The organism is Streptomyces sp. NPDC091682 (assembly GCF_044756625.1).
Taxonomy (GTDB): Bacteria; Actinomycetota; Actinomycetes; order Streptomycetales; family Streptomycetaceae; genus Streptomyces.
Window position 1 is genome coordinate 1 of record NZ_JBIVTH010000028.1, and the last position, 42,023, is coordinate 42,023.

At 69.8% G+C, this 42,023-nt stretch carries 32 protein-coding genes and 6 pseudogenes; 21 read left to right on the top strand and 17 right to left on the bottom strand.

What is annotated here, in order from left to right; translation table 11 throughout:
- Positions 1-350 precede the first annotated feature (350 nt).
- On the top strand, positions 351-1,694 hold the full coding sequence (locus ACIQK6_RS37790; RefSeq protein ID WP_402696973.1) for a phosphoribosyltransferase family protein: 1,344 nt from the start codon (positions 351-353) through the stop codon (positions 1,692-1,694).
- Between the two features lie 13 nt (positions 1,695-1,707).
- Here ACIQK6_RS37790 and ACIQK6_RS37795 read toward each other — a convergent pair.
- Both ACIQK6_RS37795 and ACIQK6_RS37800 read right to left on the bottom strand, forming a co-directional pair.
- Positions 1,708-1,869: pseudogene (locus ACIQK6_RS37795) on the bottom strand (hypothetical protein); the annotation flags it as partial.
- A gap of 143 nt (positions 1,870-2,012) precedes the next feature.
- Positions 2,013-2,204, bottom strand: coding sequence for a hypothetical protein (locus tag ACIQK6_RS37800; protein WP_329107258.1), 192 nt, complete (start codon positions 2,202-2,204; stop codon positions 2,013-2,015).
- A 209-nt stretch (positions 2,205-2,413) separates the two neighbouring features.
- On the opposite strand from ACIQK6_RS37800, the pseudogene ACIQK6_RS37805 reads away from it, so the two are divergent.
- A pseudogene (locus ACIQK6_RS37805) lies at positions 2,414-2,569 on the top strand (gluconate kinase); the annotation flags it as partial.
- 77 nt (positions 2,570-2,646) lie between these two features.
- Here ACIQK6_RS37805 and ACIQK6_RS37810 read toward each other — a convergent pair.
- The 3 genes and pseudogenes from ACIQK6_RS37810 to ACIQK6_RS37820 all read right to left on the bottom strand — a co-directional run.
- Positions 2,647-3,055: pseudogene (locus ACIQK6_RS37810) on the bottom strand (universal stress protein); the annotation flags it as partial.
- 114 nt (positions 3,056-3,169) lie between these two features.
- A complete protein-coding gene (locus tag ACIQK6_RS37815) occupies positions 3,170-3,637 on the bottom strand; it encodes an Hsp20/alpha crystallin family protein (protein ID WP_329107256.1) in 468 nt (155 codons plus the stop codon).
- Positions 3,638-3,827: 190 nt separating this feature from the next.
- The gene (locus ACIQK6_RS37820) at positions 3,828-4,583 is read right to left on the bottom strand and encodes a VOC family protein (RefSeq protein ID WP_329107253.1); all 756 of its coding nucleotides are present in this window, start codon (positions 4,581-4,583) and stop codon (positions 3,828-3,830) included.
- Positions 4,584-5,084: 501 nt separating this feature from the next.
- Between ACIQK6_RS37820 and ACIQK6_RS37825 the strand changes: the two genes are divergently transcribed.
- The 8 genes from ACIQK6_RS37825 to mdlC all read left to right on the top strand — a co-directional run bounded on the left by ACIQK6_RS37825 (position 5,085) and on the right by mdlC (position 13,799).
- Positions 5,085-5,309: a DUF1918 domain-containing protein gene (locus ACIQK6_RS37825; protein ID WP_402696975.1), complete on the top strand. Its 225-nt coding sequence runs from the start codon at positions 5,085-5,087 to the stop codon at positions 5,307-5,309.
- Between the two features lie 669 nt (positions 5,310-5,978).
- Positions 5,979-6,785: a CBS domain-containing protein gene (locus ACIQK6_RS37830; protein ID WP_402696976.1), complete on the top strand. Its 807-nt coding sequence runs from the start codon at positions 5,979-5,981 to the stop codon at positions 6,783-6,785.
- Between the two features lie 19 nt (positions 6,786-6,804).
- The gene (locus ACIQK6_RS37835; protein ID WP_402696978.1) at positions 6,805-7,689 is read left to right on the top strand and encodes a universal stress protein; all 885 of its coding nucleotides are present in this window, start codon (positions 6,805-6,807) and stop codon (positions 7,687-7,689) included.
- A gap of 218 nt (positions 7,690-7,907) precedes the next feature.
- Entirely contained in the window at positions 7,908-9,269 is a 1,362-nt protein-coding gene (locus ACIQK6_RS37840; RefSeq protein ID WP_402696979.1) for a nicotinate phosphoribosyltransferase, read from the top strand.
- A gap of 371 nt (positions 9,270-9,640) precedes the next feature.
- Positions 9,641-11,419: a CocE/NonD family hydrolase gene (locus tag ACIQK6_RS37845; RefSeq protein WP_402696981.1), complete on the top strand. Its 1,779-nt coding sequence runs from the start codon at positions 9,641-9,643 to the stop codon at positions 11,417-11,419.
- Positions 11,416-11,784, top strand: coding sequence for a nitrile hydratase (locus ACIQK6_RS37850; protein WP_402696983.1), 369 nt, complete (start codon positions 11,416-11,418; stop codon positions 11,782-11,784). Before ACIQK6_RS37845 ends, ACIQK6_RS37850 begins: the two co-directional genes overlap by 4 nt.
- On the top strand, positions 11,781-12,164 hold the full coding sequence (locus ACIQK6_RS37855) for a hypothetical protein (RefSeq protein ID WP_329107237.1): 384 nt from the start codon (positions 11,781-11,783) through the stop codon (positions 12,162-12,164). Before ACIQK6_RS37850 ends, ACIQK6_RS37855 begins: the two co-directional genes overlap by 4 nt.
- A 48-nt stretch (positions 12,165-12,212) precedes the next feature.
- Entirely contained in the window at positions 12,213-13,799 is a 1,587-nt protein-coding gene (mdlC, locus tag ACIQK6_RS37860; protein WP_329107235.1) for a benzoylformate decarboxylase, read from the top strand.
- A gap of 190 nt (positions 13,800-13,989) precedes the next feature.
- On the opposite strand, the pseudogene ACIQK6_RS37865 reads toward mdlC, so the two are convergent.
- Together ACIQK6_RS37865 and ACIQK6_RS37870 are read right to left on the bottom strand one after the other, a co-directional pair.
- A pseudogene (locus ACIQK6_RS37865) lies at positions 13,990-14,876 on the bottom strand (universal stress protein).
- Between the two features lie 147 nt (positions 14,877-15,023).
- Positions 15,024-18,641, bottom strand: coding sequence for a hydantoinase B/oxoprolinase family protein (locus tag ACIQK6_RS37870; RefSeq protein WP_402696986.1), 3,618 nt, complete (start codon positions 18,639-18,641; stop codon positions 15,024-15,026).
- A 136-nt stretch (positions 18,642-18,777) separates the two neighbouring features.
- Here ACIQK6_RS37870 and ACIQK6_RS37875 point away from each other — a divergent pair, with 136 nt between their 5' ends.
- A complete protein-coding gene (locus tag ACIQK6_RS37875) occupies positions 18,778-19,833 on the top strand; it encodes an NAD(P) transhydrogenase subunit alpha (RefSeq protein ID WP_329107229.1) in 1,056 nt (351 codons plus the stop codon).
- Positions 19,834-19,851: 18 nt separating this feature from the next.
- Here the strand turns inward: ACIQK6_RS37875 and ACIQK6_RS37880 are convergent, their stop codons facing one another.
- Complete coding sequence (locus tag ACIQK6_RS37880) at positions 19,852-20,454, bottom strand: hypothetical protein (protein ID WP_329107226.1); 603 nt, start codon at positions 20,452-20,454, stop codon at positions 19,852-19,854.
- Positions 20,455-20,961: 507 nt separating this feature from the next.
- Between ACIQK6_RS37880 and ACIQK6_RS37885 the strand changes: the two are divergent.
- Positions 20,962-21,159: pseudogene (locus ACIQK6_RS37885) on the top strand (hypothetical protein); the annotation flags it as partial.
- Positions 21,160-21,570: 411 nt separating this feature from the next.
- On the opposite strand, the gene ACIQK6_RS37890 reads toward ACIQK6_RS37885, so the two are convergent.
- Positions 21,571-22,248 (bottom strand): SRPBCC family protein, encoded by a 678-nt coding sequence (locus ACIQK6_RS37890; RefSeq protein WP_329107224.1) that lies wholly within the window; start codon positions 22,246-22,248, stop codon positions 21,571-21,573.
- Between the two features lie 254 nt (positions 22,249-22,502).
- On the opposite strand from ACIQK6_RS37890, the gene ACIQK6_RS37895 reads away from it, so the two are divergent.
- From ACIQK6_RS37895 to ACIQK6_RS37905, 3 genes and pseudogenes are all read left to right on the top strand, one after another.
- A complete protein-coding gene (locus ACIQK6_RS37895; RefSeq protein ID WP_402696989.1) occupies positions 22,503-23,156 on the top strand; it encodes a DUF4389 domain-containing protein in 654 nt (217 codons plus the stop codon).
- Positions 23,157-23,191: 35 nt separating this feature from the next.
- Positions 23,192-23,839: pseudogene (locus ACIQK6_RS37900) on the top strand (transposase); the annotation flags it as partial.
- 2,345 nt (positions 23,840-26,184) lie between these two features.
- Complete coding sequence (locus ACIQK6_RS37905; protein WP_329107220.1) at positions 26,185-26,610, top strand: hypothetical protein; 426 nt, start codon at positions 26,185-26,187, stop codon at positions 26,608-26,610.
- Between the two features lie 324 nt (positions 26,611-26,934).
- Here the strand turns inward: ACIQK6_RS37905 and ACIQK6_RS37910 are convergent, their stop codons facing one another.
- From ACIQK6_RS37910 to ACIQK6_RS37920, 3 genes are all read right to left on the bottom strand, one after another.
- A complete protein-coding gene (locus tag ACIQK6_RS37910) occupies positions 26,935-28,326 on the bottom strand; it encodes a glutamate decarboxylase (protein ID WP_329107218.1) in 1,392 nt (463 codons plus the stop codon).
- A 221-nt stretch (positions 28,327-28,547) separates the two neighbouring features.
- Positions 28,548-29,192, bottom strand: coding sequence for a GAP family protein (locus tag ACIQK6_RS37915; protein WP_402696991.1), 645 nt, complete (start codon positions 29,190-29,192; stop codon positions 28,548-28,550).
- Positions 29,193-29,639: 447 nt separating this feature from the next.
- Entirely contained in the window at positions 29,640-29,867 is a 228-nt protein-coding gene (locus ACIQK6_RS37920) for a hypothetical protein (protein ID WP_329107214.1), read from the bottom strand.
- 314 nt (positions 29,868-30,181) lie between these two features.
- Here ACIQK6_RS37920 and ACIQK6_RS37925 point away from each other — a divergent pair, with 314 nt between their 5' ends.
- Together ACIQK6_RS37925 and ACIQK6_RS37930 are read left to right on the top strand one after the other, a co-directional pair.
- The gene (locus ACIQK6_RS37925; RefSeq protein WP_329107212.1) at positions 30,182-30,628 is read left to right on the top strand and encodes a DUF6325 family protein; all 447 of its coding nucleotides are present in this window, start codon (positions 30,182-30,184) and stop codon (positions 30,626-30,628) included.
- A gap of 1 nt (position 30,629) precedes the next feature.
- Positions 30,630-30,812 carry a hypothetical protein gene (locus tag ACIQK6_RS37930; RefSeq protein ID WP_329107210.1) on the top strand — a complete coding sequence of 61 codons (183 nt, stop codon included), beginning with the start codon at positions 30,630-30,632 and terminating at the stop codon, positions 30,810-30,812.
- Between the two features lie 577 nt (positions 30,813-31,389).
- On the opposite strand, the gene ACIQK6_RS37935 is transcribed toward ACIQK6_RS37930, so the two are convergent.
- Positions 31,390-32,130: a formylglycine-generating enzyme family protein gene (locus ACIQK6_RS37935; protein ID WP_329107208.1), complete on the bottom strand. Its 741-nt coding sequence runs from the start codon at positions 32,128-32,130 to the stop codon at positions 31,390-31,392.
- 1,679 nt (positions 32,131-33,809) lie between these two features.
- Between ACIQK6_RS37935 and ACIQK6_RS37940 the strand changes: the two genes are divergently transcribed.
- Positions 33,810-34,721, top strand: coding sequence for a hypothetical protein (locus ACIQK6_RS37940; protein WP_402696994.1), 912 nt, complete (start codon positions 33,810-33,812; stop codon positions 34,719-34,721).
- Positions 34,722-35,487: 766 nt separating this feature from the next.
- On the opposite strand, the gene ACIQK6_RS37945 is transcribed toward ACIQK6_RS37940, so the two are convergent.
- Entirely contained in the window at positions 35,488-37,185 is a 1,698-nt protein-coding gene (locus ACIQK6_RS37945) for a heavy metal translocating P-type ATPase (RefSeq protein WP_402697076.1), read from the bottom strand.
- On the opposite strand from ACIQK6_RS37945, the gene ACIQK6_RS37950 reads away from it, so the two are divergent.
- Entirely contained in the window at positions 37,082-38,347 is a 1,266-nt protein-coding gene (locus ACIQK6_RS37950) for an APC family permease (protein ID WP_329107204.1), read from the top strand. The genes ACIQK6_RS37945 and ACIQK6_RS37950 overlap by 104 nt on opposite strands.
- 107 nt (positions 38,348-38,454) lie before the next feature.
- Here the strand turns inward: ACIQK6_RS37950 and ACIQK6_RS37955 are convergent, their stop codons facing one another.
- The gene (locus ACIQK6_RS37955) at positions 38,455-39,117 is read right to left on the bottom strand and encodes a response regulator transcription factor (RefSeq protein ID WP_329107202.1); all 663 of its coding nucleotides are present in this window, start codon (positions 39,115-39,117) and stop codon (positions 38,455-38,457) included.
- Positions 39,114-40,244 carry a sensor histidine kinase gene (locus ACIQK6_RS37960; protein ID WP_402696997.1) on the bottom strand — a complete coding sequence of 377 codons (1,131 nt, stop codon included), beginning with the start codon at positions 40,242-40,244 and terminating at the stop codon, positions 39,114-39,116. Before ACIQK6_RS37960 ends, ACIQK6_RS37955 begins: the two co-directional genes overlap by 4 nt.
- A gap of 214 nt (positions 40,245-40,458) precedes the next feature.
- On the opposite strand from ACIQK6_RS37960, the gene ACIQK6_RS37965 reads away from it, so the two are divergent.
- A complete protein-coding gene (locus ACIQK6_RS37965; RefSeq protein WP_402696999.1) occupies positions 40,459-40,833 on the top strand; it encodes a DUF6223 family protein in 375 nt (124 codons plus the stop codon).
- Between the two features lie 117 nt (positions 40,834-40,950).
- Here the strand turns inward: ACIQK6_RS37965 and ACIQK6_RS37970 are convergent, their stop codons facing one another.
- A complete protein-coding gene (locus ACIQK6_RS37970) occupies positions 40,951-41,139 on the bottom strand; it encodes a helix-turn-helix domain-containing protein (RefSeq protein ID WP_329107197.1) in 189 nt (62 codons plus the stop codon).
- Positions 41,140-41,364: 225 nt separating this feature from the next.
- Here ACIQK6_RS37970 and ACIQK6_RS37975 point away from each other — a divergent pair, with 225 nt between their 5' ends.
- Positions 41,365-41,781: a hypothetical protein gene (locus ACIQK6_RS37975; protein WP_402697001.1), complete on the top strand. Its 417-nt coding sequence runs from the start codon at positions 41,365-41,367 to the stop codon at positions 41,779-41,781.
- The last annotated feature ends 242 nt before the right edge of the window (positions 41,782-42,023 follow it).

Genomic DNA, 42,023 nt, shown 5'->3' on the forward strand with positions numbered 1-42,023 from the left:
GAACCCCCACCATCACCCTCGCCGCATGACCACCCCAAACGCCCGCATACCCGGCACCACGTCCTTGACGAAGGACATAGAGACACCCCCCCCGCCTGCCCGGCGCACTCGCGACGACGCCGCATGCGGATGCGGACCTCAGGCGCCGGTACGACCCTGGAATCGGGGGTTCTGTGCCGCGCCGGCCCTTCGGCCTCCGATGCGGCGGTGGCCGGGGGCCCTTGGCCCGGCCCCCGGCCACGCGGCCTGCCGAACACCGCAACCGTCGGGTTCCAGCCACCCCGTCCTTCCGGCCCGCCTCTTCGGCGGCGGAAGCCGACGGGGCGAGGCCGGCGACAAGGAGGCGCAGCATGTTCTTCGCCGATCGAACGGCGGCCGGAAGACAGCTGGCCGGTGAGGTGTCCCGGCTCGGCCTGGCCGAGCCGGTGGTACTCGGGCTCCCCCGCGGTGGGGTGCCCGTGGCCGCGGAGGTGGCACGTGTCCTGGGCGCGCCGCTGGACGTGATCGTGGTCCGCAAACTCGGCGTGCCCTTCCAGCCCGAGGTGGCGTTCGGCGCCATCGGTGAGGGCGGCGTACGACTGATCAGTGGTGCGACGGTCCGTGCCGCCGGCCTGGGGGAACGGGACTGCGCTCGGGTGGAGGAAGCCGAACGGGCTGAACTTCAGCGGCGTCTGACGCGCTACCGGCACGGTCGGGAGCGCATTGCGCTCACCGGACGCACGGTGGTCATCGTGGACGACGGAATCGCCACCGGATCGACCGCGTCCGTGGCGTGCGAGGTGGCGCGGGAGCACGGAGCCGCGCAGGTGGTCCTGGCCGTCCCCGTGGCGGCTCCCCAGGCGCTGGAGCGGCTTCGGGCCGAGGCCGACGAGGTGGTGTGCCTCTCGGTACCCCGTCATTTCTACGCGGTGGGCCAGTGGTACGAGGACTTCTCGCAGGTGGAAGACGAGGAAGTTGCCGCGCTGTTGGCCACGGCGGCGCGGGCCCGCCCGGCACCGCCTGCACAGGCTTCGGGTCGAGGCCCGGCACAGACGGGTGAAGTGGCGGTGGACGCGGGAGGCACGGGGTTGCCCGGGCTGTTGACCGTACCCGAGGGCGCGGCGGGCGTCGTCGTCTTCGCGCACGGCAGCGGCAGCAGTCGCCTCAGCCCCCGCAACCGCCACGTGGCCGAGGTCCTCAACCGTGCGGGGCTGGCGACGCTGCTCTTCGACCTCCTCACCCCGTCCGAGGCGCGGGACCGGGCGAAGGTCTTCGACATTCCGCTCCTGGCTCTGCGCCTGACGCAGGCCACGAGCTGGCTCCGGACGCGGGTCCCCCTACGCATCTGCTACTTCGGCGCCAGCACGGGCGCCGCGGCCGCGCTCATGGCCGCCGCCGAACCCCGCTCCGACATCACCGCGATCGTCTCCCGGGGCGGACGTCCCGACCTGGCGGTCTCCCGCCTCGCAGCCGTACGTGCCCCAACCCTGCTGATCGTCGGTGGAGCCGATGATCAGGTACTGGATCTCAACCGCCAAGCCGCCGCCCGGCTGCGCTGCGAGCACCAGGTCGGCGTGGTTCCCGGTGCGACCCACCTCTTCGAGGAACCCGGCGCCCTGGACGCCGTGGCCGACGCCGCGCTGGACTGGTTCGTCCGCCACCTTCCCCACCTCGGCGCCGTTCCCCGCGGGTCCGACGAACACCGAGAGACGTGATGGCCGCCGGTCCTGGGGCGCCGGCCCGGGCGCCCGTCCGGGACCGCTGACGGGCCCCGGAGGCCGTTCCCAGAATCACGGTCGCCGGTGCTCCGCCCATCTGCGCGAGGACGTATCCAGGCACCCTGCGCCAAGGGAACGCTCCACGTGTCGCGAGCGCCACCGAAACGGCCGGGTTGCGATGGGCCCGGAGGTCTCACCGAGGGTGCAGATCAAGGCCTCGCGACAGCGGCTCTCCGCGCCGAGGCGGCGACAGCGCACGGCTACAACTCCGGCACCCCGTCGCCGCCTTCGGTCACGCGGGACTTCGCCGTGGTGCTACAGGCCCTGGGCCAGGAGAAGTTCATGAGCGAGCCGTGCACCGCGCGCCGCCTGGGCCGACGCGTCCGTGTCCTGTGAGGGGTTGGCCTCCAGACCTTCGGCCAGTGCCCGGACTGCCTGGGCAAGTGTCTGCACCTGTGCTTCGACGAGGGTCAGACGGTCGTGCTCAGAGGGGGTGCTCTGGGTCATGACAAGCCTCCGTGATCAAGACGTGGGTGTACGGGCGTCACGTGCCACTCTGTGCCATGGCAGGGTGCGGGACCACCGGACGCATCCGACGGGTGCCGCCTTTCGGCGGTCGAGTTGCAGACTGGCTGAGCAGGCCGCCCCCTCAGGGGCGACGGAAGGCAGGGGTTTGGACAGAGCCGTACGGACGTACGGCCGGCCGGGCGTCACACGGCGTCACGTTGCTCCACAGCGACCGCCTCCGCAAGGAGCCGGCAGGCATCCCGGCGGAGGAATCCGCAGCCGCCGACCATGGCGAAGGCCGCCTGCGCACGCCCGAGTGGACCAACAAGTCCTGCGCGGCCCTGCTCGACCGCGCATCCGCCCTACGAGACCCGTGCCGGTCCGGAGGACGGACGCGTCGGCTTCGTGCACCGGCAACCTCGGCTCCTCGCGGTGGGTCGGCTCAGTCATGGGGGACCACGGCGACGGGGCAGCGCGCGTGATGAACAGCGGCGATGGCCACGGGCCCCGGACGAGGTGCCAGGGCAGGACGATGCTTGCGTCGGCCGACGACAAGCAGCCCGGCCCCCTCAGCGGCACGGGCCACGGCCTTGGCAGGGCTTTCGAGACCGAGGCTGTCGGCCACCTCCACACCTGGAAACCGCTCGCGCCAGGGGCCGAGGGCCTGGCAGGAGCTTCTGTGCCTCCTCCGCGATCTTCTCGGTCACGTCGTGGTCCGCGCCCCAGGGAGCGTGCGCGTGCACCGGCAGGGTTCGGCCGTGGACGGCCCGCAGGGGCATGCCCCATGCCGCGGCGGTGGCGAAGGAGAATGCGAGCAGGTCGTCACACGAGCCGTGCAGCTTCAGTGCCCGGAGAAGCCGGGGTGTGGCGCGGGCACCGCCGGCGGGTGCGGTTCGAGGCGATGAGAGCTGAGGTGGACGGCCTCGAAAACCGTCCGCCCCGGACGCGTATGTGGTGTCCGTATGTCAGCTCGCGGTGATCTCGATGTGTCTCGGCTTGCCGGCCTCGGCCTTGGGAACCGTCACGGTCAGCACTCCGTCGGCCATGGCCGCCGTGACGTCCTCGGCCTTGACGTCAGAGGGCAGCAGCACCCGGTACTCGAAGCGTCCCGTGCGGCGGGTGGAACGCCGTAGCACGCCCTCACGCTCGCGTTCCTTGTACTCCCCGGTGATGCACAGCTCCCGATCGCCGATCTCGACGTCGATGTCTTCGTTATTGACCCCGGGGATTTCCGCCTCGACCACGTATGCGTCGTCCGTCTCGTGCATGTCTGCCAGAGGAGCCCAGGTTCCGGCGGGCGCGGCGGAAGCGAGCAGCTGGTTCATCCGCCCGAAGAGTTCGTCGAGCTCGCCGGCCATCGGCTCGCCCCAGCCCAACGCGGGAAACGCCCGTTCCAGAAGCTGTCCTGGCCTGTGGCGTACAGGCAGGGTCATAACGGTTCACCTCCATGAAGCACCGGATACGAGGTCAGTTCCCATCCTCCGCTTCCGTGGCCCGGAAGGCGAGTCGTGCACCGGCACCCTTCAGCACCCGCGCCGGCCGTGCGCCCGTGGGCGCCCCGCTGCACAGCGTGTGCAGTACCGCGAGCCGGTAGTAATCGCTGAACTGCGCAGGTGGGCGTTGTCACGTGGAGGCGGAAGGCGACTGGTCGAGGGTGAACAGGCCGCCGTCCGGGTCACTCACCGTCACCCTCAGTTCTCCCTCACCCCACGGCTCCGCGTCGGGAACGATGCTGCCACCGTTCTCCACTACTGCCGCCTGCGCCGCCGTCAGGTCCGGGACCTTGAAGTGGACCAGCCAGCGGGGCCGCATCTGCGGCCTGGCGGCGGCCGCCTCGACCGGCCCGCTGTTCAGGCGCGCTACAGGCCGGCCCTCGCGCCGCAGGACGACCTGGTCCTCCTCGTAGGAGACGTCGCAGCACCCGCTGCCCTCCTCCGCCGCCCGCGCCCACTCCAGGACCTCACCGTAGAAGACGGCCGCGTCGAAGGCGTTCTTGGTGTGCAGCTCCAGCCACATCGGCGCCTCGCTGTCCCCGACACTCCACTCGGACAGGACACGCCCCTCCCAGATACCGAAACCCGCCCCCTCGGGATCGGTCGCGAGAGCTGCCCGGCCGCGCGGCGGATAGGAGACCGGGCCCACCCCGACCGTGCCCCCACGTTCCCGGATCCTGGCCACGGTGACATCGGCGTCGTCCACCGAGAAGTAGACCGTCCACGCCACGGGCACTGCCAGCGCACCAGCCATCGCCCCGATCCCCGCCACCGGCACACCGTCCTGCTCCGCCACCGAGAAGGCACGCCCGAAACCACCCGTCCGGAATGTCCAACCCAGTACCGCCCCGTAGAAACGCTCCGCGGCCTGACGGTCACGTGCCATCAGACTCAGCCAGCACGGGGAACCCACCACATCCGCTGCTACGAGCACCACGATGCCGCCTCTCTTCGTCATCCGGACCGCCGCCCCCGAACGGGCACAGGATCACTCGTTCCTGCCAGTCAGGCGGGCAGGTTCCCGAGTCGGCCGCGGCGGCACGAGGCGGTCATTGCTCTGGCTCCTCCACCGTAGCCCGGCGCCTCCCACGAGGCGCAGAACGGAGAGCGCGTCGGCGCCGTCGACCAGGCGGTCTGATGAGCTTGGCCCAGGGGACCACGGATCAGCAGCGAAGAGGGCCATACGGATTGGTTCTGGATCGGGCGGACCTGCACCCTCACTCTCGTGCCCGGCAGGAAGCCTGCCTGCCGTGATCGAGCGGCCGGGGCGGCGGCCATCAGCCGCACGGCCATCAGCCGCACGGCCTCGGCGACTCAGGAGCGGCTCTCGAAGCGTACTCTCGAATTGGTGGGAGGGTCGGCGAGCAACAGGCGGAGGGAGCACCCCGTGCGCGCACACGTCGGAGACTGGATCGTGGTGGAGTCCGTGCATCTGGGCGGGCAGCGCCGCCGGGGTCAGATCGTGCGTCTTGAGCATCCGGACGGCACACCGCCATATGTCGTGCGCTGGACGGAGGATGACCGGGAGACCGTCTTCTTCCCCGGACCTGAAGCCCACATTGAATCCGCGGACGAGCACACGGCACGTAGGTCGGCTTCTCCCTACGGATGACGGAGTCCGGACCCGACGCCCTGGATGTCTCCTCGGATCCGCGGGATCGTCGAGCGCGGTGGGGCAAGGGCGCGGAAGAGCGAGGGCGCTTGGCGGCCTGGATCTTGGGAACGGTCACTGCCGACGGCCTCGACGGGCCGCCGCATTCGGCACTCGAAACGGCCGGTGCGGCGCATACCCCGACGCAGGACACCGACCGCGCGCCATCGGTCGGCAGGACCCTCAGCCCCGGGAAAAGGTCCGTTCGGCCCCCTGCGCGTCTCGGGTGGCCGAGGAAGACTGGGTGGTGGCGAGTAGGAAAGGAGCGGACGGATCGGAGCCGCTCCCGGACCGTAGTGACGTCGATGCGCTGCGGACCGCCACACGACGGAGCGTCGCCGGCCGCCCTGCACATGCGCGAAGTGGCACACAGTGGCCGCGCCGCCTTCCCATGGCGTGTCTGTCGATGGCGTGATCCATGGGTCCGAGGTCGCCCATGAGTGAGCACACATCGGACACCGAGCGGCCCGAGGACCGGATGAGCGTCCGCGAAGCACACGCCCAGACCCCGGCACGGGCCGTGCGAGTCCCCCGCCGAGGGGCTTGGAGAATCCGGAGGAACAGGAACTCGACGCGCCCCAGCGAGCGGCGCGAAGCCCGAACCGCGGGACCACATATGGAGCGAGCGCCATGAACGAGAGTGAGAAGTACTCAGCGGGCGCCGAGGCCCGCCGAGGCGTGCCGGGGCGCGCCTACATGCCTGACGAGCCGCTGCGGCAGGACGCCCTCATGCGGTACCTCGGCGCGATCGCGGCCGTGTCCGCCGCGAAGGCGGCCCGGCCTGCCGCCCGGGCCCCCCGCACAGACCTCGTCGTGAGCGACCTGATGGCCGTGCCCCATCCGTCGGTCACCGCCGACACCGCCCTCCCCGACATCGCCCGAGCCCTCTCCGAGCACGGCATCGGGTCACTGCCCGTCGTCGACACCGACGACCGGGTTCTGGGCGTGGTCTCGGAAGCCGATCTCCTCGCCGTGGTCGCCGCGCAGGCGCACCGCCCCAGCACCGTACGCCGGCTGCGGGACACCCGGCCGGCGGTCGAGCCAGGCAAGGAGACGGCCGAGGCCCTGATGACCAGCCCAGCCATTACCGTCCTGGCGGACACGACGGTCCCCGAGGCGGCATGGCTGGTGGCTCTCACCCGCCTCAAGCGCCTTCCGGTCACCGAGGCGGACGGGCGGCTCGTGGGTACCGTCGAGCGGCACACCCTGCTGGACGCCCTGCTCCAGGACGACGCGGCCGTCCGTGAGGGCGTGGAGGGCCGCGTCCGGGAGATGTTCCCCGAGGCCGCCGACACGGTGGAGGTCACCGTCCATGAGGGAGTGGTCCGTCTCCGGGGCCCCGTGGCGGGTGACGACGCCGCGCGGCTGCTCGCCGAGGTGAAAGGGCTCGATGTGGTGACCGCCGTGCTCGACGAACTGACCGTGCGGGACGGATGAGAGGGCGGCGGTGGCCCCGATGGAACTCCCCCTGACCGTCGGCGTCGACGGCTCCGACTACGGCTTCGAGGCACTGGACTGGGCCGTGGACGAGGCCGCCTTGCACAAGCGCTCCCTGCGGATCGTGTACGCCTCCCGGTGGGAGCGGTACGAGCCCCCGGCGCCCGGCCAGGACCGGTCGGCCGGACAGGTGGTCGGCCATGACGTCGTGGGAGTCGCCGCCGGCCGCGCCGAGCGGCGGAACCCGGACCTCGAGGTGGACACCGAGGTACTCGCCGACGACCCGGTGCACGCGCTGCTTCGGGAGAGCCGTACCTCATGGCTCCTGGTCACCGGTTCACGGGGGCGTGGCGAGATCGCAAACCTCCTGCTGGGCTCGGCCAGCCTGCCGGTCGCCGCCCGCGCCGCGTGCCCGGTCGTCGTCGTCCGCGGCGACGAGGCCGGCCTCCACGGCACGCACGACCGCATCCTGCTCGGCGTCGCCGACACCCCCGGAGGCCCGGAGGCCGTACGGTTCGCCCTGCGCGAGGCCACGACGCGCGACTGCGAGCTCCACGCGGTCCGTGCCTGGCGGTGCCCCGCACCCGAGGCCGTCGACCACCCTGCCCTCCCCGACGGCACGTGCGTCTACCACCGGGCACGTGCCGACACCGTGCTCGACGAGGCCCTCACCGGGCCGCTGCGCGAACACCCGCCGGTCCGGCTGCACAGGGCTCTGGTGGAGGGGCCCGCGCACAAGATCCTCGTCGAACGCACCGCGGCGGCCGACCTCGTGGTCGTCGGCGCACAACGCCACGAGCGCCACCTGGGCCTGCAACTCGGCCACGTCGCGCACGCCCTGCTGCACCACGCCCTCTGCCCGGTGGCGGTCGTGCCGAAGATCGAGGGGAGCATCCGAGCATGACCTCCCCGGCCGCACGGTGCCTCATCAGGACAGATGTTGCGCCACGGCGACCTGCTCGGGCGGCCCAGGCCGTCGGCGGGGTCCTGCCCAGCTCGGCGTGGTCCGTGATCGCGGTGGCGGAGCGACTCGTACGGGCGGTGAAGGCTCGGTGAACGTCCACTGCCGACTCTCGGAGCCCGAAGCCTCATGAGGGAAGGCCCGACGCAGAGGAGGAAAGCATGTCCAGGGTGACGACCACGGACCTCTACGAGGTCACCATGGCCCTGTCGTACCTCCGCGAGGGGATGCAGGAGCCGGCCACGTTCAGTCTCTTCGTACGGGATCTGCCCGAAGGCCGCGGATTCCTGGTGGCGGCCGGGCTGGAGCCCGCGCTCGACTTCCTCTCCGGCTTCACGGTCGGCCCGGCCGATGTGCGGGACTTCGCGGAGGCACTGCACCGGCGGCCGGATGAGCTCCGGCAACTCCTCGGACTGCGGTTCGACGGGGAGGTACGCGCGGTACCGGAGGGACGACTCGTCCTGGCCGGGGAGCCGCTGCTGGAGGTGACCGCCCCGTTGCCACAGGCGCAGCTGGTGGAGACGTACCTGCTCACCCTGGTCTGCCACCAGACCGCGGTCGCGTCGAAGGCGGTCCGGTGCGTCCTTGCCGCCGCCGAACACCCCGTGATCGACTTCTCGCTGCGCCGCAGCCACGGCCCCGAGGCAGGCAGGGCGTCGGCCCGGCTCAGCGCGATGGTGGGGTTCGCCGGAACGAGCAACGTGGCCGCCGCCGTGCAGTACGGCCTTCCCGCCTCCGGCACGATGGCGCACTCGTACGTCGAATCCTTCCCCACCGAGCACGACGCGTTCCGGGCCTTCGTCCGGGCCCACCCCGGCCCTGTCACCCTGCTCGTCGACACCTACGACACCGAGCACGGCGTCGAGGCCGCCGCGCAGGTCTTCCACGAACTGGGCGACCCGGCCGGCTGCGCGGTCAGGCTCGACAGCGGGGATCTCGACGCCCTCGCCCGGCGCGCCCGTGCCCTGCTCGACGCCGCGGGGCTGCCGGGCGTGCGGATCATCGCGAGCGGCGGCCTGGACGAGTACGCGATCGACGTTCTCGTGCGGGCCGGGGCGCCGATCGACGTGTACGCGGTCGGTACGAAGATGGGCGTGTCCGCCGACGCCCCGTACCTCGACGCGGCGTACAAACTCGTCGCTTACGACGGCCGCCCGGTGATGAAGCTCTCCTCCGCCAAGGCGACCGAACCCGCCCCCAAGCAGGTTTTCCGCCGTCATGGCCTCCAGGACACGGTCGGCCTGCGCGACGAGGACGTCCCCGAGGGGGCGGAGCCGCTGCTGCGGACCGTGATGCGGGGCGGGCGCAGGATCGGTCCGCACTCCTCCCTGGCGTCGGCGCGCGCCCGGTGCGAGACGGATCTCGCACAGGCGCCGGAGGCGGCACGCCGGATCGACAGCCCCCGGGCGCCGGTGGCCGCCGTGTCGCCCCGCCTGGCCGCCCTGACGGACGAGGTGAGGCGGCACATCACCGCCTCGATCGGGACTGACCTGCCGTGCGGAACCACAGCGTCGCCGAGCTGATCACCGACCGCGGTCCTCCGCATCCACACCCCTTCGGCGTGCGCGGCCCCGCTTGAACGGGTGGGGAAGGGGATCTGGGTGGCCGGGCGGGCCCAGGTCTTCGCGATCATGGAACTGCGACGCTCTGTGACCGCCGGGGAGACCGTGTCCGTCCGGCTCGGCGTCTCCTCCCGGCTCGAGCAGATCGCACTCCACTCCTACCGATCGCGGATCGAGGTCCCCGATCCACGCTCGGAAGACGTCCCGTTCGGGCGGCGAAGAGGGGGCGTGCGGTGGCGCCGCCGACACTCGAGAGAAGCCGGATTTTCCCGATATGCCCTGTTAGCCTCGGTCTGGTGACGTAACCGCTCACCGCACAGGGAAGGGGGCTCGTGTCCAGGGTCGCGGGAGTCGAACCGGGTCAGCGCCATCTGAACGGTCCGCAGACCACGGGCCGCGAGTACCGCAACCTGTCGGAACCGGAACACGGCATGCGGCGTGATCGGAACGTCACCGTCGGGATGCGCGACGGCATCGAGTTGCTGGCCGATGTGTATCGACCGGATGGCGACGGCCGGTTTCCCGCACTGATCGCGGCGTCACCGTACCCGCGCCAGATCCAGGACCTGGGCGCCCCGATGGGCTTCATCGAGGCCGGCGCATCCGACTTCTGGGTGCCGCGCGGCTACGTACACGTGATCGCCAACCTCCGGGGGACGGGGGGCTCCGGGGGGACGTTCGGGTTCTTCGACGCTCAGGAACGTCGTGACCTGCACGACCTGGTCGAGTGGGCAGCGAGCCAGCCGTGGTGCGACGGCAACGTCGGGATGATCGGCATCAGCTATTTCGCCATGGCGCAGCTGGAGGCAGCTGTCGAGCGCCCGGCGCACCTGCGGGCGATCTTCCCCGTGGCTGTCACCACCGACCTGTACGAAGCGGCGATGCACCACGGGCTGTTCAGCTCCGGCTTCGTGACGCCCTTTCTCGCCATGGTGGGGCTCACTTCGGCCCTCAGCGATCGGTTCTGGCGCGGCCCGCTGGTCGACGCGGTCCGGGACGTTCTGCGTACGGCGCCACTTCACCGGAAGTTCGCCACCATGAACGGCGAGTCGTCGATCGCTCTCCTCCATGCTGCGCTCAAGCTCCACCACGATCCACACCCGTGGGACGACCTGTGGCGCGCAATGGCGGTCGAGCACCCGCTGCGTGACGAGTGGTGGGACGAACGGAACCTCCTGCCGCTGCTCGACCGCGTCGAGGTCCCCACCTATCTCGGCTGTGATTGGCAGAACGTTCCACTTCACCTCCCCTCCACGTTCCCCGCCTTGCGGGCGCTGACCAACGCTCCAGTCGTCCGGGTCGCGATGCTCGGCGAGTTCGGGCTGACGTGGCCGTGGGAGAGCCTCCATGTAGAGGCGCTCGCCTGGTTCGACCACTGGTTGAAGCATCAGGACACCGGCATCCTTGACGGCCCCGCGATCCGGTACTGGATGCCCGGCGCCGACGAGTGGCGCACGAGCGACGTGTGGCCCCCGCAGGGCAGTAGGCAACTCGAATGGAGCCTCCGGGCCGATGGCGCGCTCGGTGACGACCAGGGGGCCCCGGGAGAGCGGTCGCTCATGGTGCTCGGCCAGGGACTCGGACGATCACGGCCGAGCGACGCCGACCCTCCCACCCAACTGGCGTGGACCAGCGAACCGCTGACCGAGGCGCTCGACGTCGCCGGCGACATCGAGGCCGAGCTCCATGCCAGCGCCACCGCCACCGATACCGCATGGATCGTCACTCTCCAGGACGTGGCGCCCGACGACACCGCCGTCGACGTCACCGCCGGATGGCTGCGGGCCGGCCTGCGCCGGATCGATCCTGACGCCGACTCGGCCGGGCCGCCCCAACTCCCCTGTCGCGAACCCGAGAGCGTCGTCCCGGGTCTGGTCACCACTTATCGGATCCCACTTGTCACCAACGCCCGAAGGTTCGCCACCGGGCATCGCATCCGGCTCGTGGTCACCAGCGACGACCAGGACCACAGCACCCCCGCCATCATGGGGTTCCGCCACGCGCCCGTCGGCACGAGCAGCCGGAACACCGTCCATTCGTCGTCGAGGCTCGTGCTGTCCGTCTCCGGGCAGCCCGACCGGCACACCCCGGAAGCGGGCGTGAGCACGTGAGAGATGCACCCGATGCGAATGCCGGATCCGGCGGTCCGGCCGGCCTCGACCTTGAGCAAACCCTGACCATGCTCGCCTGGAGCGATCCCGCACTGGCCGAGGACCCCGGCGCGGCGTTGACCCGGCTCGGCATCGACGTACCGCCCGCCATGCGGTTCGACGTGAGACTCCAGCGTCCGGACACGCTGTACCTCGTCATCCCGCCCGTGCCCTCCGAAGAGAACGGCGGCGAGAACGTCGTGAACCAGATGGACTTGTGGCGCAGCGGCGACCAGTTCGTCTGGATCCTGCCGCAGGACGCAAAGACGGCACTGCTGGAGATGCGAGAGCAGTACCGGAATCATGGCGGCGAGGACGGCCGATGAGCGGTGCCGATCGTTTCACCGAGCACTACCGGCTGCTCAGCACCGACCCGGCGATGAGGGCAGCGCTGCTGGCCGACCCCAAGGCGGCGCTCGCCGCCTACTTCGGCTCCGTCGTCGACGGCGCGTACCGCATCGAGGTCATCGAGCAACGGGCGGACACCATCACCGCGGTGATCCCGGCTCCCCCCGAGCCGGGCGTCGACCCGGCCGCCCGACTGGCCGACGTGTCCGGACGGATCTACGACATGTTGCACAGCAGCGGCATCGGCGGCTACCTGATCCCCAACGAGGCACTTACCTGGGTGCTGCGGGACATGCGAGCGCTGTGGGCGAGAGGAGACGCCGTCGATGACGCCGACAGTTCCACCACAGGTCGCTGATCGTGCCGACCGCGCACCGTGCTCCGTACTGTGGGAGAGGAAAGTGGCGTGAACGTACGCGACGCGTTCTTCGAGGTGCTCCGGAGTCACGGCATCACCACCATCTTCGGCAATCCCGGCTCGAACGAGCTGCCGCTGCTGCGTGACTTCCCCGAGGACTTCCGCTACATCCTCGCACTCCACGAGGGCGCGGCTCTCGGGATGGCGGACGGCTACGCCCTGGCGACCGGCCGACCCTCATTGGTCAACCTGCACGCCGCGGCCGGCACCGGCAACGCGATGGGGAACCTGACCAACACCCAATCCGGCCATGTGCCCGTGGTCGTCACCTCCGGACAGCAGGCCCGACGCTACACCGCCCTGAATGCGCTGCTCACCAACGTCGACGCCACGGCACTGGCCGACCCGCTGGTGAAATGGAGCAGCGAACCGCTGCGCCCCGAGGACGTGCCCCAGGCGCTCTCGCAGGGCATCCTGCTGGCAGGATCCGCCCCCGCCGGCCCGGTCTACATCTCGCTGCCCCTGGACGACTGGGACCACCAGGCGGATCCCGGCGCGCTGAAGCACCTCAAGGCCCGCGCCGTACAGGGTGACCCGGTCGTCTCCGAAGCGACCCTCGACCTCCTGCGCCACCGGCTCACCGACGCGGCCAACCCGGTCATGGTCGTCGGGCCCGGCATCGACGACGCCACCGGATGGGACGGGGCGTCCCGGCTCGCCGACCGGCTCGCCCTTCCGGTGTTCGTGGCGCCGAGCCCGTCCCGCTGTCCGTTTCCCACCCGGCACCCCGGCTTTCGAGGGGTCCTGCCGTCGGACATCCCCGGGGTCGCACATCGCTTCGACGGACACGATCTCGTGGTGGCGTTCGGAGCGGCGATCTTCCGCTATCACGAATTCGAGGAAGGCGACTACCTGCCTCCGGGCACCGAGTTCTGGGCCGTGACCTCGGATCCCGATGAAGCAGCCCGGGCCCCGTTCGGCCGGATCCTGGTCGGCAACCCCTCCGACGCCCTGGCCCGGCTCGCCGACACCGTGCCCGCCCGCCACCGGCCGCCGCCACCACCACTCGAACGAACCAGCCGCCTGGGCGAAGCCGGACCGGCATTCAGCGCGGAGGCGATCGTCGACGCCCTCGACGCAGCGAAGGACGAGAGCACCGTTCTCGCCCACGAATGGACATCGGTCGACACCACCTGGGACCGCTTCGACATCTCACGACCGGGAAGTTTGTACTTTCCGGCGTCCGGGGGCCTCGGCTGGGGCCTGCCGGCAGCCATCGGCCTGCAACTGGGCGATCCGTCGCGCCGCGTGCTGGCCATGCTCGGTGACGGGGCCCTGCACTACACGGTCAGTGCGCTGTGGACGGCAGCGCGGTACCGGGTCCCGGTGGTGTTCGTCGTCGCCCGCAACGGCGAGTACGGGGCACTCAAGAAATTCACTCAGGTCATGCGGGCGCCAGGCGTACCCGGCCTCGAGATCCCCGGCATCGACGTCACCGGCATCGCCTCGGCATACGGGATTCCTACCACCCGGATCGACACCCTCGCCGGGCTGACGGCGACGGTGAAAGCCGCGCTGGCCACGGAAGAGCCGCACCTGATCGTGGTACCCCAGCAGCCCTTGGACGCCGGCTGACCGGCGCCCGCCCAGGCAGGACGGAGCGGTGGTCGACGGAATCGCTCCGGTTCAACTGGAGATCCTCTCCCAGCGGTGGGCGGCCCAGGCCCGGCGGATCACCCTGCGAACGGTGGTGATCGTGTCGGCGAGATCGAAGAAGGCCCTGGTGACGGTCGTGCGGCTTTCGCGGCAGCGGCCGAGTCGGCGGTCAGCGGCGCTCGCCGGGCCGCCGCACCACTGCGACCGGGCAATGTGCGTGGTGCAACATGGCTTGGCTCACCGATCCCAGCAGCAGGCCCACGAAGCCACCGCGCCCCCGAGCGCCGACGACCAGGAGCTGTGCGGTGCTGCTTGCCTCGATCAGAGCCTCACGGGTGCCGCCGCGCGTCACACGGTGCTCGACCGATACCTCCGGGTACCTCTCCCGGCGGCCCGCGAGTGCCTCGGCCAGCACGGCCTCCTCGGCCTGGGCAAGCATGCCCGGTCGGCTCGCATACGGCTCGGTAGGATCCTGCGGTGGAGGTACTGGCGCGTTCCACGGGGTCCAGGCGTGCAGGGCGAGGATCCCGACACCGCGCAGCGCGGCCTCCGCAAAGGCGAAATCGACCGCCGCCGCCCCGGCCCGGGAGCCGTCCACTCCCAGCACGATCGGCCCCGCAGGATCCGGCTGCTCCCGCACCACAAGTACCGGACACTGGCCGTGAGCTGCGATCCTCACCGTCGTGGAGCCCACCAGCAGCCCGACGAAGCCTCCCATGCCCCGGGATCCGACGACCACCAGCTCTGCGCCACGCGACTGCGCCTCCAGCACGGTCAACGGCTCCCCCGTCACCACGGCATGGGTGACGTCCACCTCGGGCGCCACCGCCCTGGCACGCTCCACCGCCTCGGCGACCAGCTTCTCGACCATGACCCGGAACTCGCGCTCTGCCGGGTCCTGCGGTACGGGCCCCAACGGCACTGGCATGACCGGCCAGTGGAAGGCGTGCACCACCCGCAAACCCGCCCCACGCCGTCGGGCCTCCCGGGCCGCCGTCTCCACGGCGGCCAGCTCGATGGCGAGCCATCCACTCCCACGATCACCAGACCACTCACAGCGCTCCCTCACTCGGTCCCTCATGTCAAGCTTCTCCCCGGCGATGCGCCGCGGCCACACGGGTGGCAGGCGGCCGGTGAGGCGCCTCACCGGCATGAGGTTCTGTGCCGATGAGGACCCCGCCTACGGCAGGAGAACCAGGTGGTTCAGGAGGGTTTGCCGTAGCCGCCTCCGCCCGGTGTCTCGATGACCAGCAGGTCGCCGGGCTGCACGGCGACGGAGTCGCACCCGGCCATGGGCGTGGTGGTGCCATCGGCCCCCTCCACATGGTTGGTGCCCAGCGCGCCGGGGTCACCGCCGGCCATGCCGTACGGCGGGATCCGGCGGTGACCGGACAGGATGCTGACCGTCATGGGTTCGCGGAAGCGGATCTTGCGTACGGTGCCGTCGCCGCCCCGCTGGCGTCCCGCGCCGCCACTGCCGGTACGAACGGAGAATTCCTGCACGAGGACGGGGAGGCGCAGTTCAAGGATTTCGGGATCGGTGAGGCGGGAGTTGGTCATGTGGGTCTGCACGGCTGACGCGCCGTCGAACCCCGGCCCGGCGCCGGAGCCCGAGGCCACGGTTTCGTAGTACTGGTGCCGATCGTTGCCGAAGGTCACGTTGTTCATGGTGCCGCTCCCCTCGGCCTGCGAGCCCAAGGCGGCGTAGAGGGCCCCGGTGATCGCCTGGGACGTCTCGACGTTCCCGGCCACTACGGCAGCGGGATAGACCGGCGCGAGCATGGACCCGGGCGGGACGATCATCCGCAAGGGCCTGAGGCAGCCGTCGTTGAGCGGGATGTCCTCGGCGAGCAGGGTGCGGAAGACGTACAGCACGGCCGCGTTCACCACGGATGTGGGCGCATTGAAGTTGGTGCTCAACTGGGGCGATGTACCGGTGAAGTCGATCGTCGCCGACCGTTCCTGCCGGTCCACGGTCACCCGTACGGAGATGACCGCCCCGGAGTCCATCTCGTAGTGGCATTCGCCGTCGGTGAGGGTCACGACCGCTCTGCGGACGGCCTCCTCCGCGTTGTCCTGGACGTGACGCATGTACGCCCGCACCACGTCCAGCCCGAAGTGGTCGATCATCTTGCCGACTTCCTCGACGCCCTTGCGATTGGCGGCGATCTGGGCCCGCAGGTCCGCGAGGTTGGTCGCCGGGGCGCGCGACGGGTACCTCGCCCGGGCCAGGAGCGCGAGGGTCTCGGCCTCCCGCAGCCTGCCGCCTTCGACGAGCAGCCAGTTGTCGAAGAGGACGCCCTCCTCGTCGATCTCCCGGCTGTCGGCTGGCATGGACCCCGGCGTCAGGCCGCCGATCTCGGCGTGGTGGCCCCGTGAGGCGACGAAGAACAGGATCTCCGCACCGGGCACTTCGCCCCGCTCGTCGAAGACCGGGGTCACCACGGTGATGTCGGGCAGGTGGGTGCCACCGTGGTACGGATCGTTGACCGCGTAGGCCTCGCCGGGCCGCATCGTCCCGGACCGGCGACGGACGACCTCCCTGACGGCGGTGCCCATGGAGCCCAGGTGCACCGGGATGTGGGGTGCGTTGGCGACCAGGTTGCCGTCGGGGTCGAACAGCGCGCAGGAGAAGTCCAGCCGTTCCTTGATGTTCACGGACTGCGCCGTCGAAGCCAGCCGTGCTCCCATTTGCTCGGCGATCGACACGAAGAGGCTGTTGAAGATCTCCAGCATGACGGGGTCGGCCGCGGTCTCCACGTCGGCCCCGGCCGGCACGGTGACGCGTTCGACGACCAGATGCCCGGTGCCGTTCACGGTGGCCCGCCAGCCGGAGTCCACGACCGTGGTCGCGTTGGTTTCGGTGATCACGGCGGGGCCGGTCACGACGGCGCCCGGGCGCAGGAGTTCCCGCTGCCGCAGGGACACCTCGCGCCACGCGCCGTCCGTGTAGAGGGGGACTGTCTCCGGGGGAGCGTCGTCGGCCGGGCCGCTCTCGGCGAGGTGGCTCAGGTCGGGTTGCGGAGTGAGACCCGTTGCTTCGGCCGAGAGGGCTTCGACGATGACGGGGCGGTCCATGAGGAACGAGTACATCGCCCGGTGGCTCACCTCGAATGCCTCGATCATCGCCGGAGCGTCGGCCAGTGCCACCGTGACCGCCGTGTCGGTGCCGTCGTACCGCAGCCGTGCGGTCTGCGTGACCAGGATGCGTTCGGCAGGGACGTCCTCCGCTTGCACCACGGCGCGTGCCGCGGTCTCCAGTTCGTCGGCGACGACGTGGATGCGCTGCATGCTCGCCTCTTCCAGGGGCAGTTCGACCGACCGCTCGCGCACGGTGACGGTGTCGGCGAGACCGATGCCCAACGCGGAGAGCACCCCGGCCATGGGGGGTACGAGGACGGTGCGGATCCCCAGGGCATCGGCGACGGCGCACGCGTGCTGGCCGCCGGCCCCGCCGAAGGAGGTCAGTGCGTACCGCGTGACGTCGTGCCCCCGCTGCACGGAGATCCGCTTGACGGCGGCCGCCATGTTCGCCACCGCCACCTGTAGAAAGCCTTCGGCCACCTGCTCGGGCGATCGCCGGTCGCCGGTGCGCGAGCGGATCTGCCCGGCGAGTTCGGCGAACCCCCGCCGTACGACGTGGCGGTCGATGGGCTGATGTCCGTCCGGTCCGAAAACGCTGGGGAACTGGGCCGGCTGGATGCGGCCGAGCATCACATTGGCGTCGGTCACCGTCAGTGGACCCTGCGCGCGGTAGCACGCAGGTCCGGGGTCCGCCCCGGCGGAGTCGGGGCCGACGCGGTAGCGGCTGCCGTCGAAGTGCAGGATGGACCCGCCTCCAGCCGCGACGGTGTGGATGTCGAGCATGGGCGCCTGGAGACGGACTCCCGCCACCTGGGCGGTCGACACCCGCTCATAGGTTCCCGCGAAGTGGGACACGTCGGTGGAGGTACCGCCCATGTCGAAGCCGATGACCTTGTCGAATCCGGCCAACTGCGACAGGCGTGCCATCCCGACGATGCCGCCGGCCGGACCGGACAGGATGGCGTCCTTGCCCCGGAAGTGCCCCGCCTCGGCCAGACCGCCGTTGGACTGCATGAACATCAGCCGCACGCCTCCCGTCCGGTCCGCGACCTGCCGGACGTAGCGGCGCAGGACGGGGGAAAGGTAGGCGTCGACGACCGCGGTGTCTCCCCGGGGCACCAGTTTCACCAGGGGGCTCACTTCGCTGGACAGCGAGATCTGGGGAAACCCGATGCGCTCGGCCAGTTCGCCGATCGCCCGCTCGTGCCCCGGATGCAGCGCGCTGTGCAGGCACACCACCGCGACGGCGCGGATGCCGTCGTCGTACGCGCGTCTCAGCTCGACGGCGAGGCCGTCCAGATCGGGCGGGCTCAGCACCGTACCGTCAGCGGTGATGCGTTCGGTGACCTCGATGACCCTCTCGTGGAGGGCTTCAGGGAGGAGGATCTGCCGGTCGAAGAGGCGGGGGCGGTTCTGGTAGCCGATGCGCAGAGCGTCGCGGAAGCCACGCGTGATGATCAGGGCGGTGCGCTCGCCGGTGCGTTCCAGCAGGGCGTTGGTGGCCACAGTGGTACCCATCCGCACGGCGTCGATCGCGGCACGGGGCATCTCTCCGCCCTGCTTCAGCCCCAGCAGCATGCGGATGCCCGCAAGGGCCGCGTCGCGATAGCGGGCCGGGTTTTCGGACAGGAGTTTGTGGGACAGGAGGCGACCGTCCGGGGTCAGGGCGACGATGTCGGTGAAGGTGCCACCCCGGTCGATCCAGAACTGCCAGCCGTGACCGGTGCCGGAAGACATCGCGCGCTGTCCCTTCGTGCCTGAGCCGAGCCGCAGGCATCCCAGCATGACCCTGTGCGCCCATCCGCTGACGGTGCGACTCGCGGTGCATGAGATTCATACTGGGAGTGGAAGGCCTTCGGGCGGAGGTGAGTCAGTGGTGATTCCTCTGACGGTGGGCATCTGCCGGGAGGCAGCGCCGGGCGAGAAGAGGGTCGCCCTAGTGCCCGATCTCGTCGGCGCGGCACGGACGCTGGGGATCGATGTGCTGTTGGAGTCCGACGCCGGCGCATCGGCGGGGATGCCTGACCGCCTCTACCGGGAGGCAGGTGCCGACGTCACCACGCGCGAGGAACTCTTTGCCCGGTGCGACATCCTCGTGGGCGTACGGCCGCCCGTCCTCCCGGCAGGCTGCCGGTTCCGGCGGGGGCAGGTACTGATCGCGCTCCTGGACCCGCTGAGCATCCCCTTCCAGGTCCGGCGGTGGGCTGATGAGGGGCTCACCACGATCGGTCTGGATCTCGCGCCGACCGCGCTGGTGGCGGCAGACCCGAGGGATGCTGCCGCCTCCCAGGACCGGCTCGCCGGCTGCGAAGCGGCGCTCCTCGCGGCCGACCGCTTCGGGCGTCCCCTGGCGGGTACGCCCGGTCCTGGCTCCCCGGGGGTGGCGCGGGCCTGCGTCATCGGCTCCGGTGCCGCGGCACGGCAGGCGGCCGAAACCCTCCGCCGACTCGGGGCCCAGGTGCGCGTCGTCGACGACGCAGCGGGCGGACAGGTGCCACCGTTCCTGCTCAGGGACGTCGACATCGTCGTTGCCGCCGTCCCGCCCCGCCCCGGGGGAAGACCGCCGGTCCTGGTGACCGCCCGAGCCATGGTCGGCATGCGTCCCGGTTCCGTGGTCGTCGATACGGTCGCTGGGCCGGACGGAGGAAATGTCGAGGGCGCGCGACGCGAGAGCACGTCGACCACGGGACTCGGAGTCACCGTCATCGGCGCGGGCCGACTCCCCGCGCACTTCCCCCGAGCAGCCTCCACGGCATACGCACGGAACGTCGCCGCGGTGCTCCAGCGCATCGTGCGAGACGGCGAACTGCAGATCGACCCTGCCGACCCGGTCCTGGCCGGCATGGTCGTCACCCACGGCGGCCTCGTCCTCCACAGAGCCGTGTGGCAACTGATCCTCGACCAAACCGCCCTGGCAGGCCTGCCCTGACACCCTCTCGCGTGCTCGTCACCGCCCAGACGTGGTCTCCCTGAGCAGGGCCGCGTGGCGGGCCACGGCGACGGCCCGATACGCGCACTCCTCGTAGCAGCGGCCGATCACCGCCGCGTCGACGGCGTCGGTCACTGCGATCGCCTGCTCCCTCTCCAGCAGCAGGCGGCCCAGAGCCTGCTGGCGACGGCTGACGTCCGCCAGTTCCCTGCCGACGACCGTATGGGGCGCGGAGAGTGCGACGACGTCGCTCGTCCGACCGATCAACGTGAGACAGACCTCGCCGATCTCTCGAACGGGGAGCCGCAACTCCTCCGGGAGCGGCCGCACCGACCGCCGCTCCCAGGCAATATCACCCAACTGCCGGGTCAGCAGGTCGATACGGCCCACATCCTGACCGACATACAAGCCGGTGAGGACGGACCGCAGATCCGCGACCTCATTGGTCGCGGCGAGGTCGTCCGCACCGCTGCCCAGTTCGGTCAAGGCTCTCCCGAGCGCAGTCATCTCCCGCTCCGCGCCAGGCCCGCTCGCCACGAGAACGGCCGTGGCCAAGCGCAACGCGTCGTGAGCCAGCCGAAGCACGTGCGCCACGCCCCGGACGGTGCGGTCCGTCTCCACCCGGCCTCTTTCACCCACGTCGAGCTCCTGCTTCCCCAGCCGAACGCCCGCCCCCGCTTCCTCTCTACGGCAGCAGGAGGCACCACGGCGGCCTTCGCAACCGCAGAAGCATGGCAGAGGACCCATGACCGTGAGGAGCGGCACGCCGCGTACCGAAGCAGTCTGGCGCCGGCCGCCGGGCGGGAAGGCAGCGTGTCCACGAGCCCGACCCCTCCCTCCGGATCGGCAATCAGCCCTCCCGCATCGCCGGAGCGCTCGCGGCCACCGAACGCACCGCCGTCCACAGCGCCCACATCGAGCCCGCCTCCTCGCCCGCCCAGCGTGCCGTCCCGGACACCGCTCACCTCGCCTGGGCAGGAGGGGCGTGGCGCGTGTACCACCGGCACTCGAAGAATCTGCTCGTCTCGTACTTGCCGAAGAAGCTCGGCTTCTTCCAGGAGCACGAAAAACGGCGCCTGACCTGGGCTTTTACCCGTCAGGCGCCGTCGGCTCGACGCGGACGGCGTCCGAGTCGTCCTGGCTATCGCCCGCATGAAGACCTGGAAGATCCTCCGCGACTGTCGCCTCAAAGGCGACGGCGTCCACCACGCCATGCTCGGCATCGCGCGCCTGCACAACCTCACTCGCCGGATAGACCGACCGGCGGGGTACACGGTGGGCAAGCATGTCCGAGCGACCCGAAGATCGTTTACGAGACAACCCTAGAGCACGGCTCTGCCCCCGCCGCGGGATCAGAGCCGGTGGCCGAGCAATCCGAGCAGTCGGTCGTGGCGTCGGCGGCGAGGAGGCCGAGGGCGAGAACGGCGGTGGCGACGGGCCGGAGGCGGGGTGGCGGGCTCGTACGGAGTGCGGCCACGCGACGGGTGACGGGTGACGGCACGGTCGGCCCGATGGTCGCCCCGTTCTTCCTCGCCCGCGGTCTGCTGCGCGGCGCCGAAGACATCGTCATCGTCGTGGAGACCGGACTGATCGCCTCCGGACTCCTGCTCACCATGACCGGCGGCTGACTCCCCCAAGGGACACCCCACCCGGTCTCGATGCCCATCACGAGGGCGCGGCGAACCCCCGCTGGCCCCAGGCACTCGCCCGGTCGTTCCGCGCGTCGGCCACGCAATGTCACGCCTCTGTGGCCACCCGGGTGCGCAGGTTGTGGAACTGGCGGGTCTGCATGACGAAGTGGGCGGGTTCGCCCAGCAGCAGGTCGAACGGCCGGGTGAACGGGCGCGGACGGCTCATGCCGCGGGTACGGACGACCAGCCGGGTTCCGCCGCCTGGGGCGGGCCGCAGATGGAAGCCCCAGGCGCCGTTCATGTGCGCCCAGGGCGGGGGGCCGGTCCGTTTGTCGTAGGAGCGGCCGGAGGGCAGCGTCAGATCTGCGCGCAGTACGAGTGTCCGGTTGGGCTCCAGGACGGCCACGGTGAACCAGGACCGGCCGTCGGGGGCCGTGATCAGGTGCTGCCCCAGTTCCAGATCCTGCCACTCCGGCACGATCCGGTCCGCGCTCGGCTGGCCGCAGTGATCCAGCCTGTCCCAGCTGTACCAGCCGCCGCGGTCGCCTCCCATCTGCGCCAGCCAGGCCCAAACCTTCTCGGGTGGTGCCGGGAGGGTCGCGGCCATGGTCGACGAACCGTCCGCGTCAGGCACGAGATCGTCGCCAGGGTAGACACTGGTGATCTCGTCCCCGGTCGCGCCCCACGTCAGCATCCGGGGGCGGATCCACAGCGCGTAGAGGGCCGGTACGGCGCAGGCCACCGTGAAAGGAAGCAGACGGGTGGCCGGTCGGTGTCCACTCATGGCCTCAGCGTCGCACCACCGCTCATACCTCACCACCGGGACCCGGCCCCCATGACTGACCATCCAAGAGCCCAGAGCACCGTCGGCGACTACGAAGAGGACGGGCGCCGGCCGGCGGAAGACCACACTGCACTCGCGCTGATTCCGGTCCCGGCGCACGCTGAAGGTGAAGGTGTGCGGGCCTTCGGGTGCCGAGTGGGGCCAGCCGGGGTCCCCAGCGGTCCGCGGCCTCAATGAGCGGAGGAGCACAGCTCATGGCCACCCCCACCGCCTACCGTCCGGTACGGCTGACGGCGGTCCTGGAAGCGCCGCTGTCGCGCTGGTTGTGGCTGGTGAAGTGGATTCTGGTGATCCCACACGTCGTGGTGCTGCTTTTCCTGTGGATCGCCTTCGTCCTGGTGAGCGTGGTCGCGTTCTTCGCGATCTTCATCAACGAGCGTTATCCGCGCGTCCTATTCGACTTCAACCTCGGTGTTCTGCGTTGGAGCTGGCGTGTCTCGTACTACGCCTACGGCGCGCTGGGCACCGACCGGTACCCGCCGTTCAGCCTGGGTCAGGAGCCGGACTACCCGGCGCGGCTCGACGTCGCCTACCCGGAGCGGCTGTCCCGCAGGCTCGTGCTCGTGAAGTGGTGGCTCCTGGCCATCCCGCACTACCTGCTGGTCGGCGTCTTCACCGGCGGGTGGCACGAGGGCTGGAGCCAGACGGGACTCATTGGCCTGCTGGTGCTGATCTCCGCGGTCGCCCTGGCGTTCACCGCGACCTATCCCCGCGACCTGTTCGACCTGGTCATCGGCCTCAACCGCTGGGTGTTCCGCGTCGCCGCCTACGCGGCGCTGATGACCGACGAGTACCCGCCCTTCCGTCTCGACATGGGCGGAAGCGACCCGAGTGATGTCCTGCGGTGATCACCGTCGTGTGCAATTGACTTCGCATGTTCGTCAGGGCGGGCCGACCGGCCACCGCGATGCCGCCCGCCTGCTCGCCACACCGCCTGATCGCCTGGTCGCCGCCCTCGCCACCGGGGCCGGCCGACGTCTTCGACGCCCTCGACGAACAGACCGTCGTGGTCCCGGGAACCTGCACCCTCGACATCGTGATCCCGTCCCTCGCCGCCTCCCTCGTCGCGGTGCATGACCAGCGCCGGGCACTGGAAGCCCAGCTCAGCACCCTGCTGGAGGCCCACCCTCTTCACCCGGTCCTGACCTCGATGCCCGGAGTCGGAGTCAGGACCGCCGCCGTCCTCCTGGTTGCCGTCGGCGACGGCACCGGCTTCCCCAGCGCCGCCCACCTCGCCTCCTACGCCGGACTCGCCCCCACCACGAGATCCTCGGGGACCTCGATCCACGGCGAACACGCACCCAGGGGCGGAAACCGGCAGCTCAAACGCGCGATGTTCCTCTCCGCCTTCGCCTGCATGAACGCCGACCCCGCCTCCCGCACCTACTACGACCGGCAACGCGCCCGCGGCAGAACCCACACCCAGGCCCTCCTGAGACTCGCCCGCCAACGCATCAGCGTCCTGTTCGCCATGCTCCGCGACGGCACCTTCTACGAATCCAGAACCCCCGACATCACCCTCGCAGCCTGACCACCCCAACACCCGCATACCAGGCACCACGTCCTTGACGAAGGGCATAGAGACACCCCCCGGCCGCAGGCTGGTGACCTCGGCCCCGACGGCGACCACGGTGCCGGCCACGTCGACGCCGCGGACCGCAGCGGCGCGGTTGAGACGCTCGGCGTTGTGGATATCGCCGTTGAAGAATCCCAGTTGGGCGAGCTCGTGCAGGGCGCGGCTATGTGCGGCCGCCGCTGCTGCGCGGGCCAGGTCCGCGGCGTCCTGATGGTGACCTCGCCCTTCGCTGTGCCATCACATCCACTTGAGACCCTTCGGGTGCTTCGCAGCGGCGGCCACGCTGTGGAAACACGTGGCAGTGGCGTGGTCACGGTGGTCTGATCTTTCGCACGCGAAGGCCACCAAGGGCATCAGCCTCGGCGTTGGATCGAGGCATGCTCCGTGGAGACCTGTCGGCCCGCCCCTCGTTTGTGTGCCGGCTCGCCGCCGCCACGGGCCATCGGTCAGGGACCCACTCCGTGCCGACCAAGATCCGGGCCATACACGGACCGGCCGCCTGCAGCTTGGCCGAATCTTGGCCGTTTCCGCTGGTCAGCGGCCATGCGAGGCGCGTACCACCAGCACACGAAGAACCTGCTGGTCGTCTGCAGGACTGGTCCGAGGCGCCGCCTTGGCGTGCTGACAAGGGAAAGCCGCCGGTCACTGCCCGCCAGGCCATGGTGGTCGCGTGTAGTCGCAGGCTGAGGGTGCCCGCCAGCTCCATCTCATGGAGGTACAGCAGCGCGCACATCGCCAACTGCGAAGGTGCAAGAGTTTTTGAATCGCAAGAGGCAGCAGTGTTGTGCGGCCTACCATGAGTCGCTGGCGATGAGACGGTCCCAAGTTCTGACCGCCCGCGTTGTGCCGCGAGTCCCGGTGACTGCTTGGTTCAGGCGAGACAACAGACCACGGCCTGGGCCGGTGACCCGCTCCACGTTTACGTTGCCCAGGAGGACAAACTGCGCTTCATCGTGCTCGATCGAGACGGTCCCACGGACGACGGTCCTCGCGCCTGCTTGCTGGCGCCACGTGGCGATCCAGGGCCTGACAGCTATGCAGCGGACGATGAGTACATGACCCTCTACCAACTGTGGTTCCGTAACCACGGATCGCTCATCGAGTTGGGTGCGGTAAAGATCGGGTATGCCGACCTCATTCGGGGCGAGAGACCTCTCGAGGCAGGATCGTTCTCCACGCTCACAGGACTTGATCAGCGCCTGTATTGGTTTTCCGTGGGGCAGAGCGACCTTCCTCCGGAACCGGATCGGAGTGCCTCCGTCACCCCTCCCCGCCTGCCAGGTGATGGCCCGTGGTTGCAGTCGTGGCAGCGGCCCCCATACGCCAGCCCCATGTCATTCCGTTCGGCCCGAGGCGCGGCTTATCCGATGGTGCGCGTGCGCCGGATTGCTCAACCGGACGCGCATGGCTTCTGGTTGCACTGTGCTGAAGGCACCGACCCGTCACCGGCCTGGCCAAGGCCGCTGGTCCGGCGTCGCGACGCGGGCAGGTCGCGAGCACGAGGCAGGACCGCTTCCCCGGTCGGGCGGCCCGGCGAGTCCCGGCGGGCCCCTCCGTGCCGTCGCCCAGGAGTCGGAACTCCCAGCACAGCCCCCTCCACCGCGGCGGAGGGGGCTGGGTGACGGTCCGCCGTCCCGCGGACAGCGGCCTGGCGTCGGCCTCGTGCAGCCTCACGTACTCGTTGCAGGCGAAGCGCAGCAGCCCGTCCTCCACGTACAGGCTGCCATCGGCTGGGGCCAGTCTGCTCCCGTTCACCGGCCAGGCCCATGCTGCCGCCATCGGGCGAACGGGCTCTGAACGCGCCACACAGGGATCAGTCAGGCGAGGAGCCTGCGCTTCCGCTCCTCGAACTCGGCGTCGGTAAGTACTCCCGCGCCTTGGGTTCCCCGAGCTGCTTGAGCGGGTCGAGTTTGTTGTCCATACCGCCGGCCGGCTGCGCGTCGGGGACGGCCTGCGGTTCGGGTTCCTGAGCCAGCTGGGCGTCCCAGCGACCCCGCTGGCGGCGCGACACGCGATTTGACACGGCAGTCGCCGTGCGGGCCACTCCACCGAGAAGACCTGGCATCGCGATTTCCTTCTCATCCGAAATCGCTGCCCGACTTCTGGAGTCGGCGGCTCAAATTCAGAAATACTGCGATCCAGATTGTTCCACCACTGCGCTTCCACTGCACCTCGACGGAGCATGACCCGAAGGCCTTCCCCTTCGAACTGCCGACCGGCGGCGCCTATGAAAGGCTGGAAGTGCGTATCCCGCCAGCTGAATCCATCGCGGCGGGACCCGGAGGGCAGGAGGGTTCTCAATGGCCACACAGAGCGTAGGAAGGCAGCAAACCGTCGCCGGCGATGAAGTCGCCATATCCGGATGGGTTGTTTTCGCCGCGATCATGATGATCTTCGGCGGCATCATGACGATATTCGAAGGAATAGCCGCCATCGCCAAGGACGACGTGTTCGTCGCGACCCGGAATTTCACTTTTCAGTGGAGCCTCACCGGCTGGGGCTGGCTGCACCTCATCCTCGGCATCCTCGTGACGCTGGCGGGCTTCGCCCTGTTCAAAGGGACTAGGTGGGCCCGCGTCGTCGGCATTACCGTGGCGGGTCTGTCGATGCTCGCCAACTTCGCATGGCTGCCCTGGTATCCGTTCTGGGCCATCACGGTGATCGTCGTGGACGCCGTCATCATTGCGGCCCTGTGCGTCGGCCCGGGCAGGGACGCCGCAGCCTGAATCGGCCGCCAGCAGCTGGGCCGATCGGCGTGGCGAGTGGTGTCGGGGCCGCGCCCGGCCGATCAGGGCGCGGCCTCGGCAGCGCCAAGCGAGACAGCGGCGAACGCCGCGGCTCACACGTTCTCGTAGATCAGCAGACCGGCGGAGTTGCCCAGCTCCACGGCGGCGGCTTCCTTGTGGTCGTCCTGCCCCAGCAACCCGGAGTGAACGCCTTCGAAGACGGCGAGGTCGAAATTGCCGTCACCGGTGAGATCGGCGATATCCAGAGCCGCGACCGAGCTGTCCTCGTCCTTCCGGATGATCTCGTCGAATTGCTGACGCGCCTCAGTGGTGGAAGGCGGCGCGGTCCGCGTCGTGCGGGTGGCCTTCGTCGAGGCGCTTGATCGCTCTGCGCATATCGTCGGCGAGGAGTTCGATTTCGTCGCGGTCGACGCCGTGCCGGACCAGGACGCGCTGGATGACCGTCTCCTGGCGGTCCGGCGGCAGCGGGTAGGAGGGCACCTGCCAGCCGCGCATCCGCAGCAGGTCGGACAGGTCGTAGAGGCTCCAGCTGGTCGAAGCCGGGTCGGTCAGCGTGTACGAGACGGCCGGCAGCGCGCCCGCGCCGTCGTAGAGCAGCGTGAAGGGGCCCATCTCGGCGACCTGCCGGGCCAGGTGCTGCGCGGTGTCGGCGCAGGCCTGGTAGACCTGCCGGTATCCCTCGCGGCCGAGGCGCAGGAACGTGAAGTACTGGCTGACGACCTGCCCGCCGGGGCGGGAGAAGTTCAGCGCCAGGGTCGGCATGTCGCCGCCCAGGTAGTCGACGTGGAAGACCAGGTCCTCCGGCAGGGCGGACTTGTCGCGCCACAGGGCCCAGCCCACGCCGAGCGGCGCCATACCGTACTTGTGGCCGGAGGCATTGATGGAGGCGACTCGGGACAGCCGGAAGTCCCAGGCCAGATCGGGGTGGAGGAAGGGCGCGATGAATCCGCCGGAAGCCGCGTCGACGTGCAGCGGGACGTCGAGGCCCTTCTCCCCTTGCAGGCGGTCGAGCTCGGCCGCGAACTCCGCGACCGGCTCGTAGGTGCACGTGTAGGTGACGCCGAGGATCGCGACGACGCCGATGGTGTTCTCGTCGACGTACTCGCTCAGCTGGTGCGGCTGCAGGCCGGTCGCTCCCGCCTCCACCGGGACCTGCCGCAGCTCCACGTCGAAGTACCGGGCGAACTTCTCCCAGCACACCTGCACCGGCCCGCACACCAGGTTGGGGCGGTCGGTGGACAGGCCGGCGGCTCGCCGCCGGTCGCGCCAGCGCCACTTCAGGGCGAGGCCGCAGAGCATGGCGGCCTCGCTGGATCCGGTGGTCGAGCAGCCCACCGCATTGGCCTCACCGCCCGCGCCGGCCGGCGCGTGCCACAGGTCGGCCAGGATGCTGACGCAGCGCGACTCGATCTCCGCGGTCTGCGGGTACTCGTCCTTGTCGACGATGTTCTTGTCCAGGCACATGTCCATCAGGCGGCGGACCTCGTCGTCCGTCCAGGTGGTGCAGAAGGTGGCCAGGTTCTGCGCGGCGTTGCCGTCCAGGAGCAGCTCGTTGCGCAGCAGCTGGAAGACCACGGTCGGCGGCGCGGAGAACTCCGGCATCGACCGCTTTGGCAGGGGCCGCTCGCTGAGGGGAGAGGCGAAGATGTCCGCGGCCGGGTCGGCCGCCTGCTTCTGGGCTTTGTGCAGGGCCACCGGTCACCTCACGTGTCGGTCATCAGATCCGCATCAGACACTACGGACACGGCCCAGGGGTCGGCATGAGAACGTACGCCATCTCGGGCACGACCGGACGAGTGAGCCTGACACTGAATCCGTTGTCATCGGTCACAGTGTCCAGGGCGCCGACAGCCTGTTCGCCGCGACGATGTGCAGTCCCGCGACCGCCGGCAGCGGCGTAGCGGCCACACGTGCCGTCAGGCGACCAGCTCGTAAATGCCCTCCGCTGTCAGCCACAGGCCGACGAACAAGGAGAGCGTGACGATCAGCTGGTTCTGGTGCTGCTCGACCCACATCCGCAGGGCGTTCAACCTGGCATCCGCGGCCGCCGGTGCCCAGACCGTGTACATCTCCATGACGATGAGGCTGAGCGTGGCCAGCAGGCAGTAGCCGATCAGGGCGAGCCAGTCGTCGACGGAGGAGAGGTCCGCGGCGACGACCGTGGCGGCGCCTGCTCCGACCAGCGCCCAGGGCTGGAACAGCCAGGCCAGCCCGGCCGCCGTGACCAGTGAGGCACCGTCCACCCTGGCGGTCCAGCGCGGCGGGCCGTGCGGGCGCGGCGGCCGACGGCGCCGGTGCGCGCCGTACAGCACCAGCCCCACGCCGATGGTGAGTTTCACACACGCCACGGCCATCGACGGCGGGCTGTGGCGGGCCGGGGGCTCACCCCCGGTCAGCAGCAGCACGCATGCGATCACCACGACCAGGTTCGCGAGCCACGACAACAAGAACGCCATGCCCTTGCGAACACCACGCCGCGAGGCGAGCAGAAGGATGAAGGCACTGTTGTGCAGAGGTCCCAGGGTGATGGCCGTACCGATCACGATCAGGTCGAGCACCATCAGCGCGGTCCCTCCCAGAGGTCGAGGGCATCTGCCGCCGTTGGACGGGAGAAGCGGGTGAACAGGGTCGAGCGGCGCTGTCGCGGCACCGCATCCCGACTCTGCGGGCGGCGGCCCGACCGGTCAAGCAGGCCACGCGCACGTCCCCGAACGCCGCGCGCCGGGTTCGGGAGGAGCTTGGCCGACCGAATGGCACCGCGCGCCCACCGACGAGGAACACCGCGCTATCCTCCACGACGCCACTCTGGTAGATCCGAGCACCGCGGGCGCCCCTCCTTGACTGACGGCGCCCGGCAAGGCGTGACACCACCACCTTGTAGCCGATGTCGGAGGTGCTCACCCTCCACCTGCCCGGCGCGAGACCGCTTCGGTCTTGCACTTCTCACTACCGTGGGCAGGGCCTCGCGGCGGCTCGACGTCGCTGTCCCCCAGAACTGCCCGCCCCCGTCAGGGTGGGGCGTCGTAATCCGCGAGCGCGTTCTCGCGCAGGTTCGGTTCCACGCGGAGTTTCCTGGTGAACCATGCGCCGTAGCGGTTGCCCAGGGAGGGAGCTGATGCTCCGTGGAGGATGATGCTCAGGCCCACGGTCACGGCGATGACCTCGCTCAGCAGGGTTCCCCCGGGCAGGACGGCGTGCAGGTTGCTCCGAGATCTCCCGGTTGAAGCAGACGGCATCTACCACGTCCAGGTGGGGACTTCGGCCAGGATGCGGGCCCTCAGCCACCGTGCGAGGCTGACATGCAGACGGGCACGATCACCTCATCTCCCGGGCGTCCTCATCGCCCTCGCCGGTGGCGCTTCATATCAGCGGCGCGGTATCACGCTCGCGGGGTAGGCCATGAACGCTAACTTCTTCTGGCCGCCGCTCGGCCCTTCCCGGCCACCGTGCCCATCGCCATCAACGTCTTCATCATGTGGGCGCTCTCGGGTGCTCATCGAGAGGACGGAAGCGCAGACATGCCGCTCATCGAGAGAACGGAAGCGCAGACATGACATCGACTGACACAGAAGAACTGGGTCCTGTCGACTACCTCGTCGTCGAGTTCCCGCCGGCCACCTCGAACTTCACCGGCGAGATGGCCGCAGAGCTCGACAAGCTCGTCACCTCGGAGACCATCCGGGTCTTGGACTTGATCATCCTCACGAAGGGGGCAGACGGCGAGCTCGACGTACTGGAGGTCGAAGACCTTGAGGACGCCGGTGAACTGCGCGCCGCAGAGGCCAAGCTGGCCGGCCTTCTCGCCGAAGAGGACGTCGTCAACCTGGCCGCCGCTATGAAGCCCGGCACGACGGCCGGGGTGCTGGTCTGGGAGAACGTGTGGGCGGGGCCCTTCGCCTCCGCCGCACGCCGCTCGGGAGGCCAGCTCATCGCCAACGGACGTATTCCGATCCAGGCCATCCTGGCCTCGATCGAAGCCGACAAAGAAGGAGAATGAGATGCCCCTCGGACCCATGCGCAGAGGACGACGCGGAGTCATCGGCGCCCCCGTCGCCCGCACCGCGGCCGTCGCAGGCACGGCAGCTGTCGTCGCCCACGGAGTCGGCCGCCGCCATGACCGGCGCGAGGACCGTCGGGACGACCGTGAAGACCGCCGGGACGACCGCCGCGACCGGCGCTGACCCGAGCCTCACCGCCGGTCCAGGACGGCGCGCTCTTCCCGGTCGTCCAGGCGGCGGCCGGGAAGCAATCAGTGGCAGGCCTCCACAACCACGACGGGTGCCGGTAGCGGGTCCCGTCAAGGGTTCCTCTCAACTCAGGCGTGGCTTCGAAACATGTCTTTGATGCTCTTCACCAGAGTCTCTACGGCGTGGGCGATCGTCGTCGCCCCCAGAGCCAGATGGCCACGAAGACGATCCACCCGCCCAGTCCGGGCTGCGCCCTGTCGTGGGCCGCCGGCTTGGTCCCCGGCTCAGATGCGTTCGGTGGCTCACCACCCATCATCTCTCTGACGATCTCCACGAAGCCGATGGCGGCGGGAGCGTTCCTTCACGCCATCGCGGGCGTCGGATATGGGGCATTCGGTCCGCCTCCTTCGCCTTGGCCACCTGCGCCTCCGGCAGATTCAGCCGAATGGCGCCTCCTCTCTCGACGATGGCTGGTTTCGGCCAGGCGCGCATCTCGCGCAGCACCCGGCGCGGGTCATCCTCAGCCGATCGCTACGGGATCGTGGGAGGCATCCGCACCGCCGTCCGCTCCCTAAACAAGGGGATGGGAGATCCGACTTTCCGAGGCCGGAGCTACACAGCGAAAGCCGATGTTGCCGGTTGAGGAGTCCGGCGTGTTGGGCATCCGGGCGGAGACCCGATAGCGGCGGCAGTACGAGGCGTGGCAGAGGTAGGAGCCCCCGCGAAGGGCGCGCGCGGTGCCGGTCGGTGGGCCGGTCGGGTCCTCGCAGGGGCCGGTGGCATGCCAGACGGGGTGGAACCAGTCGACCGTCCACTCCCAGACGTTGCCGGTCATGTTGTGGAGGCCGTAGCCGTTCGGGGGAAAGGCGTCCACGGGGCAGGTGCCGAGGTAGCCGTCCTCAAGAGTGTTGTGCTCGGGAAACGACCCGTTCCACACGTTCATCCGATGCCCGCCGCCGGGGCGGAGTTCGTCGCCCCACGGAAAGGGCTGCTGTTCGAGCCCGCCTCGGGCGGCGTACTCCCATTCGGCCTCGGTGGGCAGCCTTCGGCCTGCCCAGGTGCAGTACGCGAGCGCGTCGTTCCAGGAGACATGCACCACCGGGTGCTCCGCGCGTCCGTCGAGGTCGGAGTCGGGGCCTTGCGGGTGCCGCCAGTCGGCTCCGAGCACTTCGCGCCACCACGGAGCGGCGGCGACCGCCCGCGTGGGCGGGAAGTCGTCGGGCAGCAGGCCACCGAAGACGAACGAGGCCCCGTAGCGCTCGGCATCGGTGACATGGCCGGTTTCGGCAAAGCGAGAGCGTTGCCCCGGCAACGTTGCGGATGATCACGGCCAGGCTGTCGCCAAACGGACGCAGCTTGCCGTCCGGATGGGCGGTGGCCGACAACGTACCCAGCAGCTGCGCGGCCTCCCAGGTTTCCTTGTTGCGGTACTCCGGAGAGCGGAGGACGGCTTCGACCACCTGCACCCATTGGGGAGTGCGCTCAGCCATGGCCACATCGCGCGCCCAGTAGCCGATATACAGCAGGGTGTGGCGGTCCTGGGTCGACTTCGTGATCTTCATCAGGACTGGGCGGGCAGCCATGCCGGCTTCGCTGACCATGCCCACAACGGTGCTGAGAGCGCCTGGCCCGCACTTGGCGATGTCCTCCAAGTGCGCGTCCACCCACGAGCACACGAGATCGGGGCTCTGCTGCAGGAGGTGCTGGAGGTAGGGGCGGGCTGGCCACCGCGCGGCCTCTGGGAGCAACCGCTCCAGCGGGAGCAGGCCGAGCCACTGCGCGCTCGTAGCGGCACGGAAGAAGTAGGCGCCAGCCCGCGGATCGGTCATTAGCGCGACTTCGTCGGCGTCGGCTGGGGAGGGGAAGTCGAATCCCGCGAGCTCACGCAGGCGGTCAGCGCGCTCCGGGAGCCCGAGGAACAGTTGCTCGAATGCGGAGAGCACCCCGGTGAACCGCTCGCGGGTCTCCTCAGGCCCGGCACCTGAACCGTGCAGCACGCCGGAGGTGTCGCGGTAGAACCTGGTCCATGAGTTTCGCACCGCCTCTACCTCGGCGACCCCTAGCTCCTGGCGTGTCTGCTGCTGGACGAGGAACCCGATCTGCCGGATACGCTGGCCGCCAGGGTTCTGCTCCTCGGCGCGCAGCGCATCAACGGAATCGGCAAGACGATCAAGCGCCACAGCCGGAAAGAGCGCGCCCCCATGCCACGCCTTGGCCACAATCTTCGCAGCGTCGGTCACCGCCCGCCGAGCGCCCTCGATGCCGGGCAGGTTTTTGGGCGCCAGCTTCAAAACACTGTCGATCGCGCTGCGGCAGCATGACTGTGCTATCTCGTATGGGGCCTGCCAACGTGAGGGGTCTGCCAGGATGGCCGCGCCGTCACGCAGCAGGTTCAGGGCCCGCTCGCCATCGGGTCCCTGCGAGCGCAGAGCATCGGCAAGCTCCGAGGACACGGCGGAGCTGAACTGCTCGGCGTCTACGCCGCTAAGGGGATCCACTCGATTCACCTGGCAACGGTAGCCCGCCCCTCAAGATCCGCGTCCCGCACATCCGCGATCTCAACCGGACCGCGTCCTGTGGCAACGCAGCGCAGCCGGCACGACGGCACCCATGTTGGCAAGTGCTGAGGAGACGTCATCGCAGGCGACGGACCCGGCCGACGACCGGGTCCAGCGCCTGGAGACTGTCCCCCACCACGCTCGAACCCGCTAGGCCCTCGAGTCATCCGACCCGTGCCCACTACCCGGCTGCTTACCGCGTCCCGATTGCCCGGCCACGGCTGCCGGGCTGCAGCGGTGTGTTCATCGCATCCTCATGTCCTGCGGTACAACGGTCACATTCGCAACAAGAGGCCGGGGGAACACTATGGTTCGCAGGACAGTTGGCAGCGTCCGCTACAGGAAGGGGGGCGCCAATAGGGTCCTGCGGCTAGCGTTGTGGGAAGCCTGGGGTTCGAAGTGCTACTGGTGCAGCAAGCCGGTGGAGCTCAACGTGACCCAGATCGACCACATCATCCCCCAGGACGTCAGCGAGATCCGCCTGCAGGAACTCAGGAGCTCGTACAGTCTGCCGATCGACTTCGACATCCACGACCCCCACAACCTCGCCCCGATCTGTATCCCGTGCAACGGGGTGGAAGGCAAGGGCAACGCCACGTTCGAAGCGCCCATCGTGATGACCCGGCTGAAGACCGCCGAGATGCGCCGCTCCGCCGTCATCGGGCGCGTGCGGAAGTTCGGCCAGTCCGGCAAGGTGGCTGAGCATCTGTTGCAGGTCGCCATGGCGGATTTCAGCGATCCTGACCTCCGGCAGGAGTTCAGGGATCACGCTCCCGCAGTCGTCCAGATTCTGGCGATGACGGACCAGGGGTTGGGGGACTACCACTCCTTTCGCCTGGTGGAGGTCGCTGTCTGGGAGGAGGTGGGTAACTACCAACGCGTCGACGTGGCTCTGGACGGTCGAGGGCGAACCGCGGTGGCGTTGCTGGAGGAGGTGTGCGAGTCCACTCTCGACGACGTGCTCCACGACCCCGTCGTACAGCTGGTCGATGAGATTCGCGACCGGGTGACGGCAGCGTTCGAGGCCCTGGAGTCGGACGATCCGATCACCGCGGGGGACGCCACCAGTGACTTCGTCACGATCAACGTTGACTCGCTCGACTTCCGTCGCTTCGCCGGCGCGGTCGAGTTCAGCTTCGGCGGCGACTTTGAGGCCAGCCTTTCGGCCTCCTTGGTCCGCAGTGCCCCCGACGGCGACGGGACGGACGAGTTCCAAGGCGATGCTGTGGTCAGCGGCACCTTCTCCATTGTGGCTGTCTGGGAACTCGCGGCTGACCCAACCGGTGTGGCTGCGGGCGACTGCATCATCGACGTGTGGACCCAGGACCTCCACACAGCGCGGTAGCGGGGACCCGGCATCCGAACCGACGCCAACGTGCTACTCAGCATCCAGTGCTCGCTTCGAGTTGGCCGTCGCTGCTGCACTGAGCTGTTCTCGGACAGCCGTCTGTTCGTCCGAGGGCAGCAACCCAGCTGGGAACGACCTGCCGCTTCGGGGTCGGCATTTGCCCACAGGCCCGCTTCGCTCTTGCCGACTACGGAGCGGCACAGAGCTCTGGCCAAGGACGGAAACCTTCGCCGGCTGCCAACTAATCTGCGTTACCACACGTCCGGATCCAGCCTGCAGTCAGCCACATCGGCCTGCACCCTCTGACGGCGCCCCTGATGGCTGCGCTCTTCCATGGTTCCGCACTCGCCCTGCGCAGGGTGCGGGAGTCACCGATAACGTCGAAGCGCCAATCTGAGCAGTGGACCATGCCGACGACGGTGGTGGGTTCCGGCTAGGCAAGGCCGCGACCAGCCGGCAGGTGACGGTACCAGTAGCATCCGGAGCCGTCGTCGGTGTGGTCGCGGCCGTACTTCTACTCGTCACTGCCGGCACCTTCTGATGGGTGCGCCGCAGCCGTAGCCAGGCGTGAACAACGCGATTCGGGGCCGGCTCACGCCGTACGCGGGCCCCGACCACGAGTCGGTACAGCGTGGTGTGGGGGTCAGTCCCCGCAGCAGCCACAGCCTCCCGGCTGCGTACCGGTCTGTGGGCGCTGTTCACCCTGCACCGGGGGCTTGTCCGAGGACACCACTGTCGGCGTGGTCAACAGCAGAGCATGGGGCTATCGACCTTCGGACGATGAACGCGCAACGGCGTTGCTAGTCCGCTGTGGAGTGGAGATCCCGGCAAGCAGGTTCCTCCTCCCTTCGGCCAGGACCGGACCAGGCCCCTCGGCCGACTCCCCGCAGCAGCCGTCGGTGCATCCGTCGGAGGCCGGCAGGGACGTCGCCGTGGGCGGCTCCGACTTGGAGGCGGCCGCGCGGGCCGGGGCAGACTCGCGCACCGGTGTGTGGTGCGGGAGCCGGGTCTTGCGACCGGCGCGGATGCCGTTTGCGATGACCAGGACCTCGGCCAGTTCGTGTGTGGCGACCACTGTCGCCAGACCCAGCGCGCCGATGGCGGCCAGCGGTACGAGGGTGACCAGGATGGCGCCGGAGAGCAGCAGGTTCTGGGTGAAGATGCCCCGGGCGGCGCGGGCGTGGGCGATGGCGTCGGGCAGGCGGCGCAGGTCCTCGCCCATGAGGGCGACGTCGGCTGCTTCGATGGCGACGTCGCTGCCCATGGCGCCCATGGCGATTCCGGCCTGTGCGGTGGCCAGGGCGGGGGCGTCGTTGATGCCGTCGCCGACCATGGCTACCGGGCCGCGGGCCTGGAGCTCGGTGACGATACGGGCCTTGTCCTCTGGGAGGAGTTCGGCGCGTACCTCGGTGATGCCGGCGGTGGCCGCGATGGCTTCGGCGGTGCGGGTGTTGTCGCCGGTGAGCATGATCACCTCGATGCCCTGTTGCTTGAGGCGAGTGATCGCCTCCGCGGCCTCGGGGCGGATTTCGTCACGTACCGCGACGGCGCCGAGCAGAGCTCCGGCGTGCTCGACGACGACCACGGTGGCACCGTCGCTCTGCAGCCGGGTGACCTCGGCCGCGAGGGAGGCGGGGTCGACGAAGCCGGGCTTGCCGAGCCGTGCCGGGGCTCCTGCGACCGTGCCGGTCAGGCCGTTGCCGGGTACGGCTTCCACGTCCTCGGCCGGAAGACTCGGGAGCGCATCGGCGGCGGTCAGGATGGCTGCGGCCAGGGGGTGTTCGCTGCGCGCTTCGAGGGCGGCGGCGATGCTCAGGACGCGGGTGCGGTCCACTCCGTCGGCGGTGACGACGTCGATGACGACCGGTTCGTTGCGGGTGAGGGTACCGGTCTTGTCGATGGCGACCACGCGAACGCTGCCGAGTGCCTCGACGGCTGCGCCGCCCTTGATCAGTACGCCGGCCTTGGAGGCGGCGCCGACGGCGGCGACCACGGCGATGGGCACGGACAGCGCGAAGGCGCAGGGTGCGGCGGCCACCAGGACGACCAAGGCGCGTTCAATCCACACACCAGGGTCCCCGAGCAGGCCGCCCAGGACGGCTATCAGCGCGGCCAGGACGAGGACGCCGGGAACCAGAGGGCGGGCGAATCGGGCGGCGAGGCGCTGGCTTGCGCCCTTGCGTTCCTGGGCGTCCTGGACGATGTGCACCAGGCGGGCTAGGGAGTTGTCCTCAGCGGTGGCGGTGACGGTCAGGAAGATCCCCCGTCCCAGCTGGACACCTTGTTCGGCTACGGTGCGCCGAGATCCTGAGCGCAGGCACAGGCATGGGCGGCAGGCTGCCGCGAAGGAGCAGGCAATGAACGCGGTAGGGGCCCCGGCCGGTGATGGCGAGCTGAAGCGGCGCCTTGGAGTCGGTGACGCGGTACTGATCGGTCTCGGGTCGATGATCGGAGCGGGGATCTTCGCCGCGCTCGCTCCGGCGGCCGGGGCGGCCGGGTCCGGGCTGCTGCTGGGGCTGGCTCTCGCGGGCGTGGTCGCGTACTGCAACGCGACGTCCTCGGCGCGACTGGCCGCCCGTTACCCGGCCTCGGGGGGAACGTACGTCTACGGACGTGAACGGCTCGGGGAGTTCTGGGGCTACCTGGCCGGCTGGGCGTTCGTGGTCGGCAAGACCGCCTCCTGCGCGGCCATGGCGCTGACCGTGGGCACCTATGTCTGGCCCGGTCAGGCGCACGCGGTTGCGGTGGCCGCTGTGGTGGCACTGACCGCGCTCAACTACACCGGGGTACAGAAGAGCGCCCGGCTGACCCGTGTCATCGTGGCCATCGTCCTGGCGGTCCTCGCCGCAGTGGTCACTGCTTGCCTGACCGGCGGGACCGCTGAGGCCGCGCGGCTGGACATCGGCGCGGACGCCACGGCGACCGGCGTCCTGCAGGCCGCCGGGCTGCTGTTCTTCGCCTTCGCCGGCTACGCCCGTATCGCTACGCTCGGCGAAGAGGTCCGGGATCCCGCCCGCACCATCCCGCGCGCGATCCCCCTTGCCCTGGCCATCACCCTCGTCGTCTACGCCTGCGTGGCCGTCGCGGTGCTGTCGGTCCTGGGGCCCGACCGGCTCGCCCAGGCCACCGAACCGCTGACGGAGGCCGTACGGGCAGCCGGCGTCCCGGCCCTGGTCCCCGTCGTGCGTATCGGAGCGGCCGTCGCCGCGCTCGGGTCCCTGCTCGCGCTGATCCTCGGGGTCTCCCGCACCACCCTGGCCATGGCCCGCGACCACCATCTGCCCCACACCCTGGCCGCCGTCCACCCACGCTTCGGCGTTCCTCACCACGCCGAGCTCGCCGTCGGAGCCGTCGTCGCCATCGCCGCCGCGACCGCCGACCTGCGTGGGGCGATCGGCTTCTCCTCCTTCGGAGTCCTGGCCTACTACGCCGTCGCCAACGCAGCCGCCTACACCCTCACCCCTGCCGAGGGACGCCCGCCTCGAGCCGTTCCCGTAATCGGTCTGGTCGGCTGCATGGTCCTCGCCTTCGCCCTGCCGCTGACCTCTGTCATCTCCGGCGCCGCCGTCCTGGCCGTCGGCGCCGCGGTCTACGGCGTCCGAAAGGCCCGCGTACACAGCTGACCGGCGCCCGCTTGCCTTGGGGCGTGCGCCCCGGATCGAGGGATGGTCCGCACCACGGCACCCGGGCCGGATCGTGCGAAGGAAGACGCAGCCGCCAGGAGTGAATGTCAGGAGTTGCGCGGGGTTACCAGGCCGGCTTCGTAGGCGAGGACTACGAGCTGAGCGCGGTCACGGGCATGGAGCTTGGCCATGGCCCGGTTGATGTGGGTCTTCGCGGTCATCGGGCTGATGACCATGCGGTCAGCGATCTCGTCGTTGGACAGGCCCTGCGCGACCAGGACGACGGCCTCGCGCTCGCGGTTGGTCAGCTCCTCCAGCCCAGTGCGGGTGCCGGTGTCGAGCGGCTGGGCGACGTACCTGTTGATGAGCTTGCGGGTGATCGAGGGTGCGAGCAGGGCGTCACCGCGCGCGGCGACGCGTACCGCGTGGAGAAAGTCCTCCGGCACGATGTCCTTGACGAGGAATCCGGCGGCGCCGGCCCGCAGCGCGTTGAAGACGTACTCGTCCAAGCCGTAGTTGGTCAGGATGACGACGTGCACGTTGGCCAGGGCCGGGTCTGCCGCGATGAGCTGGGTCGCCTCGATGCCGTCCATAACCGGCATCTGGATGTCGATGAGCGCGACGTCGGGCAGGTGCTGCCTGGCCTGAGCCAGGCCTTCCTTCCCGTCGCCGGCCTCGGCCACCACATCGATGTCTTCCTCGGCGTCGAGCAGCGAGCGAAATCCGCTGCGGAGGAGGGGCTGGTCGTCGACCAGCAGGACACGGATCACGACGCCCGCTCCACGGGGAGTTCGGCCTGGACGGTGAAGCCGCCCTCACTCCGCGGTTCGGCGCGCAGCCGACCGCCGAGAGCCGTCACGCGTTCGCGCATCCCGAGCAGCCCGACTCCGGGCGTCGAGGCCGCGTTCGACGTGGCTTTGCCATCGTCATCGACGCGGACGGTCAGGGCGTCCGGGCGGTAGTCGATGTGGACCGATGCGGTAGTGGCTGCGGCGTGCCGGGAGATGTTGGTGAGGGACTCCTGAACGATCCGGTAGACGGTCCGTTCGACCGCGGCCGGCACGTCGGGGCGTCGTCCGTCGACCGCCAGCCTCGCGTCCAGGCCGGTCCTCCGGGCACCCTCCACCAGTTCCGGGACATCGTCGAGCCCACGCGGCGGAGACGTGTCGTCGTCGCGAAGCGCTTCCAGCGTCGCTCGCAGCTCCCGGGTCGCCTCACGACCGGCCTGCTGGATCGCCAGCAGGGCCTCAGGTACCTGTTCGCCACGCTTGCGGGCCAGGTGTACGGCAACTTCGGACTGCACCTTGATGATCGAGATCTGGTGGACGAGCGAATCGTGCAACTCCCGCGCGATGTGGAGTCGTTCCTCGTCGGCGCGACGCCGCGCGGTCTCCTCCCGGGTGCGCTCGGCCTCGTCCGCCCGGCGCTCGGCCTGCCGCAGTGCCTCGCCCGCGGCGCCGGCGGCGATCAGCCAGGCGATCTCCAGGGCGCCCCGGGACCGCGCGAGCGCCTCACCCATGTCGTGCATGCCCGAGACCAGGGCGGCGACGGGGAGTGCGGCGAGCATGGCGAAACTGGCCGCGATCGTGAGAGTACGGTGGCCGGCCCGTACGGCCGCGTACACGGCGAACAGGTACGCGACGGCGGGTACATCGAAACCGGCCGCCTGGTAGCCCACCGCGCACACCCCGGTGACGGCGAGCACGGGAACCGGAGCCCGACGGCCGCCGGCCAGTGCCAGGCCGCCGGCTACCAGCAGCGCGTAGCCGAGCAGGTCGAGGCGGCCCGTGGCGGAGTGCTGCCCCGACAGCCCGGTGACCAGCAGCGCCGCCGCCACGCAGACGGCTGTCGCCCAGTCCCTGACCGCGGCCCGAACCACGAACCTTCCTCTGCCCATGCGCGCACCCTAGCCGGATGCCCGCCCGAGCGGATCATGCTCCCGGACGAGCGGCGGGCTACCGCGTACGCGGTACTTCCGCAGCGCCTGCGGTGTCCGCGGTAGCCGGGTGAGGCAGCGGCGGCAGCGAGAAGTGTCTGCGCCTGCTGGACGACCGGCGGCGGGTCCGACGGACACGCTCAAGCCATACAGAGTCGTAGTGAAGGAGCACCTCATGTCAGTCCGAGACATGCTTTCCGCACCCGAAGCCGCGCACATCGCGCTCCAGCCGGTCGCCGCCAGTGTCTTCAGTATGAGTACCGGGCGACTCGGTGCCATCTTGGCCGCACTGGTGGGACTGACCGGCGTGGTCATCGGCGGGCTGGCCCTAGCTCGTCCCACCGGTCGATTCGGGACCCGCTCCGGGCGAGCGGGCGCCGTCGTGGCGGGGCTGATCGCCATGGCTCTTGGTGGGCTGGTCGTGGCCACCTCCGACAGCGGGATCGGCACCGGCAACGGGAGGGGCGGGGCTTTCGTGGCGCTGCTGTTGGGGCTGATCGCCGTGGTCGTCGGTGCGCTCACTCTGGCCCGCTCCCGCCGCACCGGCTGACCTAAGCGAGCACGACCGCGCGCTCGGGTTGCCTGACTGCCTTTGTCTGCGCCGTTTCATGACGCCCGGCCGGTCCGCCGCCCCTGCTCCTCGTCGCCGCTTCGATACCTGCGTCCATCACCACGAGATCTTCTGCTGCTTGGCCCAGGACTCGACCTCGGACACCTTGAACTGGATCTTGGCGTTGCGTCCGGCTCCAAAACGATAGGGGGCGAGCCCGGCCCGAGGCGCTTCTCGGTACACCCACTGCACCGACATGTTGAGGTACTCCGCGGTCTCTCTCACGTCCATGAACTGAGTGGCCATCGGTACTCCCTGGAGCGTTGAGGATCGGCATCCTCGCATTGGTCTTGCTCCATACATCCCACGCCAGAACAAATTTGGCGCTGCCGGTTCCCCTCGCTATGATCCGCCCGCCGCGCGCCCTCGGCGGGCAGTTCAGAAAACACGAGAATTGATCCGTCGCTCGGGAATACTTGCCGCCTCTGCGTGATTGTTGGCTCCCTGGATCTGACACAGGAGAACAGGGGCATGCCGGTGAGTGATCTCAGAGCCTTTCGGGTCTGTGGCGGGGCCGCAACGGAGATGCGGGGGTCCGCCGTTGCTCTGGAGAGGCAGCTGACTCTGATCGAGGCGAACATGGAGACGATGCTGGGCATCCGATTCCTGGCCAGCAAGTACCCCACTGGACGTCATCGGGGCCGGATCGATTCACTTGGTCTGGACGAGAACGGGACGCCCGTGATCATCGAGTACAAGCGGAGCCGGGACAAGGAGCTGCTGCCGCAGGCCCTGTCGTATCTGGCGTGGCTGGAGGACAACCACCACGAGTTCGAGCGCCTCGTCGCGGACCGGCTCGGCTCCGAAGCTGCCGGGTCGGTTGATCGGAGCAATCCCCGAGTGGTCTGTGTCGCCGGGGACTCCCTGATGGAGTTCAGATCTTCCTGAGCGCTCTCCTGCTCTGCAACGGCTTCAGCGAGTCCAAGCTCCATATCCTCCCGGCTGGTTGTGTTGCTGTCGCGCAGGAACGCCAGGATTGCCTCTAGATCTGCGTGGCGCAGAGGGCTGGGAGTACGGCGCGGGGGGGGGGGGCGGCCCCCCCCCCCCCCCCCGCCCCGCCCGCCCAGGGGGTGGTGACCCCGGGGCGCACCCCCCCGCGGGGGGGGGGGGGGCCCAACTGTGGGGGGGCG

Excerpts from the sequence above, each read along its gene's own strand:
- ACIQK6_RS37790 (WP_402696973.1), top strand. The coding sequence starts at position 351 with ATGTTCTTCGCCGATCGAACGGCGGCCGGAAGACAGCTGGCCGGTGAG.
- ACIQK6_RS37800 (WP_329107258.1), bottom strand. The coding sequence starts at position 2,204 with ATGACCCAGAGCACCCCCTCTGAGCACGACCGTCTGACCCTCGTCGAA.
- ACIQK6_RS37815 (WP_329107256.1), bottom strand. The coding sequence starts at position 3,637 with ATGACCCTGCCTGTACGCCACAGGCCAGGACAGCTTCTGGAACGGGCG.
- ACIQK6_RS37820 (WP_329107253.1), bottom strand. The coding sequence starts at position 4,583 with ATGGCACGTGACCGTCAGGCCGCGGAGCGTTTCTACGGGGCGGTACTG.
- ACIQK6_RS37830 (WP_402696976.1), top strand. The coding sequence starts at position 5,979 with ATGAACGAGAGTGAGAAGTACTCAGCGGGCGCCGAGGCCCGCCGAGGC.
- ACIQK6_RS37835 (WP_402696978.1), top strand. The coding sequence starts at position 6,805 with ATGGAACTCCCCCTGACCGTCGGCGTCGACGGCTCCGACTACGGCTTC.
- ACIQK6_RS37840 (WP_402696979.1), top strand. The coding sequence starts at position 7,908 with ATGTCCAGGGTGACGACCACGGACCTCTACGAGGTCACCATGGCCCTG.
- ACIQK6_RS37855 (WP_329107237.1), top strand. The coding sequence starts at position 11,781 with ATGAGCGGTGCCGATCGTTTCACCGAGCACTACCGGCTGCTCAGCACC.
- ACIQK6_RS37870 (WP_402696986.1), bottom strand. The coding sequence starts at position 18,641 with ATGTCTTCCGGCACCGGTCACGGCTGGCAGTTCTGGATCGACCGGGGT.
- ACIQK6_RS37890 (WP_329107224.1), bottom strand. The coding sequence starts at position 22,248 with ATGAGTGGACACCGACCGGCCACCCGTCTGCTTCCTTTCACGGTGGCC.
- ACIQK6_RS37895 (WP_402696989.1), top strand. The coding sequence starts at position 22,503 with ATGGCCACCCCCACCGCCTACCGTCCGGTACGGCTGACGGCGGTCCTG.
- ACIQK6_RS37905 (WP_329107220.1), top strand. The coding sequence starts at position 26,185 with ATGGCCACACAGAGCGTAGGAAGGCAGCAAACCGTCGCCGGCGATGAA.
- ACIQK6_RS37915 (WP_402696991.1), bottom strand. The coding sequence starts at position 29,192 with ATGGTGCTCGACCTGATCGTGATCGGTACGGCCATCACCCTGGGACCT.
- ACIQK6_RS37920 (WP_329107214.1), bottom strand. The coding sequence starts at position 29,867 with ATGCCGTCTGCTTCAACCGGGAGATCTCGGAGCAACCTGCACGCCGTC.
- ACIQK6_RS37925 (WP_329107212.1), top strand. The coding sequence starts at position 30,182 with ATGACATCGACTGACACAGAAGAACTGGGTCCTGTCGACTACCTCGTC.
- ACIQK6_RS37930 (WP_329107210.1), top strand. The coding sequence starts at position 30,630 with ATGCCCCTCGGACCCATGCGCAGAGGACGACGCGGAGTCATCGGCGCC.
- ACIQK6_RS37950 (WP_329107204.1), top strand. The coding sequence starts at position 37,082 with ATGAACGCGGTAGGGGCCCCGGCCGGTGATGGCGAGCTGAAGCGGCGC.
- ACIQK6_RS37960 (WP_402696997.1), bottom strand. The coding sequence starts at position 40,244 with ATGGGCAGAGGAAGGTTCGTGGTTCGGGCCGCGGTCAGGGACTGGGCG.
- ACIQK6_RS37965 (WP_402696999.1), top strand. The coding sequence starts at position 40,459 with ATGTCAGTCCGAGACATGCTTTCCGCACCCGAAGCCGCGCACATCGCG.
- ACIQK6_RS37970 (WP_329107197.1), bottom strand. The coding sequence starts at position 41,139 with ATGGCCACTCAGTTCATGGACGTGAGAGAGACCGCGGAGTACCTCAAC.
- ACIQK6_RS37975 (WP_402697001.1), top strand. The coding sequence starts at position 41,365 with ATGCCGGTGAGTGATCTCAGAGCCTTTCGGGTCTGTGGCGGGGCCGCA.